General features: G+C 72.5%; 41 protein-coding genes (1 of these 41 cut by a window edge). 31 read left to right on the top strand and 10 right to left on the bottom strand.

The window, feature by feature from the left end; translation table 11 throughout:
- Nucleotides 1–105: 105 nt before the first annotated feature.
- The 3 genes from pstA to pstS form a co-directional block, all read right to left on the bottom strand.
- Nucleotides 106–1,167 carry a phosphate ABC transporter permease PstA gene (pstA, locus tag LG396_RS35175; RefSeq protein ID WP_130458022.1) on the bottom strand — a complete coding sequence of 354 codons (1,062 nt, stop codon included), beginning with the start codon at nucleotides 1,165–1,167 and terminating at the stop codon, nucleotides 106–108.
- The gene (gene pstC, locus LG396_RS35170; protein WP_100300526.1) at nucleotides 1,164–2,165 is read right to left on the bottom strand and encodes a phosphate ABC transporter permease subunit PstC; all 1,002 of its coding nucleotides are present in this window, start codon (nucleotides 2,163–2,165) and stop codon (nucleotides 1,164–1,166) included. Before pstC ends, pstA begins: the two co-directional genes overlap by 4 nt.
- 140 nt (nucleotides 2,166–2,305) lie before the next feature.
- Complete coding sequence (gene pstS / locus LG396_RS35165) at nucleotides 2,306–3,439, bottom strand: phosphate ABC transporter substrate-binding protein PstS (RefSeq protein WP_225797823.1); 1,134 nt, start codon at nucleotides 3,437–3,439, stop codon at nucleotides 2,306–2,308.
- A gap of 317 nt (nucleotides 3,440–3,756) precedes the next feature.
- Between pstS and LG396_RS35160 the strand changes: the two genes are divergently transcribed.
- The 11 genes from LG396_RS35160 (at nucleotide 3,757) to LG396_RS35110 (ending at nucleotide 15,530) form a co-directional block, all read left to right on the top strand.
- Entirely contained in the window at nucleotides 3,757–4,911 is a 1,155-nt protein-coding gene (locus tag LG396_RS35160; protein WP_037744124.1) for an Rv3626c family coenzyme F420 biosynthesis-associated protein, read from the top strand.
- 195 nt (nucleotides 4,912–5,106) lie between these two features.
- Nucleotides 5,107–6,249: a tRNA lysidine(34) synthetase TilS gene (gene tilS / locus LG396_RS35155; RefSeq protein ID WP_018839312.1), complete on the top strand. Its 1,143-nt coding sequence runs from the start codon at nucleotides 5,107–5,109 to the stop codon at nucleotides 6,247–6,249.
- A 189-nt stretch (nucleotides 6,250–6,438) separates the two neighbouring features.
- Nucleotides 6,439–6,978 (top strand): hypoxanthine phosphoribosyltransferase, encoded by a 540-nt coding sequence (hpt, locus tag LG396_RS35150; RefSeq protein ID WP_018844561.1) that lies wholly within the window; start codon nucleotides 6,439–6,441, stop codon nucleotides 6,976–6,978.
- Nucleotides 6,979–7,277: 299 nt separating this feature from the next.
- On the top strand, nucleotides 7,278–9,344 hold the full coding sequence (gene ftsH, locus LG396_RS35145; protein ID WP_037743643.1) for an ATP-dependent zinc metalloprotease FtsH: 2,067 nt from the start codon (nucleotides 7,278–7,280) through the stop codon (nucleotides 9,342–9,344).
- Nucleotides 9,345–9,429: 85 nt separating this feature from the next.
- On the top strand, nucleotides 9,430–10,089 hold the full coding sequence (folE, locus tag LG396_RS35140; RefSeq protein ID WP_225797822.1) for a GTP cyclohydrolase I FolE: 660 nt from the start codon (nucleotides 9,430–9,432) through the stop codon (nucleotides 10,087–10,089).
- Complete coding sequence (locus LG396_RS35135; protein ID WP_225797821.1) at nucleotides 10,089–11,102, top strand: formylglycine-generating enzyme family protein; 1,014 nt, start codon at nucleotides 10,089–10,091, stop codon at nucleotides 11,100–11,102. Before folE ends, LG396_RS35135 begins: the two co-directional genes overlap by 1 nt.
- A 268-nt stretch (nucleotides 11,103–11,370) precedes the next feature.
- Nucleotides 11,371–12,234, top strand: coding sequence for a dihydropteroate synthase (folP, locus tag LG396_RS35130; RefSeq protein ID WP_225797820.1), 864 nt, complete (start codon nucleotides 11,371–11,373; stop codon nucleotides 12,232–12,234).
- Nucleotides 12,235–12,795: 561 nt separating this feature from the next.
- A complete protein-coding gene (gene folB, locus LG396_RS35125; RefSeq protein WP_130458020.1) occupies nucleotides 12,796–13,164 on the top strand; it encodes a dihydroneopterin aldolase in 369 nt (122 codons plus the stop codon).
- 3 nt (nucleotides 13,165–13,167) lie between these two features.
- On the top strand, nucleotides 13,168–13,761 hold the full coding sequence (gene folK, locus LG396_RS35120; RefSeq protein WP_037743656.1) for a 2-amino-4-hydroxy-6-hydroxymethyldihydropteridine diphosphokinase: 594 nt from the start codon (nucleotides 13,168–13,170) through the stop codon (nucleotides 13,759–13,761).
- Between the two features lie 82 nt (nucleotides 13,762–13,843).
- The gene (locus tag LG396_RS35115; protein WP_018844558.1) at nucleotides 13,844–14,311 is read left to right on the top strand and encodes a DUF3180 domain-containing protein; all 468 of its coding nucleotides are present in this window, start codon (nucleotides 13,844–13,846) and stop codon (nucleotides 14,309–14,311) included.
- 34 nt (nucleotides 14,312–14,345) lie between these two features.
- Nucleotides 14,346–15,530: an NADH-quinone oxidoreductase subunit D gene (locus tag LG396_RS35110; protein WP_225797819.1), complete on the top strand. Its 1,185-nt coding sequence runs from the start codon at nucleotides 14,346–14,348 to the stop codon at nucleotides 15,528–15,530.
- A gap of 7 nt (nucleotides 15,531–15,537) precedes the next feature.
- On the opposite strand, the gene LG396_RS35105 is transcribed toward LG396_RS35110, so the two are convergent.
- Nucleotides 15,538–16,527 (bottom strand): coiled-coil domain-containing protein, encoded by a 990-nt coding sequence (locus tag LG396_RS35105; protein WP_225797818.1) that lies wholly within the window; start codon nucleotides 16,525–16,527, stop codon nucleotides 15,538–15,540.
- Between the two features lie 418 nt (nucleotides 16,528–16,945).
- On the opposite strand from LG396_RS35105, the gene LG396_RS35100 reads away from it, so the two are divergent.
- From LG396_RS35100 to LG396_RS35080, 5 genes are all read left to right on the top strand, one after another.
- Nucleotides 16,946–17,239 (top strand): hypothetical protein, encoded by a 294-nt coding sequence (locus tag LG396_RS35100; RefSeq protein WP_225797817.1) that lies wholly within the window; start codon nucleotides 16,946–16,948, stop codon nucleotides 17,237–17,239.
- 1 nt (nucleotide 17,240) lies between these two features.
- Nucleotides 17,241–18,572 carry a putative T7SS-secreted protein gene (locus tag LG396_RS35095; RefSeq protein ID WP_225797816.1) on the top strand — a complete coding sequence of 444 codons (1,332 nt, stop codon included), beginning with the start codon at nucleotides 17,241–17,243 and terminating at the stop codon, nucleotides 18,570–18,572.
- Between the two features lie 65 nt (nucleotides 18,573–18,637).
- Nucleotides 18,638–19,489: a hypothetical protein gene (locus LG396_RS35090; protein WP_225797815.1), complete on the top strand. Its 852-nt coding sequence runs from the start codon at nucleotides 18,638–18,640 to the stop codon at nucleotides 19,487–19,489.
- Between the two features lie 18 nt (nucleotides 19,490–19,507).
- Nucleotides 19,508–20,140, top strand: coding sequence for a hypothetical protein (locus LG396_RS35085; RefSeq protein ID WP_225797814.1), 633 nt, complete (start codon nucleotides 19,508–19,510; stop codon nucleotides 20,138–20,140).
- Nucleotides 20,141–20,887 (top strand): hypothetical protein, encoded by a 747-nt coding sequence (locus tag LG396_RS35080; protein ID WP_225797813.1) that lies wholly within the window; start codon nucleotides 20,141–20,143, stop codon nucleotides 20,885–20,887.
- A 39-nt stretch (nucleotides 20,888–20,926) separates the two neighbouring features.
- Here LG396_RS35080 and LG396_RS35075 read toward each other — a convergent pair whose 3' ends face one another.
- The 3 genes from LG396_RS35075 to LG396_RS35065 form a co-directional block, all read right to left on the bottom strand.
- Nucleotides 20,927–21,916: an ABC transporter substrate-binding protein gene (locus LG396_RS35075; RefSeq protein ID WP_225797812.1), complete on the bottom strand. Its 990-nt coding sequence runs from the start codon at nucleotides 21,914–21,916 to the stop codon at nucleotides 20,927–20,929.
- Nucleotides 21,917–22,078: 162 nt separating this feature from the next.
- Nucleotides 22,079–22,858 (bottom strand): ABC transporter permease, encoded by a 780-nt coding sequence (locus tag LG396_RS35070; RefSeq protein WP_018839298.1) that lies wholly within the window; start codon nucleotides 22,856–22,858, stop codon nucleotides 22,079–22,081.
- Nucleotides 22,858–23,586, bottom strand: coding sequence for an ABC transporter permease (locus LG396_RS35065; RefSeq protein ID WP_100300537.1), 729 nt, complete (start codon nucleotides 23,584–23,586; stop codon nucleotides 22,858–22,860). Before LG396_RS35065 ends, LG396_RS35070 begins: the two co-directional genes overlap by 1 nt.
- Nucleotides 23,587–23,669: 83 nt before the next feature.
- On the opposite strand from LG396_RS35065, the gene LG396_RS35060 reads away from it, so the two are divergent.
- On the top strand, nucleotides 23,670–24,833 hold the full coding sequence (locus LG396_RS35060) for an ABC transporter ATP-binding protein (RefSeq protein ID WP_037743675.1): 1,164 nt from the start codon (nucleotides 23,670–23,672) through the stop codon (nucleotides 24,831–24,833).
- A gap of 239 nt (nucleotides 24,834–25,072) precedes the next feature.
- On the opposite strand, the gene LG396_RS35055 is transcribed toward LG396_RS35060, so the two are convergent.
- Nucleotides 25,073–26,134, bottom strand: coding sequence for an SAM-dependent methyltransferase (locus LG396_RS35055; RefSeq protein ID WP_225797811.1), 1,062 nt, complete (start codon nucleotides 26,132–26,134; stop codon nucleotides 25,073–25,075).
- A 94-nt stretch (nucleotides 26,135–26,228) separates the two neighbouring features.
- On the opposite strand from LG396_RS35055, the gene LG396_RS35050 reads away from it, so the two are divergent.
- Nucleotides 26,229–27,458 (top strand): sensor histidine kinase, encoded by a 1,230-nt coding sequence (locus LG396_RS35050; RefSeq protein WP_225797810.1) that lies wholly within the window; start codon nucleotides 26,229–26,231, stop codon nucleotides 27,456–27,458.
- Nucleotides 27,459–27,551: 93 nt separating this feature from the next.
- The gene (locus LG396_RS35045) at nucleotides 27,552–28,226 is read left to right on the top strand and encodes a response regulator (protein ID WP_018839293.1); all 675 of its coding nucleotides are present in this window, start codon (nucleotides 27,552–27,554) and stop codon (nucleotides 28,224–28,226) included.
- 20 nt (nucleotides 28,227–28,246) lie between these two features.
- Here LG396_RS35045 and LG396_RS35040 read toward each other — a convergent pair whose 3' ends face one another.
- On the bottom strand, nucleotides 28,247–29,335 hold the full coding sequence (locus LG396_RS35040; protein ID WP_026276563.1) for a DUF5937 family protein: 1,089 nt from the start codon (nucleotides 29,333–29,335) through the stop codon (nucleotides 28,247–28,249).
- Nucleotides 29,336–29,482: 147 nt separating this feature from the next.
- Entirely contained in the window at nucleotides 29,483–30,718 is a 1,236-nt protein-coding gene (locus LG396_RS35035; protein ID WP_225797809.1) for a threonine aldolase family protein, read from the bottom strand.
- A 155-nt stretch (nucleotides 30,719–30,873) separates the two neighbouring features.
- Here LG396_RS35035 and LG396_RS35030 point away from each other — a divergent pair, with 155 nt between their 5' ends.
- The 12 genes from LG396_RS35030 to LG396_RS34975 all read left to right on the top strand — a co-directional run.
- Nucleotides 30,874–31,782, top strand: coding sequence for a Rossmann-like and DUF2520 domain-containing protein (locus LG396_RS35030; protein WP_225797808.1), 909 nt, complete (start codon nucleotides 30,874–30,876; stop codon nucleotides 31,780–31,782).
- A 12-nt stretch (nucleotides 31,783–31,794) separates the two neighbouring features.
- Nucleotides 31,795–32,760: a pantoate--beta-alanine ligase gene (gene panC / locus LG396_RS35025; RefSeq protein ID WP_225797807.1), complete on the top strand. Its 966-nt coding sequence runs from the start codon at nucleotides 31,795–31,797 to the stop codon at nucleotides 32,758–32,760.
- Nucleotides 32,757–34,496, top strand: coding sequence for an L-aspartate oxidase (locus tag LG396_RS35020; RefSeq protein ID WP_225797806.1), 1,740 nt, complete (start codon nucleotides 32,757–32,759; stop codon nucleotides 34,494–34,496). The genes panC and LG396_RS35020 overlap by 4 nt, the downstream gene beginning before the upstream one ends.
- 32 nt (nucleotides 34,497–34,528) lie before the next feature.
- Nucleotides 34,529–35,545, top strand: a complete 1,017-nt coding sequence (gene nadC, locus LG396_RS35015; protein ID WP_225797826.1) for a carboxylating nicotinate-nucleotide diphosphorylase — start codon at nucleotides 34,529–34,531, stop codon at nucleotides 35,543–35,545.
- Nucleotides 35,546–36,343: a type III pantothenate kinase gene (locus LG396_RS35010; protein WP_018839285.1), complete on the top strand. Its 798-nt coding sequence runs from the start codon at nucleotides 35,546–35,548 to the stop codon at nucleotides 36,341–36,343.
- Nucleotides 36,344–36,437: 94 nt separating this feature from the next.
- The gene (locus LG396_RS35005; RefSeq protein WP_263979967.1) at nucleotides 36,438–37,262 is read left to right on the top strand and encodes a hypothetical protein; all 825 of its coding nucleotides are present in this window, start codon (nucleotides 36,438–36,440) and stop codon (nucleotides 37,260–37,262) included.
- A gap of 163 nt (nucleotides 37,263–37,425) precedes the next feature.
- Nucleotides 37,426–37,596, top strand: a complete 171-nt coding sequence (locus LG396_RS35000) for a hypothetical protein (RefSeq protein ID WP_018854367.1) — start codon at nucleotides 37,426–37,428, stop codon at nucleotides 37,594–37,596.
- 121 nt (nucleotides 37,597–37,717) lie between these two features.
- Nucleotides 37,718–38,122 (top strand): BlaI/MecI/CopY family transcriptional regulator, encoded by a 405-nt coding sequence (locus LG396_RS34995; protein WP_018839282.1) that lies wholly within the window; start codon nucleotides 37,718–37,720, stop codon nucleotides 38,120–38,122.
- A gap of 15 nt (nucleotides 38,123–38,137) precedes the next feature.
- On the top strand, nucleotides 38,138–38,656 hold the full coding sequence (locus LG396_RS34990) for an amino-acid N-acetyltransferase (RefSeq protein ID WP_018839281.1): 519 nt from the start codon (nucleotides 38,138–38,140) through the stop codon (nucleotides 38,654–38,656).
- Nucleotides 38,657–38,776: 120 nt separating this feature from the next.
- A complete protein-coding gene (locus tag LG396_RS34985) occupies nucleotides 38,777–39,103 on the top strand; it encodes a histone-like nucleoid-structuring protein Lsr2 (RefSeq protein WP_018839280.1) in 327 nt (108 codons plus the stop codon).
- Nucleotides 39,104–39,330: 227 nt separating this feature from the next.
- A complete protein-coding gene (locus LG396_RS39985) occupies nucleotides 39,331–39,867 on the top strand; it encodes a hypothetical protein (RefSeq protein ID WP_372483626.1) in 537 nt (178 codons plus the stop codon).
- Between the two features lie 444 nt (nucleotides 39,868–40,311).
- Nucleotides 40,312–40,676, top strand: the 5' portion of a protein-coding gene (locus LG396_RS34975) for an ATP-dependent Clp protease ATP-binding subunit (RefSeq protein WP_018839279.1). 2,164 nt of this gene lie beyond the right edge of the window; only the first 365 of its 2,529 coding nucleotides appear in the window; its start codon is at nucleotides 40,312–40,314; its stop codon lies off the right edge, out of view.

Here is a 40,676-nt window from a genome sequence, read left to right as displayed (position 1 = left end):
ACATCGAGATGCCGTCGATCGCCTTGAAGTCGCCGTAGTAGGCGGTCAGGTCGCCGATGTCGATGCGTTTGGCCATGGGACTGGTATCTCTCTCGTACGTGGCCGTCAGCGGCCGGTCTTCGGGGCCTTGAAGCGGGCGATGAGGCGGGCGAGCAGGTTGAGGAGCATGACGAAGACGATGAGCACCAGGGCGGCGGCCCAGGCGCGGTCGTAGGAGGCGTTGTTGCCGTTGGCCCACTGCTCGTAGATGTAGAGCGGCAGCGACGCCTGGGCGCCCTCGAAGGGGTTGTCGTTGATGGCGGGGTTGCCGAAGACGAGCAGCAGCAGAGGAGCCGTCTCGCCGGTGATACGGGCCACGGCGAGCATGACGCCGGTGGTGATGCCGCCGATGGAGGTGGGCAGGACGACCTGGAGGATCGTCTTCCACTTGGGTACGCCCAGGGCGTACGACGCCTCGCGCAGCTCGTTCGGGACGAGCTTCAGCATCTCCTCGGTGGAGCGCACGACGATCGGCATCATCAGGATCGCCAGGGCGAAGGAGCCGGCGAGGCCGGAGTAGCCGAAGCCCAGGCCCATGATCCAGACGCTGAGGACGAACAGGCCGGCGACGATGGACGGGATGCCGGTCATGACGTCGACGAAGAACGTCACCGCCTTCGCCAGCCGCCCGCGCCCGTACTCCACCAGGTACACGCCCGTCAGCAGGCCGATCGGGGTGGCGATCACGGTGGCCAGCGCGACCTGCTCGATGGTGCCGAGGAGGGCGTGGTAGATGCCGCCGCCGGGGGCGATGGCGACGACGCCGTTCATGGAGTGCGTCAGGAAGTAGCCGTCGAGGACCTTGACGCCCTGCCGTACGGTCTCCCAGACCAGCGACGCCAGCGGGATGACGGCCAGCAGGAAGGCGCCCCACACGAGCGACGTCGCCAGCCGGTCCTTCGCCTTGCGGGCGCCCTCCGCGCGGGCCGAGACGGCGTACAGCCCGGCCACGAAGAGCACCGCCGCTATCAGCCCCCACTGCACGCGGCTGGCCAGCCCCGCGCCCAGTCCGACGGCCACCGCCGCGGCCGCCGCGGCGACGGCGACGCCGGCGGGCGCCCAGCGGGGCAGACGCGGCTGGTGGATCGCGAAGGCGTCGCCGCGGTCGGCGACCGGGGGCGCGCTCATGCGTTGGCCCCCGAGTACTCCTTGCGGCGCGCGATGATCAGCCGGGCGGCGCCGTTGACCAGCAGCGTGATGACGAAGAGCACCAGGCCGGAGGCGATCAGCGCGTCCCGTCCGAACTCGCCGGCCTCCTTGAACGCCGAGGCGATGTTCTGCGCGAACGTGCCGCCCCCGGGCTCCAGGACCTTCGCCGACAGGATCGCCGACGGCGAGAGCACGGTGGCCACCGCCATGGTCTCGCCGAGCGCCCGTCCGAGGCCGAGCATCGAGGCGGAGATGACGCCGGAGCGGCCGAAGGGCAGCACCGTCGTGCGGATGACCTCCCAGCGCGTGGCGCCCAGCGCCAGCGCCGCCTCCTGGTGCGTCTGCGGCGACTGCCGGAAGACCTCGCGGCTGACGTTCGTGATGATCGGCAGGATCATGATCGCCAGCAGGATGCCGGCGGTCATCAGGGAGCGCGGGGCACCGCCGTCGTACGAGAAGACGACGGTCCAGCCGAGGAGGTCGTCCAGCCACTCGTACGGGCCGACCAGGTGCGGCACGAGGAACAGGGCGCCCCACAGGCCGTAGACGATGGACGGGACGGCGGCCAGCAGGTCGATCACGTACGCGAGCGGGGCGGCCAGCCTGCGCGGCGCGTAGTGGGTGATGAACAGCGCGATGCCCACCGCGATCGGCACCGCGATGACCATGGCGATGACCGATGAGACGACCGTGCCGAAGGCGAGCACGGCGATGCCGAAGACCGGCGGCTGGGCGTTGGCGTTCCACTCGAAGGTGGTGAGGAAGTTGCCCTCGTTCTTGGACAGGGCGAGCGCGGCGCGGTACGCGAGGAACGCCGCGATCGCGCCCATGATCACCAGCAGGGTGATCCCGGAGCCCTTCGACAGGCCGGCGAAGACACGGTCGCCGAGGCGGGTGGCCGACCTGCGGCGGCCCGGCTCGCGCGGGGCCTCGGGCGGGGGAGGGGCGGGGGTGCGTATGTCTGTGTCGGTACTCACGTGCGGTCTCCGGTCTGGGTGGGGCGGCGGCGCGGGGGTGTGCGCCTGTCGTCCCGGCGGCGGTGCACCGGATGCGGGGCCCGTGCCCTCCGGGCCCCCGCGCCGGTCGGCGCGGGGGCTGCGGGGGCGCGGGTCGGAGGTCAGGAGAGTGACTCCACGGTCGTACGGACCTTCCCGGCGATCTCGGCCGGCAGCGGGGCGTAGCCGAGCTGGCTCAGCTTGGACTGGCCGGCCTCGCTGGCGGTGTAGCCGAGGAAGGACTTCACCTTGTCCAGATTGTCCCTGTTGTTGCCCGTGTCGCAGGCGATCTCGTAGGTGAGGAGGGTCAGCGGGTAGGCGCCGGCGGAGTCGGTGGTGTAGTCGAGCTTCATCGCCAGGTCCTTGCCGGTGCCCGTGACCTTGGCGGCGGCGATGGCCTTGGAGGCGTTCTCGCTGGTGGCCTCGACGGGCTCGGAGGCGCCGGTGTCCAGCTTCACGGTGTCGATGTCGCTCGCGGTGGCGTAGGACAGCTCGAAGTACGAGATGGCGCCGTCGGTCTGCGTCACCTGCGAGGACACCCCGGAGGAGCCGTCCGCGGCCTGGCCGCCCTGCACGGGCCACTTCTTGCCGGGCTCGTGCGGCCAGGTGTCCTGGGCGGCGGCGGCGAGGTACTGGGTGAAGTTGTCGGTGGTGCCCGACTCGTCCGAGCGGTGCACCGGCTGGATCTTGGTGTCCGGCAGGTCCGCGTCGGGGTTGAGGTCGGCGATGGCCGGGTCGTTCCAGGTGGTGATCGAGCCGCCGAAGATCTGGCCGACGACGTCCGCGTCGAGGACGAGGTCGTCGACGCCGTCGACGTTGTAGCCGATGGCGATGGGGCCGCCGAGCATCGGGATGTTGATGGCCTCGCCGTCCTTGCAGACCTTCTTCGACGCCTGCACCTCCTCGGGCTTGAGCGCCGAGTCGGAGCCGGCGAAGCCGGTCTTGCCCTGCAGGAACTCCTGGATGCCGGCGCCCGAGCCGGTGGCCTTGTAGTTGACGGTGATGTCCGGGCAGGCGCTCTGGAAGTCGGCGACCCACTGGTCCACGGCGTTCTTCTGCGCGGAGGAGCCCGATGCCAGCAGCTCGCCGGAGCCGGCGCACTGCACGTCGCCGGCGGCGGCCTGGGCGCCGCCGCCGGTCGAGGCGGCGCCGCCGGTGTTGTCGTCCGACCCGCAGGCGCCGAGGACGAGGGCGCCGGCGAGGGCGAGCGAGCCGGCGGCAGCGGCGCGCAGCCGGGTGGTGCGGGGAAGCTTCACGGTGGGGGTCCTTTGCGGTTCTTGCGGTACTGGGGCGAGACCTCTTCCTCAGGTATGCGCGTTCGCATCCGTCCCGCCTGCGCTGATTCACCTTTCGTTGCCGAAGTTAGGCAAAACAGGTGAATCGATTCGCCGTCTGAAGTGAACGAGAAGTGAACCTCGTCCCTCGTTCGGGCGACCGCCCCGCCGAACCGGCCGCCGCCGCGCTTCCCGCCGGGCGTCCCGGCGGGCCCGGCGGGTCCCCTACGGGTGCCCCCGTGACCGGATCCGGGGGCCGCGCGCTCCCGCTCGGCCGCGTGGGCACGTACGGTGAAGAGATGACGAGCATCGGTGGTGCGGAGATGGTCGACTGGAATCTCGCGGTTGCGACCGCGACGCGGTTCGTGCGGCCGGGGCCCGACGTGAGCCGGGACGAGGCGCGTGCCATCGTCGGCGAGCTGCGGGCGCACGCCCGGTCGGCCGAGGAGCACGTACGCGAGTTCTCCCGGATGTATCCCGACGGCGCCGACCCCCGGCACGACACCCCGATCCTCGTGGTCGACCGGCCGGGCTGGGTGAAGGCGAACGTCGCGGGCTTCCGCGCCGTCCTCGCGCCGCTGCTGGAGAAGATGGACAAGCGCCGCTCCGGCCTGCCCGGCGGGGCCGTCCTGGGCGCCGTCGGCGGCAAGGTCACCGGCGTCGAGCTGGGGATGCTGCTGTCGTTCCTGTCCTCCCGCGTCCTCGGGCAGTACGAGACCTTCGCCCCGGCCTCCCGCGACCTGCCCGGCGGTCCCACCGCCCACGCCGGCTCCACCAGCGGCGGCGCCGGCCAGGGCCGGCTGCTGCTCGTCGCGCCGAACATCGTCCACGTCGAGCGCGAGCTGGAGGTCGCCCCGCACGACTTCCGGCTGTGGGTCTGCATCCACGAGGAGACCCACCGCACGCAGTTCACCGCCGTGCCGTGGCTGCGCGACCACCTGCAAGGCGAGATCCAGTCGTTCCTGGGCGAGACGGAGATCGACCCGGCCACCCTCCTGGACCGCGTACGCGAGGCGCTGCAGAGCCTCAGCGGCGGCAAGGAGGAGGGCGCCGAGGAGCGCAGCATCGTCGAGGTCGTCCAGACCCCGGCGCAGCGGGAGATCCTGGGCCGGCTGACCGCGGTGATGTCCCTGCTGGAGGGGCACGCGGACTACGTGATGGACGGCGTGGGACCGCAGGTCGTGCCGTCGGTCGCGGAGATCCGGGAGAAGTTCACCAAGCGCCGCCAGGCCGGCGCGGGCCGGCTGGACCAGGCGCTGCGCAAGCTGCTGGGCCTGGACGCCAAGCTCCGCCAGTACCGCGACGGCGAGCGCTTCGTCCGGCACGTCGTCGACGAGGTCGGCATGGACGGCTTCAACCGGGTGTGGACCTCGCCCAACACCCTGCCGACCAAGTCGGAGATCGCCAAGCCGGCGGACTGGATCGCGCGGGTGCACAGCCGGGCCGAGAGCTGACGACAGCCTCCGGCGGTTCCCATGGCGGCGATATTCGCGCGACTTTCACCCGTCCGAGGGAGCGAACCCGGCGTTGCCCGCGTGCAATGCTCGGTTGGCCGCTCTCCTCTGTCACCATCGACACACTTACAGTGACGGTCGCGGAGGTGAGCCCGAGCGAGCTCTTCCGCCGCCAGCGAAAGTGAAGTGAAAGCCATGGGTCCCCATCCAGCGGTCGCCGCGATACGTCTGGCCGTACGCCACGTCCTGCACGAGGTCCTGACCGAGTACGCGACGGCGCACGTTCCCCCCACCTCCGCGGCCTCCCCGGCCCCCACCACGGCGTCCCCCGCCGCCCCCACGGCCTCCACGGCCGCGGTCCCCGCACCGGCCTCGCGCGCCCGCTTCGCGGGCAACCCCCCTGCCCCCGCCGTCCCGGCCGACGCACCCCTCGTCCTCGTCGCCTGCTCCGGCGGCGCCGACTCCATGGCGCTCGCCTCCGCCCTCTCCTTCGAGGCCCCCCGCCAGGGCGCCCGCGCCGGCGGCATCACCATCGACCACGGCCTCCAGGACGGCTCCGACCTGCGCGCGCAGGAAGTCGCCGGCCGGCTGCGCGCACTCGGCCTGGACCCCGTCGAGTCCGTGCGCGTGGACGTCGGCCGCGGCGGCGGCCCGGAGGCGGCCGCCCGCGACGCCCGCTACGCGGCGCTGGACGACGCCGCGCAGCGCCTCGGCGCAGCCGCCGTGCTCCTCGGCCACACCCGCGACGACCAGGCCGAGACCGTGCTGCTGGCGCTCGCCCGCGGCTCCGGCGTGCGCTCGCTGTCCGGCATGGCCGCCACCTCGGGGCCCGGCGGCCGCTACCGCCGCCCGTTCCTGCAGATCGACCGCCAGGTCGCCCGCAAGGCGTGCATGGTCCAGTCCCTGCCCGTCTGGGACGACCCGCACAACGTCGACCCCGCCTACACCCGCTCCCGCGTCCGCCACGAAGCGCTGCCGGTGCTGGAGAAGGCCCTCGGCCGCGGCGTCGTCGCCTCCCTGGCCCGTACCGCCCGGCTCTCCCGCGACGACGCCGACGCCCTGGACGCCTGGGCCGCCGACGCCGAGCGCGGCGTACGCGACGCCGACGGCGCCCTCGACGTCCGCGGGCTGTACGCGCTGCCGCCCGCCGTCCGCCGCCGCATCCTGCGCCGCGCAGCGCTCGCGGCCGGCGCCCCGGCGGGGTCCCTCTTCAGCCGGCACATCGAGGAGATGGACAAGCTCATCACCGGCTGGCGCGGGCAGAGCGCCCTCAACCTCCCCGGCCGGGTGTCCGCCCGTCGCGAACAGGGCCGACTCGTCGTCCGGCGGGAGGGCTGAGGGCCCGCAGGACCACGGATCCCGCCGGCGCACCGGCCCGCCGGCGGGGCCGTACCGGCACCGGCCAGGGGCCGGACGTGCGGAAAACGTGTCCTACGCGCTCCTGACCGGCCGGAGAACGGATGGCAGACTGTTCGTTCGGCAGTGGTCGTCGACGAACGAGAGTGACCCCGGGTGAATGTGAAGGACATGGGCGCGGAGCTCGAGAAAGTGCTCATCACCAAGGAAGAGATCGACGCCAAGCTCGCCGAGACGGCCGCGAAGATCGACGCGGAGTACGCCGGCAAGGACCTCCTGATCGTCGGGGTGCTCAAGGGCGCCGTGATGGTCATGGCGGACCTCGCCCGCACGCTCTCCACGCCGGTGACCATGGACTGGATGGCCGTGTCCTCCTATGGCGCGGGCACCCAGTCCTCCGGTGTCGTACGGATCCTCAAGGACCTCGACACCGACATCCAGGACCGGCACGTGCTGATCGTCGAGGACATCATCGACTCCGGCCTCACGCTCTCCTGGCTGCTGTCCAACCTCGGCTCGCGGCAGCCGGCGTCGCTGCGGGTCTTCACGCTGCTGCGCAAGCCGGAGGCCGCGAAGGTGCCCATCGACGTGGACTGGGTGGGTTTCGACATCCCCAACGAGTTCGTCGTCGGCTACGGCCTCGACTATGCGGAGAAGTACCGCAACCTGCCCTTCGTCGGCACCCTCGCACCGCACGTGTACGGTGGCTGACGCAGTCTGCGGCTTCCGCTGCGCGGACTGAGGGGCAGCCCGCCGCCACCCCCCGGGTGGCCGGACGCGGGCCGGCGGGTCCCGCCCGGGGAACACCGGGGGGTTTCCCGCCGTTGGAGCATGGGAAAGCCGGTTTGTTAGCCGTCCCCGGCGGGGACGGGTGACAATTCTGGGGTACCGTCCGAACGTCAGTCGTTTCAGTTTGGACCCATACAGGCATACGCACGGCCACGGGCTCGGTCAGGAGCCAGCCGTGCCTCACTGGGCAGGAGGGACGGGGCGTACACCGCCCCGTGTGGATGGACGTGAAGCGCTACTTCCGTGGGCCGGTCATGTGGATCGTGCTGGCCGTCCTCGCCGTGGTCCTGTTGATGCAACTGGTCGGCTCCTCCGAGGGCTACAAGTCCGTTGACACCGCCAAAGTCGTCGCCGCGATCGACGACAAGAAGGTCAGCTCCGCGGAGCTGACCACCGGCAACAGCGAGACCATCAAGGTCCAGCTCAAGGGCGACAACAAGATCGACGGCAGCGACAAGGTCCAGGCGAACTACATCGACACCCAGGGTGCCGGTCTCGCCACCAAGCTGCAGGAGAAGTTCGACGCGGGCGAGATCCCCGACGGGTACTCGGTCAAGCCGACCAAGGACAACCCGTTCGTCAGCATCCTGCTCTCCCTGCTGCCGTTCGTCCTGATCGTCCTCGTCTTCCTCTTCCTGATGAACCAGATGCAGGGCGGCGGCTCCCGGGTCATGAACTTCGGGAAGTCCAAGGCCAAGCTCATCACGAAGGACACCCCGAAGACGACCTTCGCCGACGTGGCCGGGGCCGACGAGGCCGTGGAGGAGCTCCACGAGATCAAGGAGTTCCTCCAGGAGCCCGCGAAGTTCCAGGCGGTCGGCGCCAAGATCCCCAAGGGCGTGCTGCTCTACGGCCCGCCCGGCACCGGCAAGACGCTGCTGGCCCGCGCCGTCGCCGGCGAGGCCGGCGTGCCGTTCTACTCCATCTCCGGCTCCGATTTCGTCGAGATGTTCGTCGGCGTCGGCGCCTCCCGCGTCCGCGACCTCTTCGAGCAGGCCAAGGCGAACGCGCCGGCCATCGTCTTCGTCGACGAGATCGACGCGGTCGGCCGGCACCGCGGCGCCGGCATGGGCGGCGGCCACGACGAGCGCGAGCAGACGCTGAACCAGCTCCTGGTCGAGATGGACGGCTTCGACGTCAAGGGCGGCGTCATCCTCATCGCGGCCACCAACCGGCCCGACATCCTCGACCCCGCCCTGCTGCGCCCCGGCCGCTTCGACCGGCAGATCGGCGTGGAGAGCCCCGACATGCAGGGCCGGCTGGAGATCCTCAAGGTCCACCAGAAGGGCAAGCCGGTCGCCCCGGACGTCGACCTGTCCGCGGTCGCCCGGCGCACCCCCGGCTTCACCGGCGCCGACCTCAGCAACGTGCTGAACGAGGCCGCGCTGCTCACCGCGCGCAGCAACAGGAAGCTCATCGACAACGAGATGCTGGACGAGGCCATCGACCGCGTGGTCGCCGGCCCGCAGAAGCGCTCCCGGATCATGTCGGAGAAGGAGAAGAAGATCACCGCGTACCACGAGGGCGGGCACGCCCTGGTCGCGGCGGCCTCTCCCAGCGGCGACCCGGTGCACAAGGTGACGATCCTCTCCCGCGGCCGCGCCCTCGGCTACACGATGGTGCTGCCCGACGAGGACAAGTACTCCACCACGCGCAACGAGATGCTCGACCAGCTCGCGTACATGATGGGCGGGCGCGCGGCCGAGGAGCTGGTCTTCCACGACCCGACGACCGGCGCCGCCAACGACATCGAGAAGGCCACCGGCCTCGCCCGCAAGATGGTCACGCAGTACGGCATGACCGAGCGGCTCGGCGCGATCAAGTTCGGCTCCGACCAGTCCGAGCCCTTCCTGGGCCGGGAGCTCTCGCACCAGCGCGACTACTCCGAGGAGGTCGCCGCGCTGGTCGACGAGGAGGTCAAGAAGCTGATCGAGACCGCGCACAACGAGGCGTGGGAGATGCTCGTCGAGAACCGCGACGTGCTCGACAACCTCGTGCTGGAGCTGCTGGAGAAGGAGACCCTGGGCAAGGAGGAGATCGCCGAGATCTTCCGCCCGCTGGTCAAGCGCCCGCTGCGGCCGGCGTGGACCGGCTCCTCACGGCGTACCCCCTCCACCCGGCCGCCGGTCGCCTCCCCCCGGGAGACGAACGGCTCGGGCCCGCGGATGCTCGACAAGGCCGACACCCCGCCGCCCAACGGCGGCCTGCCGGGCGGCATCGGGGGCGGCACGCTCCCGGGCGAGGGCCCGCAGCACCAGCCGTCGCCGAGCGAGGGCGGCCAGCCGTAGCGGACAGCCCCTGGAATGTGAGCAGCGCCCCCGAGGTTCTAGCCTTGGGGGCGCGGCCATTGGCGCAGGTACGAGAGGCACCACGATGACGGATGCGGCTGTCCGGCCGGGACACGGACCGGGACACGGGCCCGGGCACGGCTCGAACCACGGGCCTGAACCCGGCGACGCGGGGTACGGCGACTTCGACGAGAAGCGCGCCGAGGACGCCGTGCGGGAACTGCTCATCGCCGTCGGCGAGGACCCGGACCGCGAGGGTCTGCTGGAGACGCCGGCGCGGGTGGCGCGCGCGTACAAGGAGATATTCGCGGGGTTGCGGCAGCGTCCCGAGGACGTGCTGACGACGACGTTCGACCTGGGCCACGACGAGATGGTGCTGGTCAAGGACATCGAGGTGCAGAGCACGTGCGAGCACCACCTGGTGCCGTTCGTGGGCTCCGCGCACGTGGGGTACATCCCGTCGCACGACGGGAAGATCACCGGGCTGTCGAAGCTGGCGCGACTGGTGGACGTGTATGCACGCAGGCCGCAGGTGCAGGAACGGTTGACCACGCAGATCGCGGACTCACTGATGGAAATACTGGAGCCGCGGGGTGTGATCGTGGTCATCGAGTGCGAGCACATGTGCATGACGATGCGGGGCGTGCGGAAGCCGGGGGCGAAGACGCTGACGTCGGCGGTGCGCGGCCAACTGCGGGACCCGGCCACGCGGGCCGAGGCGATGAGCCTGATCAAGGCGCGCTGATGGGGGCCGGGGGTACGGAGCCGCGAGCGTGCTGCGCGCCGGGGCGCGCGGGGGTCGCGGCGGGACCGGCCGCGCCGGCGCACGCGGAGACCGCCGCCCCGGGGCCGGCGGCCGGGGCCGGTGCCGCGGTCGGGGGCGGTGCCGCTGCCACTGCCGCGTACGAGCCGCGGGGAGGGTGGCGCGAGCTTCCCGGCGGGGCGTTCCTGATGGGCTACGACGACGGCCCGTACCCGGCTGACGGGGAGGGCCCGGCCCGCGAGGTGACGGTCGACGGCTTCGCCGTCGCGGCGACGACGGTGACGAACGAGGAGTTCGCGGCCTTCGCCGACGCCACGTCGCACGTCACGGACGCCGAGCGCTTCGGCTGGTCCTTCGTCTTCGCCGGCTTCCTGCCCAAGAACTTCCCGCCCACCGCCTCCCCTCCGCAGACGCCCTGGTGGCGGCAGGTCCACCAGGCGGACTGGCGCCACCCCGAGGGCCCCGGCTCGGGCCTGCGCGGCCGGTGGGACCACCCGGTGGTGCACGTCTCGTACGCCGACGCGGTCGCGTTCTGCGACTGGGCGGGCGGGCGGCTGCCGACGGAGGCGGAGTGGGAGTACGCGGCGCGCGGAGGGCTGACGGGCGAGCCGTACCCGTGGGGCGCGGAGCGGGAGCCGGCGGGCGCGTACCGGATGAACATCTGGCGGGGCACCTTCCCGGACCGCAACACGGCGGCGGACGGCTACCGCGGCACCTGCCCGGTGGACGCATTCGAGCCGAACGACTACGGGCTGTACAACGCCACGGGGAACGTGTGGGAGTGGTGCGCGGACTGGTTCCACGCGCGGCACCACCGGAAGGCACCGCGTGACAACCCGCGGGGGCCGCGGCTGGGGCAGTCGCGGGTGCTGAAGGGGGGCTCGCATATGTGCCACGAGTCGTACTGCCTGCGGTACCGGACGTCGGCGCGGATGGGGAACACGCCGGACAGTTCCAGCGGCAACACGGGCTTCCGAGCAATCCGCAACGCCTGACCGGCGGGGCACTGCCGCCCTGCGGTGGGCCTGCCGGCCTGCGGCGACCCGCCGGGCCTGCGGCCTGCTGTCCTACCAGCGCCCCACCAGCGCCCCACCAGCCCCTCACACCCGCCCAAGGGTAGGCGCGCCCTCTGACATCACCCCGTGCCCGTACGCACCGCCTCAGCCCGTCCTACGCCCCCAACCCACGCCGCCCGACCGGCCCTGCCCCCCGCGGCACGTGCCCGCCGGGCCCGGTCGCACCGGAGGCACCTACGCTGGGGGTATGACGCATGCGCGCAGGGGGCAGGTGGCGGGGCTGCCGGACTTCGGCCGCTGCGCCGTCATGGGCGTCGTCAACGTCACCCCCGACTCCTTCTCCGACGGCGGCCTGTGGTTCGACTCCGCGGCCGCCATCAAGCACGGCATCGACCTCGTCGCCACCGGCGCCGACATCGTCGACGTCGGCGGCGAGTCCACCCGCCCCGGCGCCCCCCGCGTGGACGAGGACGAGGAGCTGCGCCGCGTCCTGCCCGTCGTACGGGGCCTCGCGGCCGAAGGCGTACTCGTCTCCGTCGACACCATGCGCGCCACCGTCGCCGAGCGGGCGGTCGCCGCCGGCGCCCGGCTCGTCAACGACGTCAGCGGCGGCCAGGCGGACCCCGCGATGGTGCCGGCGGTCGCCGCGGCCGGGGTGCCGTTCGTCGTCATGCACTGGCGCGGGCAGTCCATCGACATGAACAACCGGGCCGTCTACGAGGACACCGTCGCCGAGGTCGTCGACGAACTGCGCCGCAGCCTGGACCGGGCGGTGGCCGGGGGGATCGGCCTCGAGCGGATCATCGCCGACCCGGGCCTCGGCTTCGCCAAGGCGGCGCCGCACGACCTCGTTCTGCTGAACAGCCTCGCCCGGCTGCGCGCCGAGCTGGGCCGTCCGCTGCTGGTGGCGGCGTCGCGGAAGCGGTTCCTCGGGCGGGTGCTGGCCGGCCCGGACGGCTCGCCGCCGCCGGCCCGCGAGCGGGATGCCGCGACGGCAGCGGTCTCGGCGATCGTGGCGCGGGAGGGCGCCTGGGCGGTACGGGTGCACGAGGTACGGCCGACGGCGGATGCGGTACGGGTCGCGTCGGCGCTGGAGGGCCGGGAGGCGTAGAGGTCCCCGGGGGCGTAGAGGGCCGGGGGCGAAGCGCGTAGGGGCGCGGAACGGGGCGTGGGCCCGGCGCAAGGGGCGTGCGGCCGTGTCCGTATGGCCGGAGCTGTCAGAGCAGGGGCCTACCCTGGGGCGGGAGTGCGGGCACGTCCGGATCGCGTTCACAGCCCGTTAGAGCCGCCGTCACCCTCCATACCGCTGTCCCGTCGACCCTCCCCGTAGACGCGGCCGCCCGCCCGCGGCACGGCCGTGAGCAGCCCCGGTCGTACGGCGTGTCAGCGGCCGCAGGTACATTCGATCGAGGGCCCGGGGGCAGGGCCGAGCACCGGAACACCACCGCTTCGACTTCGGCGACCCCCGCCGGCACCGCACATCGACCGAAACGAGCAGCAGAAGAGACGACCGCAGAAACAACCGACCCAGGGCGCAGTACGCAAGGCAAGACAGGGCAGGGCAACAAGGAACCAGGGCGCACAGCCGCACGGCGCTCAGCACGCAGGACCGCAAGCCGCAGGACCGCAAGACGCAGGGCCGCAAGACGCAGAAGGCGAGGCGAGACGAGCCATGACCGAACCCGACCGAGTCGCGCTGCACGGCCTCAGGGCCCGCGGTCACCACGGCGTCTTCGCGCACGAGCGCGCCGAGGGCCAGCCGTTCGTCGTCGACCTCGTCCTCCACCTCGACACCCGCCCGGCGGCCGCCGCCGACGACCTGGCGCAGACCGTGCACTACGGCGTCGTGGCCGAAGAGACCGTCGCCGTCGTCGAGGGCGAGCCGGTGGACCTGATCGAGACGCTCGCCGAGCGCATCGCCGCGCAGTGCCTGACGCACGCGCCCGTGCAGCAGGTGGAGGTGACGGTGCACAAGCCGGACGCGCCGATCACCGTTCCGTTCGACGACGTGACCATCACCATCACCCGAAGCAGAGGTTGACCATTGAATCGCAGCGACCCGACCGTGCAGCCAGTGCCGCGTTCCGTGGTCGAGCAGGTCGACGCGGCCGACTCGACCCTGCAGAACCCCAAGCGCGCCGTGCTGTCCATCGGCAGCAACCTCGGCAACCGCCTGGAGACCCTCCAGGGCTGCGTCGACGCCCTCGAAGACACCCCCGGCTTCCGCGTCAAAGCGGTCTCACCGGTCTACGAGACCGAGCCCTGGGGCGTCGAGCCCGGCAGCCAGCCGACGTTCTTCAACGCCGTCCTGCTCGTACGGACCACCCTGCCGCCCGCGTCGCTGATGGAGCGGGCGCACGCCGTCGAGGAGGCGTTCGCGCGCGTACGGGACGAGCAGTGGGGCCCCCGCACGCTGGACGTCGACATCGTGGCGTACCAGGGCGTCCTCTCCGACGACCCCGCCCTGACGCTCCCGCATCCCCGCGCGCACGAGCGCGCCTTCGTCCTCGTCCCGTGGCACGACGTGGACCCCGCGGCCGAGCTGCCGGGGCACGGGCCGGTGGCCGAGCTGCTGGCGCACGTCGGCCGGCAGGGCGTGCGGCAGCGCGCGGACCTCGACCTGCGGCTGCCCGACTGAGCGCGTCCTGCGGGCCCTACGGGGCTACGATCTCTGGGAGTTCTGGGAGGAGCGCGGTTCGGTGAGGCAACTGCACGTCGGGATGTTGGCCGGCATCTTCGTGGTGGCGGGGGTGCTGGCCTGGGCGGGGTCCCGGCTGTGGAACTCGGTGGGCACGCTGCCGAGCGTCCCCGTCGCCGCGCCTGTGGTGCTGGCGCTGATCGCCACGATCCTCACGGCGACGGCGCTGTCCCTCCGCTCCCGCCTCGGCGCCCAGCGCGAGCGCGAGCCGCACGCCAAGGGCGTCGACCCGCTGATGGCGGCGCGGGCGGTGGTGCTGGGCCAGGCGAGCGCGCTGGTCTCGGCGCTGGTCGCGGGGGGCTACGGCGGCCTCGGGCTGTTCCTGATCCTGGACGGGCTGGACTACGGTACGCGCCGCTCCCAGGTGGTGTACGCGGCGCTGGCGGTCGTCGCGGCGGCGCTGGTGGTCGCGGCGGCGTTCTTCCTGGAGCGGGTCCTCAAGCTCCCGGACGACGAGGACGACGACGACCGCACCCCGCCACGGGCCTAGGGTCCGTACCCGTACGGCGGCTAGGCTCGGCGGCATGACTGCCGCGCCCCCCGGAGACGCCGCGCCCGCCGCACGCACAGCCCCGCTGACGGTCGGCATCGGAGGCGCGGCCGAGCAGACCGACATGGTGCTCAACATCGGCCCGCAGCACCCCTCGACCCACGGCGTGCTGCGCCTGCGCCTGGTCCTCGACGGCGAGCGCATCATCACCGCGGAGCCGGTCGTCGGCTACATGCACCGCGGCGCGGAGAAGCTCTTCGAAGCCCGCGACTACCGCCAGATCATCGTCCTGGCCAACCGCCACGACTGGCTGTCGGCCTTCTCCAACGAGCTGGGCGTCGTCCTGGCCGTCGAGCGGATGCTCGGCATGGAGGTGCCGGAGCGGGCGGTGTGGCTGCGTACGCTCCTCGCCGAGCTGAACCGGGTGCTCAACCACCTGATGTTCCTCGGCTCGTACCCCCTCGAGCTCGGCGGCATCACGCCGATCTTCTACGCCTTCCGCGAGCGCGAGGACCTCCAGGCCGTCATGGAGGAGGTCTCCGGCGGGCGGATGCACTACATGTTCAACCGCGTCGGCGGCCTCAAGGAGGAACTGCCCGCGGGCTGGACGGACCGGGCCCGTGCGGCCGTACGCGCCACGCGCGCGCGGATGGACGTCTTCGACCGCCTCGTGCTGGGCAACGAGATCTTCCGCGGCCGCACGCGCGGCGTGGGCGTCCTGCCGCCGCAGACCGTCCACGCGTACGGCGTGAGCGGGCCTCTCGGGCGCGCCTCGGGGGTGGACTTCGACCTGCGGCGCGACGAGCCGTATCTGGCGTACGGGGAGTTGGGCGACACGCTGCGCGTCGTGACCCGCGAGGAGGGCGACTGCCTGGCCCGCTTCGAGGTGCTGCTGGCGCAGACGCACAACTCCCTCGACCTGGCCGACGCCTGCCTGGACCGGCTGGGTGAGCTGCCGCCGGGGCCGGTGAACCAGCGGCTGCCGAAGGTGCTGAAGGCGCCGGAGGGGGAGACCTACGCCTGGACGGAGAACCCGCTCGGGCTGAACGGCTACTACCTGGTGTCGAAGGGCGAGAAGACGCCGTACCGGCTGAAGCTGCGCTCCGCGTCGTACAACAACATCCAGGCGCTGACGGAACTGCTGCCGGGGACGCTGGTGGCGGACATGGTGGCGATTCTGGGGTCGATGTTCTTCGTGGTGGGGGACATCGACAAGTAAAGGGGGATCAGCTCGCCTGCTCCAGGTCGATGACGCGCCCGACGGGTCCTTGGGGGTCGTCGTCGGGATCGTCGGAGTCGCCTGAGGAGGACGAAGCGCCACCGGAGCCGCCGTCGCCACCGCCCTCGGCCTCCGCACCGGCCTCCGCCTCGGCCTCGGCGAGGACCTCGGGCCCGACGACGTCGGCGAGGTCGGTACCGGCGTCCCCGGGCTCGTCGGGACCGGAACGGTGCCCGCCGCCGGCCTGACGGCCGACGCCCGGACCGGCCGCCGCGGTACCGCCCGCCGGGCCGCCCGCCTCGCGGGAACCGCCGCCGGAAGCCGACGGGGACGGCTGCCCCTGCTGCGGCGGCCGGGAGAAGTAGCTGAAGCCGGCGGCATCGCCGGAGGGGGCCTGCTCGTGGGTCTGCCCGTGGCCCTGCCGGGCGGCGTTGCCGGCGAGGCTGTCGAGGGCGCGGGAGGCGCGCAGGTACACGCTGAGGGAGGGCGGCCGCGCCTGCGGCCGGGAGCCGGCGGGCGGCAGCTGCTTGACGGGCGTCGCGGCCTCAATGGCCAACTGCCGCCGCCCTTCGAGCGCGGCGGCGCGCTCGGACTCGGCGGTGGCGTACCGCGCGAGCAGCGCGGCGTGGTCCGTACGCAGCCGGGCCAGATCGCCGTGGCGCGACCCGAGCCGCTTCTCCAACTCCCCGCGGATACGCCGCGCCTCCTCAAGGTCGCCCTTCAACTCGGCGACCTGCTCCTCGTGCCGCCGCTCGGCCCGCGCCAGCGACCCGGTGGCCTCGGTGACGTGCAGAGCGGCCATGCGGTCCCGCAGCCGCATGAGCGCCGAGGCCCCCACGGCCGCCCCGGCCGCCCCCACGGCCAACCAGCGCACGGCGGGCCCGTCCCCGGAGACCAACCAGGCCCCAGCCGCGCAACCCAGCGCGACCGCGGCGAACGACACGGGCGGCAGCAGCCCGCGCATCGGCGAGGAGAAGCGATGGCGTCCACGTGACATAGGCCGCAACTTACCGTGCAGATGTCCTAAATGGAGCAGCCCAGAACCAATCGTTTCCCGCCAGTTACGTCCCACCCACCCGACACCCCCGCCCCGACTCTTCGCGGAGAGACACACGCCAGACGATCAGGACGACCCGGACACGGCGCCCACCGTGGAATTCCACCATTGCAGATTGCACCGATGCCAGACGAAAAGGTCGCGGGTGCCCCGATCTCCTGAGCCATCGTGAAGTCCCGCTCACTCTTCGTCACGACGGCGCCGCCGCCTGAAAATGGCCAACTTGAATCCCATGGCCAATGGAATTCCATCCTTGCCTCAATAGGCAATGCCTCAGAGGGATTCGGAGTGGTGTGGGGACATTCCTCTTCGCTAGCGTCACTTCCTACGGGCCGTCGACCCCATCGGAAGGACCCGGATGGCAGACTTGAAGATCAAGGGCGACGTTCTCGACGAGCTGTTCCATACGTTCACGACCATGGCCAAACGCCTGGACTACGCCGCCCGCTCGATGAAGGGGACCGACACCGACGTCGTCGGTGCCTGGATGCTCATGCGTGAGCTGCAGGACTTCGCCGAGTCGTGGGAGTACGGGATCGAGCAGCTCGGCGAACACGCCGACGGCGCGGCCAAGATGCTGCGGAAGATCGCCACGGACTTCGACGGACTCGAAAAGGAACTGGAAGCAGCCCTCCAGCCCAAGGGGAGCTGACGTGGCCGACAAGGACTACCCCACTCTCGGCTTCGACCCGGCGCCCGGCGACGCGCACAGCACCAAGTACCTGTCGCGCACCATCGGCCGGCTCGCCGGTGAGCTGGGGACCACCGCCAGGGAGTTGGAGCGGCTCGACCAGGGAGTCTGGAAGGGCAAGGCCGCGAACGCCTTCTCCGACCACGTGGCCGACAACGTCACCCCCGACATCAAGCGGGCGCACACCTCCTTCGAGAAGGCGGCCAGAGCGCTGCGGCGCTGGTCCGTCGAGATGGACCGCTTCCAGGAGGAGGCGCGGGCGCTGGAGCGCGAGGCGCGGCGCAAGCAGGAGGCCCTCGGCGACGCGCAGCGGCTGGTGAACGCGGGGAAGGCGGCTCCGTTCCCCGGTGCGTCGGACGACGACAAGGCGTCGGACGCGCAGAAGAAGCAGCAGGACAAGCGCGAGAAGGCCGCGGAGGAGGCCGGAGACGCGCTGGACGAGGTGCGGAGGCGGGCCGAGGAGCTGAAGGAGCGCTACGTCACCGAGGCGTGGTCGATCTGCCGGGAACTGGACACCGCCGGCGACATCGCCCCGGACGAGCCCGGGCTGTTCGACCGGATAGCCAGCGGGGTGTCCGACGTCCTGGGCGACGCCCTCGACTGGGTCCAGGACCACGCGGACCTGATCAAGGCGATCGGCGACGTACTCAGCTACGTCACCGCCGCGCTCGCGGTGCTCGCCATCGTCACGGCGCCCTTCGGGATCGGGGCGGCCTTCGCGACGGCGGCGCTGATCACGGGAGGGCTGACGCTCGCCACGCACGGGATCGCCAAGGCGGCGGGGGCGGACGTCAGCTGGACCACGATCGGCTTGGACGCCCTCGGCGTGATTCCTGTCGCGGGGGCGTTCACGAAGGGCGCGAAGCTGGCCAATCTTGAGGCAGCGCAGGCACGTGTTCTGCAACTCGGCAGCAATTACGCCGCGAACCTGCATGTCGCGCGCAACTACATCTCGTTCGGTGAAACAGCCGGCAAGGTCATGGGTGGCTACAAGCCGTTCAAGAGCGTGGCGCTCTGGGGGCGCAGTGAGGTCGGCCTCCTGACGTCCAAGGGAAGCGGTCTGCAGAGTCGCATGCTCGGAATTGCGCAGAAGGGCTACGGGGACGGCCAGTTGATCGGCACCAAAGGCCTCAGCGCGCTCAGCTTCAAGAGAGTCGCCATCGACCCGTTCTCCGCCGGCGGGCGGATGCTGGACTCCGGGCTCAAGATGGCGCCGAAACTGGTGACTGTTCCGCAGCACCTCGGTGTCGATGTGAACATCGGCGATCGTTTCGAGGCCGCGTTCGGCGGTTGAGGAGAGGACGGACCATGGCAGCGTGGGAGCCGCGCCGGGGGGAGACGTTACTGAGCCGCGGACCTGTGGAGTTCGCCACGGGCATGGCGGCACCGGTTTCCGGTATGCGCTGGTTCCGGGACCCCGAGCGTCGTGACATCCAGCACGAATTGCCGGACTGGCCGGAGGGGCCGTCTTACGCCCTGCGCAGCCGGGCGGACCGGAACGCCCGTGGTACGGCCAGGAGGGCGGGCGTCGTCAGCCACTCCTTGGTGGCCCTGACCGCGGGCATCCTGGGGGCCGTGGGGTCCCCGTTCGGCGAACCCAGGATCCGCGGCAAGAGCGAGGATCCGGAGAACGAGGTCGACGACTTCCCCGTCATGTGGGCGCCGGAAGGCGGGGTCGCCAGAACGCTGCCGTGGCAAGCCGATCCCGCCCGCCGCCCCGAGAACGTCCGGACACACCTGATCGTCACCGATGCGCGCCTGGTGCTGGTGGGCTTTCCCGACGACGACACCTCCCGCGACGAAGCCCTCTGGGACGTGGGCCGGTCGTCCATCGCCCGGGCGGAACGCAGGAAGTTCAGCAAGGGCCACCGGGACTTCACGATCACGTTCACCGACGGCTCGTGGTGCCGACTCCACTCGTACAACGAGAATGCCGTGAACCGCATCCTTCGGCACGCCTCGTCCACCTTCGTGCCGTCCGATCAGCTCACCCCGCCCCAGCGGAACGCCATCGATACCTACGTGGCGGAGCGTGCGCAATCAGGAGCCGTGTATCCGCACGGCATCGTCACGAGGCGGCCCAGCGGCAACCTCCTGTTCGAAGGCTGGTCCGAGTCCGCAGAGCCGGTCAACGGTATCGCCGGGGGGACCATGCACCTGATGAGTCCGGAAGGCGGACAACCCACCTTGCAGCCCGGTGACCTCGACTGAATTCGGTGCCACATTTCCATGACTTCCACCGCCCTCGACGGCATACCTCCGGTCTGGTTCACCGTTCCCGACGGGTTCCACTCGCTCCCCCTCGCCGCCACCGCAGAAGAACGCGCAACCCTGGCCGACGAGTTCGTACGGGAGCTCTTCCCCCGGGGTGACGACGCCCTCTGGGCCGCCACCGCTCCGTATTACGCCGGGATGGGGGAGCTGATGGGGAGTTGCGGTCATGAGTATTCGGCGCTCGGGTTGTTTGCGCGGGACGAGGGCGGAGTTGCGCACTGTGCGTTCAACGTGGGTGCGGTGGAGAGCGGGCACCCGTCCGTCGAGGCCGCCGCCACGGGGATACGGGAAATCCTCGTCCGGGATGCGACGAACGACGTGCGGTGGCTCGACCTGCCTTGCGGGCCCGCCGTTTCCTCGGTGTCCCTGCGGGAGTTCACCGTGCCCGCCGAGCTTGCGGGCAGCGGGCAGGAGACCAAGCTCCGCGCCGGGCAGATCCAGGTCCACGTGCCGTTTCCCACCGGGCCGTACATCGGGGTGTTCACGCTCGACACCGCGTCGATGGACTACTGGGGGGAGTTCTGCGAGATGACGGCGATCGTTCTGCAGACCGTCAGTTTCCTGCCGCCTCAGGAAGAGGAAGGGTGAATGGACGACGGACCGGAGCGCTACCGGGTCAGGTTTGCCACCGGTGACACCATATCCGTACGGAAGCGGCGTTCCTTCCGCGACCGCGAGCGCAACGACATCGAGCGCGACCTGCCCGGGTGGCCGCCCGGAAAGCCGTTCGCGGTGCGGGGCTTCTTCAGGAAGTCCGGCCTCGTCGTCTTCATGGTGACCATGAGGATCCTCGCTCTCCCCTTCATCATCATCCTCGACGCTCTCGGAGCCTCCCCGGTCTCCGAGGAGCGGCGGGGAGAGCTGGAGGAGCGGGAGAACGAGATCGACGACTTCCCGGTGATGTGGGCCGGCGAGGGTGACAGGGCCCGTACGCTGCCCTGGCAGCTTGATCCCTCCCGGCGGCCCTGGCGGACCGTCACCGAGATCGAGCTGGGCGAGTCCGAGGAGTTCGTGCGCATCACGTCGTACGAGGAGACGTCTCCGGGGAGGTGGGGGTTCTCGTGGGGCGAGGTCACGACGCTTCCGGGGTCCGAGGCCGTCCTCTGGACGTCGCCCCGCCGGGACATCGCAGGCGCGGCGGTCAAGACGTTCAGCGTGGGCCAGGTCGACTTCACGATCACCTTCCGGGACGGGTCGTGGACCAGGCTGGCGGCGACCTCGTCCACCGGCGCGCGGAAGATCGTGGACCTGCTGAACGGCGTGCGGAAAGAGGATGCGGACGACCGGGACGACCGGGACCACGCCGACGCCGAACCCCCCGTCCCGCCGGGGTGAGCCGGCGGGGCAGGGGGTCTCGGGCGGTGTCCGGCCGGGTCAGGAGCCGAGGAGGTTCTTCTCCTCCAGGTACTCCTTCGCCGCGTCCGCCGGCTTCATCCGCTCGGCGTCGACCTTGCGGTTCAGCTCGATCAGGTCGTCCGTCGTCAGCACCCGTGTCAGCTTGTCCAGGGTGGCGGCGATCTCCTTCGTCCCCGCCTCCTCGGCGTTGACGACGGGGAGGATGTTGTCCGCGTTCTGCAGGCCCTTGTCGTCCTCCAGCAGCACCAGGTCGAAGTCGTCCAGGGTGGCGTCCGTGGTCGTCGTCAGGGCGAGCTGGTTGGTGCCGTCCTGGACCGACTGCTTGGCCGCGGGTGTGCCCACGCCCAGCGGGTCGATCTTCGTGATGTCGATGTCGTACGTCTTCTCCAGGCCCGGCTCGCAGAACGGGCGCTCCGGGCACTCGTCGCCCGCCGCGAGGCGGATGGCGTCGCCGGTCTTGCCGAGGTCGCTGAGGGTCTTGAGGTCGTTCTCGGCGGCGAAGTCCTTGGAGACGGCGAAGGCGTTCTGGTCGACGGCGTCGCCGGCGTCGAGCACCTTCAGGCCGCGGGGCTCGGCGAGCTTGCGCAGGGCGGTCACCGTCTCGTCGGCGTCGTTCGACGCGACGGGGTTCTTCTCCGGTGCCTCGACGCCGTTCTCCTTCGCGTTGAGGAACTCGGCGAGGGTGGCGGCGTACTCCGGGAAGACGTCGATGCTGCCCTTCTCCAGCTCCGGCTCGTAGAGCTCGCGGTTCTCCAGCTTCTTTATCGTGACGTCGTAGCCGGCGTCCTTCAGCATCGCCGAGTACAGCTCGGCGGTGACCGTCGAGACCGTGAACCCGGCCTGGCCCACCACCAGGGATGACTTGTCGTCGTCCGGCGAGTCCGTGCCGCCCTTTTCCTCCAGGCTGTCGCCGCCACAGGCCGCGAGCCCCGCGGTCAGGGCGGCGGCGGCCAGCACCGAAGCGGCTGCACGAGCACGAACGCGGTTGGTGATCAAGGGATTCTCCATCCGTCGGGAGTCGATATGCGTAGCAATAATGTGCGAAACCGGTGTGGCATTACAGCTGGTTTTAGCGGATTTTTCCGGAGGAGAATGCCGACGCGCTACGCGCACACCGGTGCCACGTGACACGGCGGGTGCGCTGCGCTGCGCACGACGTGACGAAGAACCCTACAGCGACGCCGGCGCGGGCTTCCGATCCCCCGGCGGCACGTCCGCCCCCTCCGCTCCCGGTGCCGCCAGGTCGTCGCCCGGCGTCCCCCGCCCGCGCCCGCGGCGCCCGTCGCGGCGGCCGCGCATCGGGTCGAGCAGCCGCTCGGCGACGACGAGCACGGCCTCCAGCACCAGGGCCAGCACCGCCACCAGGAAGGCGCCGGCCACCACCATCGGGGTGTTGTACGTCCGGAAGCCCGCGGTGATGATCCGGCCGAGCCCGCCGCCGCCCGCGATGGCCGCCAGCGTGGCCGTCGCGACCACCTGCACGGTCGCCGACCGCAGTCCGGTCATCACCAGCGGATAGCCCAGCGGCAGCTCCACCCGGCCCAGCAGCTGCGGCCCGGACATGCCCATGCCCCGTGCCGCCTCCACCACGTCCCGGTCGGCCTCGCGGATACCCACGTACGCGTTCGTCAGCAGCGGCGGCACCGCGAAGAGCACGAGCGCGATGACCGTCGGCCAGTCACCGTGCATCCGCAGCGGCGTGAGCATGAGCAGCCCGAGCACCGCGAGCGTGGGCACGGCCCGCCCGACGTTCGAGATGTTGATCGCGAGGGTGCCGCCCTTGCCGATGTGGCCCAGCCAGAACGCGATCGGCAGGGCGATGGCGCAGGCGATGGCCAGCGACATGCCCGTCAGGTACAGATGCTCGCCCAGCCGCACGCCGATGCCGGACGGGCCCGACCAGTTCGACCCCGTGGTCAGCCATGTCCACGCGTCCGCGACCGTACCCATCAGGCCGCCTCCTTCTGCCGCCTGGCGGTCCCGACCCGGAATCTGCCGCCACCGCCGCTCCGCCGCGCCCGCGTCCACGGCGTCAGCAGCCGCTGCAGACCCAGGAGCAGCAGGTCGGCCAGCACGGCGAGCAGCACGCACAGCACCGACGCCGTCAGCACCTGCGCCTTGAACAGGGTGCGCATGCCGTCGACGATCAGGTTGCCCAGGCCGCCGTAGCCGATGATGCCGCCGACCGTCGTCATCGCGATCGTCGACACCGTCGCCATCCGCAGCCCGGCCATGACGGCGGGCAGCGCGAGCGGCAGCTCGACGGCGAACAGCAGCCGCGTCTGCCCGTACCCCATTCCGCGCGCCGCCTCCCGCGTCTCCGCCGGCACGGAATCGAGGCCCGCCAGCAGATTGCGGATGAGGATCGTCAGCGAATAGAGCACGAGGCCGGTGACGACGACGGACGCCGAGATCCCCATGAGCGGGACCAGCAGGGAGAACATCGCGAGCGACGGAATCGTGTACAGAACAGTTGTCAGACCGAGCACAGGTCCGGTGAGCACCCGCCATCGGCGGGCGATCAGGGCCAGCGGAAAGGAGACCAGCAGGCCGATGCCGACCGACGCCAGCGTGATCCAGACGTGCTGGACCGTGGCGTCGACGAGCTCTTCGCTGCGGCTGCGGACGTATTCACCGCAGATCCACTCGTTCGCTGCCAGGCAGCCGGAGGCTTTCACGCCACCGCTCCTTCCCGTAGGCAGCTCTATTAGACCCTCCTCCACTGACACCGGGGGCCCCGGGCGGTGCAGAATGAGGAAACATGATCCGATTCGAGCACGTGACCAAGCGGTACCCCGATGGGACGACCGCGGTGAACGACTTGTCGTTCGACGTAGCCGCGGGCGAACTGGTGACCCTCGTAGGCCCGTCCGGCTGCGGCAAGACCACCACCCTGAAGATGGTCAACCGGCTCATCGAGCCCACCGCCGGCCGTATCGAGGTCGACGGGCAGGACATCATGGCCACCGACCCCGTCGAGCTGCGCCGCCACATCGGCTACTGCATCCAGAACGTCGGCCTCTTCCCGCACAAGAACGTCCTCGACAACACGGCGACCGTGCCGCACCTGCTGGGCACGCCGCGCGAGAAGCGGCTCAAGCGGGCGGCCGAGCTGCTGGACATGGTCGGCCTGGACCCGCACGAGCACGGCCGCCGCTACCCCGACCAGCTCTCCGGCGGCCAGCGCCAGCGCGTCGGCGTGGCGCGGGCGCTGGCGGCGGACCCGCCGGTGCTGCTCATGGACGAGCCGTTCGGGGCGGTGGACCCGGTGGTGCGCGAGCACCTGCAGAACGAGTTCCTCAAGCTGCAGGCGCGGATGCGCAAGACCGTGCTCTTCGTCACACACGACATCGAGGAGGCGGTACGCCTCGGCGACCGCATCGCGGTGTTCGGGACGGGCAGGATCGAGCAGCTCGACTCGCCGGCGGCGGTCCTGGGCGCGCCCGAGACCCCGTACGTGGCCGACTTCGTCGGCGCCGACCGCGGCCTGAAGCGGCTGTCGGTGACGGAGATCGAGCGCGGCGACCTGGAGCAGCCGCCGGTGGTCCGGCTGGACGACGACGCGCGGAGCGCCGCGGCGGCGCTGCGGGACGGCGGCTCGCGGTGGGCCGTCGTGCTGGACGCCGCCGGCGAACTGCACGGGTGGGTCGCCGCGGACGAGATCGCCAAGGGCGGTGCCGTGTCGGACTACGCGCGGCGGATGGACGCCTGGCTGCCGCTGGGGGCGAGCCTGAAGAAGGCGTTCGCGACGATGCTGCAGTACGACGCGGGGTGGATCGCGGTGGTGGACGACGAGGAGTCGGGGCGGTTCGCCGGCGTCCTGACGCCGGCGAGCCTGCACGAGGCGCTGCGGCGGTCGATCGACGCGGACGCGCGCGCGGTGGCGCGGGCGGAGGTGGAGCTGGACTCGCTGCCGCAGCTGTGAGGCGCTGCGGCGGGGGTGGGCTGCTGCTGGGGGAGGGGAGCGGCGGCCGTACGGGCACGGGCGCGGGCCGCGCGAGGCGGTGGCGCGTTCGGCACGGGCCGGGGTGCCTCGCCGGGCCGCAGCCTCGCCGGGCCGCAGCCGCGCCGGGCCGCGGTCGGCCTGCGCCGAGGGCCGGGTGAGCCGTGCCGGGTACCGCCGCGCCGTGCCGGGCGCCGGGCGGGCGCGCGGGGCCCGCGGTATCAGGGGAGGACCGGCTCGATTCCCACGCGGTGGGCCAGCCACGTGAAGCCCCCGAGCCCCGCGGGGTCGAGGAGTTCGGCCGCCTGTCCCGCGACGGCGAGCCGCCGCAGGTAGCCGACCGGGTCCGTCGACGCCAGGGCCAGCGGCGGCCGGCTCCCGTCGAGCCCGAGCCCCCGCAGCGCCTCCCGCTGCGACAGCAGCTGCGGCACCCCGTCCCCGGCCGGTGCGGCGGCCACCGCGTCCAGCGCCACGTGCGCCGTCACGTCGCAGCTCCCGTCCGGCACCGCGGCCACCTCCTGCCCGTCGCGGAACGCCGTCAGCGTGCCGTACGGGGGCCGGTTCGCCCGGGTGTGCGCGTAGTCCGCGGTCAGCGCCAGCCCGGCGGTGAGCGTCGTGACCGCCGCCGACCACGCGGCGTCGCGCGAGCCGCCGACCTCCGCGCGGCTGCCCGGCGGCAGGCCCGCCAGCGGCCACCAGCGGCGCAGCCACTCCGCGTCGGCGCCGCCGACGTCCGCACCCAGCTCCTCCGTGCCGTCCGCCGCGACCTCCACGTACCGCGGCACACCCCGCTCGTCCGTCTCCGCGACCTCCACCGGCACGTTGTCCAGCCATTCGTTGGCGAACAGCAGCCCGCGCACACCCTGCGGCGGCTCCGCAAGCCACGTGATCCGCTCGTCCAGCCCTTCCGGCCGCGGGCCCACCTCCACCGCGTACGCCCGCAGCCGCCCGGGCCCCTCGTACGCCGCCAGCACCCCCGTCAGCAGCTCCCCGCGCCCCGCTCCGACGTCGACCACGTCCAGCTCCGCCGGGCGCCCCAGCGCGACCGCCACCCGGCGCGCCAGCTCCGCGACCGCCGCCGCGAACAGGGGCGAGGCGTGCACCGAGGTGCGGAAGTGCGCCGCCGCCCCGGCCCCGGGCCCGCTCCTGCGGTAGAAGCCCTCCGGCCCGTACAGCGCCCGCCGCATGGCCTCCCGCCAGCGCAGCCGCCCCTCCGGGCCCTGGAGGCCCGCCGTGCCCGTCCCCGCTTCCGGGCCCTGTGCGCCCGTCCCACCGTTCTCCACAACCGCATCCTCCACCCTGCGGAGTAGATGCATCAGCCAGGGATCGCCCCGCGGACTGACTCCCGCTTACGCGCGCGTGCCTACGCTGGGTGACGTGCAACGTGTCTACGATTTCCTCCGCCGTCATCCGACGCTGGTGGACAGCTTCTGGGCTGTCTGCCTCGTCCTGATGACCGGTGCCTGGCTGATCGCCGTGGACACGGCCAATCCAGAGGACACCCCGCACGCCCCGTACTCCGACGGCGAGAAGACGATCGCGCTGGTCATCGGCATCGGCTACGCCGTCGTCGTCGCCCTCCGCCGGCGCTACCCCGAGCGCATGCTGCTCTTCGCCGGGGCGCTCGGCGTCGTACAGGTCGCCCTGGACTCCACCCCGGGCCCGGCGAACTTCGCCATGCTCGTCGTCATCTTCACCGTGGCCGCGGGCGACGTGCCCTGGGCGTCGCGGCTGGCGCTCGTCGGCGCCGCCGTCGCGCCCGTGGTCAACCAGGTGCGGTGGCCGGCGTCCGGCGAGACCGTCGTCGAGCAGACCGTCGGCCTCGCCTTTCTGACGGTCCCCTTCCTGCTCGCCTGGGTGCTCGGCGACTCGCTGCGCACCCGCCGCGCCTACTACGCGCAGCTCGAGGAACGGGCCGCCCGCCTGGAGCGGGAGCGCGAGACCCAGTCGCGGATCGCGGTCGCGGCCGAGCGCGCACGGATAGCCCGCGAGCTGCACGACGTGGTGGCGCACAACGTCTCCGTCATGGTCGTGCAGGCCGACGGCGCCGCGTACGTGCTGGACAGCGCTCCGCAGCAGGCCAAGGACGCGCTCACCACCATCTCCGGCACCGGCCGGCAGGCGCTGGCCGAGATGCGCCGGCTGCTGGGCGTGCTGCGCACCGGCGACCCGGGCGCGGGCGGCGAGTACGTGCCGCAGCCCGGCGTGGAGCAGCTGGCGGAGCTGATCGAGCAGGTGCGCGGCGCGGGGCTCACGGTCTCCTTCGAGGTGGCCGGCTCGCCGCGGGAGCTGCCGAGCAGCATCGAACTCGCGGCGTACCGCATCGTGCAGGAGGCGCTGACCAACACCCGCAAGCACGGCGGCCCCGAGGCCGGCGCCGCGGTGCGGCTGACCTACGCGGACGGCGAACTCCAGGTGCTCGTCGAGGACGACGGCCGGGGTTCGCTGCCCGAGCTGTACGAAGAGGGCGGGGCCGACGGCCAGGGGCACGGGCTCATCGGCATGCGCGAGCGCGTGGGGATGACCGGCGGCGAGCTGGACGCGGGGCCGCGGCCCGGCGGCGGCTTCCGCGTGCGTGCCGTGCTGCCACTGAAGACGGCCGCCTGACGGCCGTCCCGGCGGGCGGCTTACCGTCGGACGCGTAACCAGGCAGGAACCAAGGGCGGCCCATGCGGCCCTGATGAGAGAGAAGGGACTCACGTGACGATCCGGGTCATGCTCGTGGACGACCAGGCGCTGCTGCGCACCGGCTTTCGGATGGTGCTGGCAGCCCAGCCCGACATGGACGTCGTCGCGGAGGCGGGGGACGGCGACGAGGCGGTGCAGCTCCTCGACGTCACGAAGGTGGACGTCGTCCTCATGGACGTGCGCATGCCGCGCCTCGACGGCGTCGAGGCGACGCGGCGCATCTGCGCGGGCAAGCCGGCGGAGGCGCCGCCGAAGGTGCTGATCCTGACCACCTTCGACCTCGACGAGTACGCCTTCTCGGCCCTCCAGGCCGGCGCGTCGGGGTTCATGCTCAAGGACGTGCCGCCCGGTGACCTGCTGAGCGCCATCCGGGCCGTGCACAGCGGCGACGCGGTCGTCGCGCCGAGCACCACGCGGCGGCTCATCGACCGGTTCACGGCCGTGATGCCCGCCCCGGCGGGCGAACGGGCGCACCCGGAGCTGAAGCGGCTGACGGACCGGGAGCGCGAGGTGCTGCTGCTGATCGCGCAGGGGCTGTCGAACGGGGAGATCGCGGCGCAACTGGTGCTGTCCGAGGCGACGGTGAAGACACATGTGGGGCGGATCCTCACGAAGTTGGAGCTGCGGGACAGGGTGCAGGCAGTGGTCCTGGCGTACGAGACGGGTCTGGTACGGGCCGGAAGCTGACGCCGGCCGGTGGACCCGCCTCAGCGCAGCAGGCCCTCCAGCAGCGACCCGCCCAGCCGGGCGACCGCCGGCAGCGACAGTTCGTACTGCACGTACCGCCCGCGGCGCCGCGTGACGACGAGCCCGGCCTTCTTCAGCACGGCCAGGTGGCGCGAGACCTCCGGCGCCGTCAACTGATGCACGGCGGCCAGTTCGCCCGTCGTCGTCGGCGTCCGCGAGATCGTGCGGCACAGCCGGAGCCGCACCGGGTGCGCCAGCGCTTCCAGCCGCAGTTGCAGCGTCTCCAGCGCGGGCGACCGGGGCAGGTCCGGCGACGGTATGGGGTACTGGATCACCGGCTGCCAGCCCGGCGCGTACACCACCAGCACGTGCGGCCAGCCGAACGCGGTCGGTATGAACGTCACGCTCTCGTGCGCGACCGCCTCGCCGCTGGTCAGCTTGTCCGCGACGATGCGGACCGCGCCGTCCGCGCCCTCGTCCAGCCGCAGCGAACTCGACACGTCCGGCAGCGCCGCGGCCAGGCCCTTGCGCCGCAGCAGGTCCGTCTTGTGCCGGGCGTCCGCGGCGAGCGGGTGGCGGACCCGCTCCCACGTCTCGTCGAAGAACGCCTGCGCGCAGTCCTCGAAGAGCCGCCGCAGCCACACCCGCAGCCCGTCCGGGTCCGCGAGCATCCGCTCCACGAACGCCGCCTGCCGCGGCCCGCGGGCGGCCGCGCGCTCGACGGCGATGCGGCGGGTGACCGGGTCGGCGAGCGGGGAGGGGCTGCCGTGCTGGTACGCCGGGTTGCACACGATCTCGAACGCGGCGGTGACGAACGCGTCGTCCGGGATCCGGTCGAGCGCGTCCAGCTCCTCCGCGAGGGTCGCCCCCGGCGCGGCGGGCAGCAGGATGTCGGCCCGCCCGGCGCTCCACAGGAACTCCGCCTCGCTCAGCCGGTCCGCGAGCGCGGGGTCGAGCGCGGCCGCGGTCGCGGTCGTCCAGCCGCTCGCCCCGGGGTGGTGCGCGGGCGAGGCGAGCGCATGCAGCGCGGCGCCCAGCTCGGCGAGCGGGGAGGGCGTGAAGCCGATGCGCTCGACGGCCAGGCCGGTGATGTCGAGGGTGACGCTCATGAAGCCATGGTCGGGCACGGAACTGACAGCGCCAGGGCCGGCGGGCCCGTATCCGCGCCCACGCGCTTGGACAGAGCCCGAAACGACGGGCTCAAATTCGCCGGCAGTCAGTTGGACACCGCGGCTCGGAAGTCCGGAGTCCGCCGCTCACGAGCCCGCCGCCCCCGAACCAGCCCCCGAGCCCGTCCCCGCCCCGTCGGCCTCCGCGCCGGCGGGACCCGCGTCCCCCGACCCGGCCGCCTCCGCCGCCGCCCGCTGTACGCGCTCCACCAGCGCCCCCGCCTCCCGTGCCACGTCCTCCGCCGACCACGCCAGCCCCGGCTCCGTCACCGTGACCTCCGTCACCGACAGCCCCGGCGGGTCGCCCGGCTCCGTCCACATCCGGAACAGGCACACCCCCGTCTCCTCCGCCAGCGCCGTCCCCGCGTCCATCAGCGCCTCCGCCCCGTACGGCAGCCAGACCTGGAACTGGTGCGTGTGCGGCACCTCCGGATGCACCCGGAAGAACGGCGCCCCCGCCGCCGCGAGCCCCTCCCGCAGCGCGCCCGCGACGACCCGCGCGTGCGCCACGTACGACGGCAGCCGCGGCAGCTCCAGCTGCAGCCCCTCCAGCGCGGCCAGCGCCGCCGGCCACTGCTGGAACAGCTGGCCGCCGTACCGGTGCCGCCACGCCCGCGCCTCCTCCACGAACCCCGCGGGACCGGCCAGCGCCGCGCCGGACAGCCCGCCCAGCGACTTGTAGAACGAGACGTACAGGCTGTCCGCGAGCCCTGCGATCTCCGCCAGCCCGCGCCCGAAGTGCGTCGTGCACTCCCACAGCCGGGCGCCGTCGAAGTGGACGACCGCCTCCCGCTCCCGGGCCGCCGCGACGACCTCCTCCAGCTCCGCCCACTCCGGCAGCACGAACCCCGGCTCGCGCATCGGCAGCTCCAGCATCAGCGTCCCGAAGGGCTCGCCCAGCGCCGCCACCTCCGCCGCCGTCGCGACCCGCGGCTCGCGCGTGGGGTGGACGGCGCGCAGCCCGGTGACCACCGAGTACGCCGCGCGCTCGTGCACCTCCAGGTGGGAGAGCGGGTGCGAGGCCACGACGCTGCTGCCGGTGCGCTCCGCCCAGCAGCGCAGGGCGACCTGCTGCGCCATGGTGCCGGTGGGGAAGAACGCCGCGTCCTCGCAGCCGAGCAGTCCCGCGGTGCGCTCCTCCAGCTCGCCGACGACCCCGCCGGCGTAGACGTCGACCTGCTGGTCGAGGTCGATGCCGCCGGGCCGGGCGGTGGCGAGGCGGGCCAGGCGTTGGGAGATGGTGGGGAGGGAGGCCGAGAGGGTGTGCTCGGCCGCCGCCCACGTCGCGCGCCTACGGGTCATCAGGTCGTCCGCGTCCGTCATGGGCCCAGATCATGCCTGCGCCGCACCTCCGCCACACCGGGTTTACGCCCCGCGGCGGTGCAGAGTGCTCAGGCACACACCGACGGCCGCCCGACGCCGCAAGTACCATGAACCCGTACGTCCGGTACCCGAAGCGGACTGGAACGGAAGGCGACGTGAACCCCAGCCCCACCCCCGAGCCGCAGGAGAAGCCTGCCCGGCTCGCCGTCGGCGTGGTCGGCGCCGGCCGGGTCGGCCCGCCGCTGGCCGCGGCGCTCGCGCTCGCGGGACACCGCCCGGTCGCCGTGCACGCCGTCTCCGACGGCGCCCGCAGGCGGGCGGACGAGATGCTCCCCGACGTGCCCGTCACCGAGCCGGCCGAGGTGCTGGCCCGCGCCGACCTCGTGCTGCTCACCGTGCCCGACGACGTGCTGCCCGGCCTCGTGGAGGGCCTGGCGGGCACCGGCGCCGTACGCCCCGGGCAGCTGCTCGTGCACACCTCCGGCCGGTACGGAGCGGCGGTGCTGGAGCCCGCCACCCGCGCCGGCGGGCTGCCGCTCGCGCTGCACCCCGCGATGACGTTCACCGGCACCGCCGTCGACGTCCAGCGCCTCGCCGGCTGCTCCTTCGGCGTCACCGCGCCCGGGGAACTGCGTATGGCGGCGGAGGCGCTGGTCGTGGAGATGGGCGGGGAGCCGGAGTGGGTGGAGGAGGCGGCCCGCCCGCTGTACCACGCGGCGCTCGCCATCGGGGCCAACCACCTCGTCACGCTGGTGGCGCAGTCGATGGAGCTGCTCACCAAGGCCGGCGTCGGCGCCCCGGACCGGATGCTCGGCCCACTGCTCGGCGCCGCCCTCGACAACGCGCTGCGCAGCGGCGACGCCGCGCTCACCGGACCGGTCGCGCGCGGCGACGCGGGCACCGTGGCGGCGCACATCGCGGAGCTGCGCATCCACGCGCCGCAGGCCGTGCCCGCGTACGTCGCGATGGCCCGGGCGACGGCGGACCGCGCGCTCGCGGGCGGGCTGCTCAAGCCGGAGCTGGCCGAGGACCTGCTCGGGGTCCTCGCCGACGGAGGACGCTGAGGGACGGCGACGATGACCGCTCTGCTCGTACACCAGGCCGCGGATCTGCCGGAGCCGCCGGGGGCGCATGCGCCCCCGGAAGCGCCCGGCACCGCAGAAGAACGCCCGGCGCGCGCCGTGGTGATGACCATGGGCGCGCTGCACGAGGGCCACGCCGCCCTGGTCCGCGCCGCCCGCGCCGAAGTCGGCCCGCAGGGTCAGGTCGTGGTCACCGTCTTCGTCAACCCGCTGCAGTTCGGCGCCGGCGAGGACCTGGAACGCTACCCCCGCACCCTCGACGCCGACGTCCTGCTCGCCGGCAAGGAGGGCGCGGACGTCGTCTTCGCACCGTCCGCCGACGAGGTCTACCCGGGCGGCGAGCCGCAGGTGCGCATCAGCGCCGGGCCGATGGGGGAGCGGCTGGAGGGCGCGTTCCGCCCGGGCCACTTCGACGGCATGCTCACCGTCGTCGCCAAGCTGCTGCACCTCACGCGTCCCGACGCGGCGCTCTACGGGCAGAAGGACGCCCAGCAACTCGCGCTGATCACACGGATGGTGCGCGATCTGAACTTCCCGGTACGCATCCTCGGCGTGCCGACCGTACGCGAACCCGACGGGCTCGCCCTGTCCAGCCGCAACGTGTACCTCTCCGCGCCGGAGCGCCGCACCGCGCTCGCGCTGTCCCGCGCGCTGTTCGCGGCGCGCGAGGCGCGCGGCGGCCCGCGCGAAGCGCTGACAGCGGCACAGTCTGTGCTGCACGAGGCGGGCAGGCTGTCGCCTCCACTGGAGCTGGACTACGCCGCGCTGGTGGACCCCGCCGACTTCACGCCGCTCACGGACGGCACGACAGGGGACGCGTCCGGCACCGCGGAGGAAACGGCGGCCCCCGCGGCTCAGAAGGACGCCACCGCCCGCGAAGCCGTCCTCGCCGTGGCCGCCAGGGTCGGTGCCACCCGTCTCATCGACAACATCCGCCTGACCTTCGGAGGTGCCCGGTGACCGCGATACGGCTCGAGGCCCCCGCCCCCGGCTGGGTGCTGGACACCGACGTCGTCGTGGTCGGCTCCGGCGTCGCCGGGCTCACCGCCGCGCTGCGCTGCGCCGAGGCGGGCCGCCGGGTCGCCGTCGTCACCAAGGCCAACCTCGACGACGGCTCCACCCGCTGGGCCCAGGGCGGCATCGCCGCCGCCCTCGGCGAGGGCGACACCCCCGAGCAGCACCTCGCCGACACCCTCGTCGCGGGCGCCGGGCTGTGCGACGAGGACGCCGTACGCACCCTCGTCACCGAAGGCCCCGCCGCCGTGCGCCGCCTCATCGCCACCGGCGCCGCCTTCGACACCGACCCCGCCACCGGCGCCATCGAGCTGACCCGCGAGGGCGGCCACCACCGCCGCCGCATCGCCCACGCGGGCGGCGACGCGACCGGCGCGGAGGTCTCCCGCGCGCTGGTCGAGGCGGTGCGCGAGGCGGGGATCGAGACCGTCGAGCACGCGCTCGTACTCGATCTGATCAAGGACGCGGAAGGGCGCGCCGCCGGCGTCACGTTGCACGTGATGGGCGAGGGCGCGCGCGACGGCGTGGGCGCCGTCCACGCCCCCGCCGTGGTCCTCGCCACCGGCGGGATGGGCCAGGTCTTCTCCGCGACCACCAACCCGGCGGTCTCCACCGGCGACGGCGTCGCCCTCGCGCTGCGCGCCGGCGCGGAGGTGTCGGACCTGGAGTTCGTGCAGTTCCACCCGACGGTGATGTTCCTCGGCCCGGACGCGGAGGGCCAGCAGCCGCTGGTCTCCGAGGCGGTACGGGGCGAGGGCGCCCACCTCGTCGACGCGGACGGCGTGCGGTTCATGCTGGGCCGCCACGAGCTGGCCGAGCTGGCGCCGCGCGACATCGTGGCGAAGGGCATCATGCGGCGCATGCGCGAGCGCGGCGCCGACCACATGTACCTCGACGGACGGCACTTCGGCGCGGAGATGTGGAAGCAGCGCTTCCCGACGATCTTCGCGGCCTGCCGCGCGCACGGTTTCGACCCGGTCCACGACCTCGTCCCGATCGCCCCCGCGGCCCACTACGCCTCCGGCGGCGTCGTCACGGACCTGCGCGGGCGCACGAGCGTCCCGGGCCTGTACGCCTGCGGTGAGGTGGCCTGCACCGGCGTGCACGGCGCGAACCGGCTGGCGTCCAACTCCCTGCTGGAGGGGCTGGTCTTCGCCGAGCGCATCGCGGCGGACGTCGCCGCCGGGCCCGTACCGGAGGGGCCGAGCGCGCCGGAGGAGAAGAGCCCGCCGCTGGAGATCCCCCTCCTCCCGCCGGACGCGCGCCTCGGCATCCAGCGCGTGATGACCGCCGGAGCCGGCGTCCTGCGCTCCGCCGCCAGCCTGGACGAGGCCGCCGCCCGGCTGTGCGCGATACGCGACACCGCGCGCCCCGCCCCCGCGCCGCCGTGCGTGGAGACCTGGGAGGCGACCAACCTGCTGCTCGTCGCGCGCGTCCTCGTCGAGTGCGCCCGGCGCCGCGTCGAGACCCGCGGCTCGCACTGGCGCGAGGACCACGCCGACCGCGACGACGCGCACTGGGCCCGCCACTTCCTCGTCACCCTCAGCCCCGATCCCGTACGCGCCGGGAACCCCGAAACCCCCGCGCACTCCGAAAACCCCGAAGCCTCCGCGAACACCGCAGCCCCCGCACTCGCCGTCCGAACCACGGCCGGCACCGCCTTCCACCGGGAGACCCCGTGAGCAGCACCCCAGAGCCCCACCGACCCCAGCCCGTGGAGCTGACGCTCCTGCCCCTCGGCGGCCCGGACACCGGCGCCGGGGGCTGCGGCGACGCCTGCGGCTGCGGGGCGGGCGACGGTGACGAAGGCGCGGCGTACGGCCACGACCCCCTGGAGTGCGGCCTCGACCCCGCTCTCGCCCAGCTCCTCGTCGACGCGGGCCTCGACCCGGTCTACGTCGAGGATGTCGCCCACCTCGCCGTCGAGGAGGACCTCGACCACGGGGTGGACGTGACGACCGTCGCCACCGTCCCCGAAGACGCCGTCGCCGTCGGCGACTTCACCGCCCGCGAGGCCGGCGTCGTCGCCGGACTGCGCGTCACCGAGGCGGTGCTGTCCGTCGTCTGTACCGATGACATGGAAGTCGAGCGGCACGCGGAGGACGGCGACCTGGTCGAGGCCGGGCAGCCGCTGCTGACGGTCCGCACCCGCACACGCGACCTCCTTACTGCCGAACGCAGCGCGCTCAACCTCCTTTGCCGCCTGTCCGGAATCGCCACCTCCACCCGCTCCTGGGCCGACGCCCTGGAGGGCACCTCCGCCAAGGTCCGCGACACCCGCAAGACGACCCCGGGGCTGCGCGCGCTGGAGAAGTACGCGGTGCGCTGCGGCGGCGGCGTCAACCACCGCATGTCCCTGTCGGACGCGGCGCTGGTCAAGGACAACCATGTGGTCGCGGCGGGCGGCCTGGCGGAGGCGTTCCGGCTCGTACGGGCCGAATTCCCGGACCTGGACGTGGAGGTGGAGGCGGACACCCTGCACCAGGTCCGCGAGGCCGTCGACGCGGGCGCCGACCTCATCCTGCTGGACAACTTCACGGCGGTCGAGACGGAGGAGGCCGTCGCGCTGGTCGCCGGCCGGGCCCGGCTGGAGTCCTCCGGGCGGCTGACGCTCGACAACGCGCGCGCGTACGCGGAGACGGGCGTCGACTACCTGGCCGTGGGGGCGCTCACGCACTCCACCCCCATCCTCGACATCGGCCTCGACCTGCGCGAGGAGGGCGACGGCTAGATGCTCCTCACCATCGACGTCGGGAACACCCACACGGTCCTCGGCCTCTTCGACGGCGAGGAGATCGTCGAGCACTGGCGCATCTCCACCGACGCGCGCCGCACCGCCGACGAACTGGCCGTGCTGCTCCAGGGCCTGATGGGCATGCACCCGCTGCTCGGCGAGGAGCTGGGCGACGGCATCCACGGCATCGCCATCTGCTCCACCGTCCCCTCGGTGCTGCACGAACTGCGCGAGGTCACCCGCCGCTACTACGGCGACGTCCCCTCCGTGCTCGTCGAGCCGGGCGTGAAGACCGGCGTACCCGTGCTGATGGACAACCCCAAGGAGGTCGGCGCCGACCGGATCATCAACGCGCTGGCGGCGGCCGAGCTGTACGGCGGGCCGGCCGTCGTCGTCGACTTCGGCACGGCGACGACGTTCGACGCGGTCAGCGAGCGCGGCGAGTACGTCGGCGGGGTCATCGCGCCCGGCATCGAGATCTCCACGGAGGCGCTGGGCGTACGCGGCGCGCAGCTGCGCAAGATCGAGCTGGCCCGGCCGCGCTCGGTGATCGGCAAGAACACGGTCGAGGCGATGCAGTCCGGCATCCTGTACGGGTTCGCGGGCCAGGTCGACGGCGTGGTCAACCGCATGGCGGCGGAGCTGGCCGACGACCCGGACGAGGTCACCGTCATCGCGACGGGCGGGCTGGCGCCGATGATGCTGGCCGACTCCTCGGTGATCGACGAGCACGAGCCCTGGCTGACGCTGATCGGCCTCCGCCTGGTCTACGAGCGGAACGTCTCCACCACCTGACAGGGGCGCGCGGCAGCGGCCCGCCCACCCGCGGCGCCAGCCCGTTCCGCGCGCCTTCGCGGCATGAGTCCCCTTCAGGGCCTAAAGTCGGATTATGCCTACGCCATACGGTTCCCGAGGCGGTGTGGCGCTGAGCGCCGACGAGCTCCGCGTCGTGCGTGACGCGCTGGCCATCGCCATCGAGTCGAGTTGGGGCCTGCCCAGGCCCGCCAGGGGTGACGGGACGAAGCCGGCCGCCGCGCACGCGGTCCCGCGCGGCGCCGTCGTACGGGACTGCACGGAGCTGGCCGCGGCGCTGGACGAGGCGGCGGCCGAGGCGGACCGGATGCGCCTGTTCCACAGCGCCGACCTCGCCCGCTACCGCGCCGCGCTCCCCGGCAGCGCCTCCGGGTACGCGGAGCTGCTGCACGACGCGCTCGCCACCGGCTACGTGCCCCGGCAGGCCGACGTCGCCGCGCTGCGCGCCCTGTGCGCCGAGCCGGCGGACCCGGGCGTGGCGGAGCGCCGGCGCAGGCTGCTGCGGCGTTGTGAGGCGCTGACGGCGGCCCAGGTGCCGCCCCGCCGCCGCCCCGTGCCGACGGCGCCCGCAGGGCCGGTGGTCCCCGCCCCGTCCGCGGCGCCGAACCCGCCCCCCGTACCCGCGGCGCTCCTCCCGCGCCCCGCGCTGCGCGCCCTGCCCGGCGGCCGGGCGCCCTGGGCGGCGCAGGGGTCGGAGGAGTCGGAGCCGTCCCCGGGCGGGAAGCCGCGGAAGCCCGGCGGGCAGCCGGAGCAGCGCCCGCCCCGGGAGAACCCCCCGGACCGCCGGCCCGCGTCCCCGAACCGGCCGGTGCCCACCCCCGCCGAGGTCTTCCCGCCCCGCCGCCGCCCGGCCCCGCCCCCGGAGCACCTGCTGCGGCCGCCCGCGGCCCGTACGGCCTGACCCCGGGCCCGTACGCCGGACTCCTCCACCCGGACCGCGCCGCGCCGCTCCGGCGGCGCCGCCACCCCCTCCCGCCGACCCGCCACCCCCGCCGGGCTACGCTGGAGCCCGCGGCACCTCCGCGGCGCCCGCGCCCAGTAGCCCGCAACGATGGATGGCTCTCATGGATTACCTCTCCGCGCTGCTTCCGTCGACCGTCATGGCCGTCGCCTTCACCGTGATGATCGTGACGATCGTCAAGAACCAGGGCGGTCCCAACAAGGCCAAGGAAGACGCCGCCGTCGATGCCGCATTCGCGCAGGCCGAGGCGGCGAAGCAGAAGTCCGCCGAGTAGCGCCGGGTAACCCTAACCGCGGCGACGGGCCCGCCTCCGCCGCCGGAATCGCCACGCCCGCCGCTCCCTTCCCCGTCCCAATCGCCCCATTGTTCACGCTCCTACGGGTATTGTGCTGGGCGTGGTCCGGCCATTGGGAGAGCTCGAAGACACGGTCATGACCCGGGTGTGGGAGTGGAACCGCCCGGTCACCGTCCGGGAAGTGCTGGAAGACCTCCAGCAGGAACGCTCTCTCGCGTACACCACCGTCATGACCGTAATGGACAACCTCCACCAGAAGGGCTGGCTGCGGCGGGCACCCGAAGGCCGCGCCTATCGATATGAAGCGGTCTCCACCCGGGCCGCCTACTCCGCCGCACTCATGAACGAGGCGTGGGCCGCCAGCGACAATCCCGCTGCCGCGCTTGTCGCGTTCTTCGGCATGATGTCGCCGGCCCAGCTCGACGCGCTGCGCGATGCGCTACGCGTCGTGTCGCTGGACTCACCCGGTGACACCGAAGCCGGTGACAGCGAAGCAAGCGCGTGACGATAGCGTCAAGTCATGCCCAGCGATTCTTACGGGGTCACCATCCGGCGCGCCCGCACCTCGGATGTCCGGGCCATCCGCCGGCTGCTCGACCCCTACGTGCACCGTGACATCCTTCTCGACAAAGCCACCGTGACGCTTTACGAGGACATCCAGGAGTTCTGGGTCGCCGAGCGGGACGTGGACGCCGCCGTGGTCGGCTGCGGAGCGCTGCACGTGATGTGGGAGGACCTCGCGGAGGTGCGTACGCTGGCCGTGGATCCGGCCCGCAAGGGCACCGGCATCGGCCACCAACTCCTTGACAAGTTGCTGCACACCGCCCGCTGGCTCGGCGTCAGCAGAATTTTCTGCCTCACGTTCGAAGTCGACTTCTTCGCCAAGCACGGCTTCGTCGAGATCGGCGAGACTCCGGTGGACCAGGACGTCTACAGTGAGCTGCTGCGCTCGTATGACGAGGGCGTTGCCGAGTTCCTGGACCTGGAGCGGGTGAAGCCCAACACCCTCGGCAACAGCAGGATGCTGCTGCATCTCTGATGACGCTTTGTCCGAATCGCGAAGATATTGTTGCGCGAGTTCTCCGACAGGGTTTGAGTTTTCCGCTGAAAAGCGGTTTGCTTTCGCCAGCACACATTGTTCCGATGAAAGGGAAGCCCGGTGGCTCAGAAGGTACAGGTCCTTCTCGTCGATGATCTCGATGGCGGTGAGGCAGACGAGACCGTGACGTTCGCTCTCGACGGCAAGTCCTACGAGATCGACCTCACGACTGCCAACGCGGAAAAGCTGCGCACCGCTCTGGAGCAGTACGTGAAGAGCGGCCGCAGGACCGGTGGCCGCGCCACGAAGCGTTCCCGCGGCGGGGCGTCCGGCAGCCAGGACACGGCGAAGATCCGCGCGTGGGCGAAGGAGCAGGGTTACGAGGTCAGCGAGCGTGGCCGTGTTCCGGCGAACATCCGCGAGGCATACGAAAAGGCGAACGGCTGACGTTCAGGGTGAGGCGGTGGCAGGCTGTCGCCGCCGCGCTCACCAGCCGTACCAGATCCGGCCGGTCCGCAACCCGGTTCCGCGCCGGCACGGCACCGCCGTCCGCGTCACTCCTGTCCCCATCCGATTCGGCAGCAACCCGGACGGCGTCTTCGACGTCCTCGACGCCATAGGCGTCATCTCCTACGCCATCCCCGTCCACGACTCCGCCCCCGCGGCCGGCTTCGGTGCCCACGGGCAGCCGCACCGCGGGGAGCCGCGCCAGCGCCGCCCGGCCGGGCGGGCGCAACCACAGCGTCGGCGGCCAGCTCCGTACCGCCGCCGGCGCCGCGCTCAGGTCCAGCGGGATGCCGCCCCATTCCAGCCAGTCCAGCAGCCCCGGCAGCTCCGCCGCGCCGCCCTCGGCGATCAGGAAGCGCATCCGGCCGCCGGTCAGCCCCACGGGCCCCGTGGCCGGCCGCCTGCGCAGCACCGCCCAGCCGGCCTCCGCGGGCATCTCCAGCACGTCGCAGCGCAGCGCCCCGGCTGACAGTCCGCCCGCCGCGGGCGCCCCCGCGGAGCCCGCCGCAGCCCTTGTCCCGGAGCCCGCCGCAGCACCGGTCGCCGTGCCCGTCGCGGAGCCCGCCGCAGCGCCTGCCGCGGCCCTCGTGCCGCCCGTCCCCGTACCCGACCCGTTCCGGCCGCGCGCGCCGCTTCCGCCCGCCGGGCCGGGTCTGCCCTGCGGGCCGGTCTGGCGCGGGATCACGGAACCGGTCACGCCCTGAGCAACGCGGTCGCGCCCGCGTTGGTTACGACATGTGTCATCCCGGTCGCATAGCGCGCTTCTTCTTCCCCGCATCGGCGTCCACAGACGTTCCGCCGTGTTCGCCGTCAGCGCAGGGAAGAGGCCGGAAAATCTGATGGCACCGCCCGCAGTGCGGGTAAGACTTGGCTAGTGGCGCTGGTGAGAGCGGTGGCTTGGCAGGCTTCGGCGGGTGGCGTTCGCCATGGGCGTAGCGGCATTGAGAGTATTCGCCTGGCCTGCGGGAACATCGTCTCGCACCATCAGGTTGGAGCAGTAGTCGGATGTCCGGTGCAGGAGACTGACGGAGTCAGGGTCCGGGTGTCGACAGTTGGAATGAGCGGTCCCCGCTTGCGGGACTAAGCTGCGGAAGGACAGGGAGGGGAACGTCCCCGATCTGCCTGACCGCTCTGAGGAGCGATTAACGATGTTCGAGAGGTTCACCGACCGCGCGCGGCGGGTTGTCGTCCTGGCTCAGGAAGAAGCCCGGATGCTCAACCACAACTACATCGGCACCGAGCACATCCTCCTGGGCCTGATCCACGAGGGTGAGGGTGTCGCCGCAAAGGCCCTGGAGAGCCTCGGGATCTCGCTCGAGGCGGTCCGCCAGCAGGTGGAGGAGATCATCGGCCAGGGCCAGCAGGCCCCGTCCGGCCACATCCCCTTCACCCCCCGGGCCAAGAAGGTCCTGGAGCTGTCGCTCCGCGAGGCGCTTCAGCTCGGGCACAACTACATCGGCACCGAGCACATCCTGCTCGGCCTCATCCGCGAGGGCGAGGGCGTCGCCGCCCA

This window comes from Streptomyces aculeolatus, from assembly GCF_020400605.1.
In the GTDB taxonomy this organism is placed as follows: Bacteria; Actinomycetota; Actinomycetes; order Streptomycetales; family Streptomycetaceae; genus Streptomyces; species Streptomyces aculeolatus.
This window is presented reverse-complemented; position numbering and strand designations above follow the sequence as displayed.

Bases quoted from the DNA above. Each gene is read 5' to 3' on its own strand.
- LG396_RS35070 (WP_018839298.1), bottom strand. From the start codon at position 22,858: ATGGGTACGGTCGCGGACGCGTGGACATGGCTGACCACGGGGTCGAAC.
- LG396_RS35035 (WP_225797809.1), bottom strand. From the start codon at position 30,718: ATGACGGACGCGGACGACCTGATGACCCGTAGGCGCGCGACGTGGGCG.
- pstA (WP_130458022.1), bottom strand. From the start codon at position 1,167: ATGAGCGCGCCCCCGGTCGCCGACCGCGGCGACGCCTTCGCGATCCAC.
- LG396_RS35040 (WP_026276563.1), bottom strand. From the start codon at position 29,335: ATGAGCGTCACCCTCGACATCACCGGCCTGGCCGTCGAGCGCATCGGC.
- folB (WP_130458020.1), top strand. From the start codon at position 12,796: ATGACCGAACCCGACCGAGTCGCGCTGCACGGCCTCAGGGCCCGCGGT.
- LG396_RS35075 (WP_225797812.1), bottom strand. From the start codon at position 21,916: ATGGAGAATCCCTTGATCACCAACCGCGTTCGTGCTCGTGCAGCCGCT.
- LG396_RS35010 (WP_018839285.1), top strand. From the start codon at position 35,546: ATGCTCCTCACCATCGACGTCGGGAACACCCACACGGTCCTCGGCCTC.
- LG396_RS35100 (WP_225797817.1), top strand. From the start codon at position 16,946: ATGGCAGACTTGAAGATCAAGGGCGACGTTCTCGACGAGCTGTTCCAT.
- LG396_RS35115 (WP_018844558.1), top strand. From the start codon at position 13,844: ATGTTGGCCGGCATCTTCGTGGTGGCGGGGGTGCTGGCCTGGGCGGGG.
- LG396_RS35000 (WP_018854367.1), top strand. From the start codon at position 37,426: ATGGATTACCTCTCCGCGCTGCTTCCGTCGACCGTCATGGCCGTCGCC.
- LG396_RS35060 (WP_037743675.1), top strand. From the start codon at position 23,670: ATGATCCGATTCGAGCACGTGACCAAGCGGTACCCCGATGGGACGACC.
- tilS (WP_018839312.1), top strand. From the start codon at position 5,107: ATGGGTCCCCATCCAGCGGTCGCCGCGATACGTCTGGCCGTACGCCAC.
- folE (WP_225797822.1), top strand. From the start codon at position 9,430: ATGACGGATGCGGCTGTCCGGCCGGGACACGGACCGGGACACGGGCCC.
- LG396_RS35085 (WP_225797814.1), top strand. From the start codon at position 19,508: ATGACTTCCACCGCCCTCGACGGCATACCTCCGGTCTGGTTCACCGTT.
- LG396_RS35005 (WP_263979967.1), top strand. From the start codon at position 36,438: ATGCCTACGCCATACGGTTCCCGAGGCGGTGTGGCGCTGAGCGCCGAC.
- LG396_RS35080 (WP_225797813.1), top strand. From the start codon at position 20,141: ATGGACGACGGACCGGAGCGCTACCGGGTCAGGTTTGCCACCGGTGAC.
- LG396_RS35160 (WP_037744124.1), top strand. From the start codon at position 3,757: ATGACGAGCATCGGTGGTGCGGAGATGGTCGACTGGAATCTCGCGGTT.
- LG396_RS35135 (WP_225797821.1), top strand. From the start codon at position 10,089: ATGGGGGCCGGGGGTACGGAGCCGCGAGCGTGCTGCGCGCCGGGGCGC.
- LG396_RS35105 (WP_225797818.1), bottom strand. From the start codon at position 16,527: ATGTCACGTGGACGCCATCGCTTCTCCTCGCCGATGCGCGGGCTGCTG.
- panC (WP_225797807.1), top strand. From the start codon at position 31,795: ATGACCGCTCTGCTCGTACACCAGGCCGCGGATCTGCCGGAGCCGCCG.
- LG396_RS34990 (WP_018839281.1), top strand. From the start codon at position 38,138: ATGCCCAGCGATTCTTACGGGGTCACCATCCGGCGCGCCCGCACCTCG.
- hpt (WP_018844561.1), top strand. From the start codon at position 6,439: ATGGGCGCGGAGCTCGAGAAAGTGCTCATCACCAAGGAAGAGATCGAC.
- folP (WP_225797820.1), top strand. From the start codon at position 11,371: ATGACGCATGCGCGCAGGGGGCAGGTGGCGGGGCTGCCGGACTTCGGC.
- ftsH (WP_037743643.1), top strand. From the start codon at position 7,278: ATGGACGTGAAGCGCTACTTCCGTGGGCCGGTCATGTGGATCGTGCTG.
- LG396_RS35110 (WP_225797819.1), top strand. From the start codon at position 14,346: ATGACTGCCGCGCCCCCCGGAGACGCCGCGCCCGCCGCACGCACAGCC.